The 55,895-nt window shown below is 60.9% G+C and carries 59 protein-coding genes and 1 pseudogene (2 of these 60 running past the window's edge); 26 read left to right on the forward strand and 34 right to left on the reverse strand.

What is annotated here, in order from left to right; all coding sequences use genetic code 11:
- From C8K66_RS17890 to C8K66_RS17905, 4 genes are all read right to left on the reverse strand, one after another.
- Window positions 1-55 carry the 5' end (the start) of an efflux transporter outer membrane subunit gene (locus tag C8K66_RS17890; protein WP_108525549.1) on the reverse strand. 1,418 nt of this gene lie to the left of the window's left edge, so the window shows 55 of its 1,473 coding nt (coding positions 1-55); it begins with the start codon at window positions 53-55; its stop codon lies off the left edge, out of view.
- Window positions 56-397: 342 nt separating this feature from the next.
- Window positions 398-1,249, reverse strand: a complete 852-nt coding sequence (locus C8K66_RS17895; protein WP_079444793.1) for a MipA/OmpV family protein — start codon at window positions 1,247-1,249, stop codon at window positions 398-400.
- A gap of 147 nt (window positions 1,250-1,396) precedes the next feature.
- Window positions 1,397-2,572, reverse strand: coding sequence for a cell wall metabolism sensor histidine kinase WalK (locus C8K66_RS17900; RefSeq protein ID WP_046381910.1), 1,176 nt, complete (start codon window positions 2,570-2,572; stop codon window positions 1,397-1,399).
- Window positions 2,569-3,267, reverse strand: a complete 699-nt coding sequence (locus C8K66_RS17905; protein ID WP_046381909.1) for a response regulator — start codon at window positions 3,265-3,267, stop codon at window positions 2,569-2,571. Before C8K66_RS17905 ends, C8K66_RS17900 begins: the two co-directional genes overlap by 4 nt.
- A 202-nt stretch (window positions 3,268-3,469) precedes the next feature.
- Here C8K66_RS17905 and C8K66_RS17910 point away from each other — a divergent pair, with 202 nt between their 5' ends.
- The 4 genes from C8K66_RS17910 (at window position 3,470) to ycaC (ending at window position 7,972) form a co-directional block, all read left to right on the forward strand.
- Window positions 3,470-4,735 (forward strand): pyridoxal phosphate-dependent aminotransferase family protein, encoded by a 1,266-nt coding sequence (locus tag C8K66_RS17910; protein ID WP_046381908.1) that lies wholly within the window; start codon window positions 3,470-3,472, stop codon window positions 4,733-4,735.
- A 15-nt stretch (window positions 4,736-4,750) separates the two neighbouring features.
- Entirely contained in the window at window positions 4,751-5,875 is a 1,125-nt protein-coding gene (locus C8K66_RS17915; RefSeq protein WP_057005490.1) for a GNAT family N-acetyltransferase, read from the forward strand.
- The gene (locus tag C8K66_RS17920) at window positions 5,872-7,092 is read left to right on the forward strand and encodes an MFS transporter (protein WP_079444795.1); all 1,221 of its coding nucleotides are present in this window, start codon (window positions 5,872-5,874) and stop codon (window positions 7,090-7,092) included. The genes C8K66_RS17915 and C8K66_RS17920 overlap by 4 nt, the downstream gene beginning before the upstream one ends.
- Before the next feature lie 247 nt (window positions 7,093-7,339).
- A complete protein-coding gene (gene ycaC, locus C8K66_RS17925; protein WP_046381905.1) occupies window positions 7,340-7,972 on the forward strand; it encodes an isochorismate family cysteine hydrolase YcaC in 633 nt (210 codons plus the stop codon).
- An 88-nt stretch (window positions 7,973-8,060) separates the two neighbouring features.
- Here the strand turns inward: ycaC and C8K66_RS17930 are convergent, their stop codons facing one another.
- From C8K66_RS17930 to C8K66_RS17950, 5 genes are all read right to left on the reverse strand, one after another.
- Entirely contained in the window at window positions 8,061-8,780 is a 720-nt protein-coding gene (locus C8K66_RS17930; protein ID WP_046381904.1) for a hypothetical protein, read from the reverse strand.
- A 70-nt stretch (window positions 8,781-8,850) separates the two neighbouring features.
- Window positions 8,851-9,078, reverse strand: coding sequence for a GTPase (locus C8K66_RS17935; protein WP_057005488.1), 228 nt, complete (start codon window positions 9,076-9,078; stop codon window positions 8,851-8,853).
- A gap of 41 nt (window positions 9,079-9,119) precedes the next feature.
- Window positions 9,120-10,247, reverse strand: coding sequence for a GTPase (locus C8K66_RS17940; protein WP_057005487.1), 1,128 nt, complete (start codon window positions 10,245-10,247; stop codon window positions 9,120-9,122).
- Window positions 10,248-10,341: 94 nt separating this feature from the next.
- The gene (locus C8K66_RS17945; RefSeq protein WP_046381901.1) at window positions 10,342-11,472 is read right to left on the reverse strand and encodes a YcjF family protein; all 1,131 of its coding nucleotides are present in this window, start codon (window positions 11,470-11,472) and stop codon (window positions 10,342-10,344) included.
- Between the two features lie 207 nt (window positions 11,473-11,679).
- Window positions 11,680-11,940 (reverse strand): hypothetical protein, encoded by a 261-nt coding sequence (locus C8K66_RS17950; protein WP_046381900.1) that lies wholly within the window; start codon window positions 11,938-11,940, stop codon window positions 11,680-11,682.
- 119 nt (window positions 11,941-12,059) lie between these two features.
- Here C8K66_RS17950 and C8K66_RS17955 point away from each other — a divergent pair.
- The 9 genes and pseudogenes from C8K66_RS17955 to C8K66_RS17995 form a co-directional block, all read left to right on the forward strand.
- Window positions 12,060-12,326 (forward strand): annotated as a pseudogene (locus C8K66_RS17955) (WYL domain-containing protein); the annotation flags it as partial.
- A 123-nt stretch (window positions 12,327-12,449) separates the two neighbouring features.
- Window positions 12,450-13,094 (forward strand): NAD(P)H-dependent oxidoreductase, encoded by a 645-nt coding sequence (locus C8K66_RS17960; RefSeq protein WP_108525551.1) that lies wholly within the window; start codon window positions 12,450-12,452, stop codon window positions 13,092-13,094.
- Window positions 13,033-13,404, forward strand: coding sequence for a MerR family transcriptional regulator (locus C8K66_RS17965; RefSeq protein WP_057005484.1), 372 nt, complete (start codon window positions 13,033-13,035; stop codon window positions 13,402-13,404). The genes C8K66_RS17960 and C8K66_RS17965 overlap by 62 nt, the downstream gene beginning before the upstream one ends.
- A gap of 120 nt (window positions 13,405-13,524) precedes the next feature.
- On the forward strand, window positions 13,525-14,493 hold the full coding sequence (locus C8K66_RS17970) for an ornithine cyclodeaminase (RefSeq protein ID WP_108525553.1): 969 nt from the start codon (window positions 13,525-13,527) through the stop codon (window positions 14,491-14,493).
- Between the two features lie 58 nt (window positions 14,494-14,551).
- Window positions 14,552-15,163, forward strand: coding sequence for a transcriptional regulator (locus tag C8K66_RS17975; protein WP_017849568.1), 612 nt, complete (start codon window positions 14,552-14,554; stop codon window positions 15,161-15,163).
- Between the two features lie 99 nt (window positions 15,164-15,262).
- Complete coding sequence (locus tag C8K66_RS17980; protein WP_003176346.1) at window positions 15,263-15,505, forward strand: exodeoxyribonuclease VII small subunit; 243 nt, start codon at window positions 15,263-15,265, stop codon at window positions 15,503-15,505.
- On the forward strand, window positions 15,502-16,389 hold the full coding sequence (ispA, locus tag C8K66_RS17985; RefSeq protein ID WP_108525555.1) for a (2E,6E)-farnesyl diphosphate synthase: 888 nt from the start codon (window positions 15,502-15,504) through the stop codon (window positions 16,387-16,389). The genes C8K66_RS17980 and ispA overlap by 4 nt, the downstream gene beginning before the upstream one ends.
- A 110-nt stretch (window positions 16,390-16,499) precedes the next feature.
- Window positions 16,500-18,398 (forward strand): 1-deoxy-D-xylulose-5-phosphate synthase, encoded by a 1,899-nt coding sequence (gene dxs, locus C8K66_RS17990; RefSeq protein ID WP_046381896.1) that lies wholly within the window; start codon window positions 16,500-16,502, stop codon window positions 18,396-18,398.
- A gap of 133 nt (window positions 18,399-18,531) precedes the next feature.
- Window positions 18,532-20,424: a TonB-dependent receptor domain-containing protein gene (locus C8K66_RS17995; RefSeq protein WP_108525557.1), complete on the forward strand. Its 1,893-nt coding sequence runs from the start codon at window positions 18,532-18,534 to the stop codon at window positions 20,422-20,424.
- Window positions 20,425-20,452: 28 nt separating this feature from the next.
- Here C8K66_RS17995 and C8K66_RS18000 read toward each other — a convergent pair whose 3' ends face one another.
- The 10 genes from C8K66_RS18000 to nrdR all read right to left on the reverse strand — a co-directional run bounded on the left by C8K66_RS18000 (window position 20,453) and on the right by nrdR (window position 27,901).
- Entirely contained in the window at window positions 20,453-21,253 is an 801-nt protein-coding gene (locus tag C8K66_RS18000) for a cobalamin-binding protein (RefSeq protein WP_108525559.1), read from the reverse strand.
- A complete protein-coding gene (locus C8K66_RS18005; RefSeq protein WP_046482536.1) occupies window positions 21,250-21,669 on the reverse strand; it encodes a nuclear fragile X mental retardation-interacting protein 1 in 420 nt (139 codons plus the stop codon). Before C8K66_RS18005 ends, C8K66_RS18000 begins: the two co-directional genes overlap by 4 nt.
- Window positions 21,666-22,283 carry a GTP cyclohydrolase II gene (gene ribA, locus C8K66_RS18010; RefSeq protein ID WP_017849574.1) on the reverse strand — a complete coding sequence of 206 codons (618 nt, stop codon included), beginning with the start codon at window positions 22,281-22,283 and terminating at the stop codon, window positions 21,666-21,668. The genes C8K66_RS18005 and ribA overlap by 4 nt, the downstream gene beginning before the upstream one ends.
- Window positions 22,284-22,425: 142 nt before the next feature.
- Window positions 22,426-23,391 carry a thiamine-phosphate kinase gene (gene thiL, locus C8K66_RS18015; RefSeq protein WP_079444802.1) on the reverse strand — a complete coding sequence of 322 codons (966 nt, stop codon included), beginning with the start codon at window positions 23,389-23,391 and terminating at the stop codon, window positions 22,426-22,428.
- An 18-nt stretch (window positions 23,392-23,409) separates the two neighbouring features.
- Complete coding sequence (nusB, locus tag C8K66_RS18020) at window positions 23,410-23,910, reverse strand: transcription antitermination factor NusB (RefSeq protein ID WP_017849576.1); 501 nt, start codon at window positions 23,908-23,910, stop codon at window positions 23,410-23,412.
- Window positions 23,907-24,383: a 6,7-dimethyl-8-ribityllumazine synthase gene (gene ribE, locus C8K66_RS18025; protein WP_017849577.1), complete on the reverse strand. Its 477-nt coding sequence runs from the start codon at window positions 24,381-24,383 to the stop codon at window positions 23,907-23,909. Before ribE ends, nusB begins: the two co-directional genes overlap by 4 nt.
- Window positions 24,384-24,471: 88 nt before the next feature.
- Complete coding sequence (ribBA, locus tag C8K66_RS18030) at window positions 24,472-25,563, reverse strand: bifunctional 3,4-dihydroxy-2-butanone-4-phosphate synthase/GTP cyclohydrolase II (RefSeq protein ID WP_046381892.1); 1,092 nt, start codon at window positions 25,561-25,563, stop codon at window positions 24,472-24,474.
- 15 nt (window positions 25,564-25,578) lie between these two features.
- Window positions 25,579-26,256: a riboflavin synthase gene (locus C8K66_RS18035; RefSeq protein ID WP_017849579.1), complete on the reverse strand. Its 678-nt coding sequence runs from the start codon at window positions 26,254-26,256 to the stop codon at window positions 25,579-25,581.
- A gap of 47 nt (window positions 26,257-26,303) precedes the next feature.
- Window positions 26,304-27,440, reverse strand: coding sequence for a bifunctional diaminohydroxyphosphoribosylaminopyrimidine deaminase/5-amino-6-(5-phosphoribosylamino)uracil reductase RibD (gene ribD, locus C8K66_RS18040; RefSeq protein WP_046381891.1), 1,137 nt, complete (start codon window positions 27,438-27,440; stop codon window positions 26,304-26,306).
- The gene (gene nrdR / locus C8K66_RS18045; protein WP_026140361.1) at window positions 27,437-27,901 is read right to left on the reverse strand and encodes a transcriptional regulator NrdR; all 465 of its coding nucleotides are present in this window, start codon (window positions 27,899-27,901) and stop codon (window positions 27,437-27,439) included. The genes ribD and nrdR overlap by 4 nt, the downstream gene beginning before the upstream one ends.
- A 139-nt stretch (window positions 27,902-28,040) precedes the next feature.
- Between nrdR and C8K66_RS18050 the strand changes: the two genes are divergently transcribed.
- The 4 genes from C8K66_RS18050 to trxA all read left to right on the forward strand — a co-directional run bounded on the left by C8K66_RS18050 (window position 28,041) and on the right by trxA (window position 31,356).
- Entirely contained in the window at window positions 28,041-28,496 is a 456-nt protein-coding gene (locus tag C8K66_RS18050) for a YbaY family lipoprotein (RefSeq protein WP_017849582.1), read from the forward strand.
- The gene (locus tag C8K66_RS18055) at window positions 28,493-29,146 is read left to right on the forward strand and encodes a methyltransferase (RefSeq protein WP_108525561.1); all 654 of its coding nucleotides are present in this window, start codon (window positions 28,493-28,495) and stop codon (window positions 29,144-29,146) included. The genes C8K66_RS18050 and C8K66_RS18055 overlap by 4 nt, the downstream gene beginning before the upstream one ends.
- A gap of 263 nt (window positions 29,147-29,409) precedes the next feature.
- The gene (locus C8K66_RS18060) at window positions 29,410-30,432 is read left to right on the forward strand and encodes an Abi family protein (protein ID WP_108525563.1); all 1,023 of its coding nucleotides are present in this window, start codon (window positions 29,410-29,412) and stop codon (window positions 30,430-30,432) included.
- A 51-nt stretch (window positions 30,433-30,483) separates the two neighbouring features.
- Window positions 30,484-31,356, forward strand: coding sequence for a thioredoxin (gene trxA / locus C8K66_RS18065; protein ID WP_057005478.1), 873 nt, complete (start codon window positions 30,484-30,486; stop codon window positions 31,354-31,356).
- A 101-nt stretch (window positions 31,357-31,457) separates the two neighbouring features.
- Here the strand turns inward: trxA and C8K66_RS18070 are convergent, their stop codons facing one another.
- Window positions 31,458-31,808, reverse strand: a complete 351-nt coding sequence (locus C8K66_RS18070) for a hypothetical protein (protein ID WP_046381888.1) — start codon at window positions 31,806-31,808, stop codon at window positions 31,458-31,460.
- 132 nt (window positions 31,809-31,940) lie between these two features.
- Between C8K66_RS18070 and C8K66_RS18075 the strand changes: the two genes are divergently transcribed.
- The 5 genes from C8K66_RS18075 to C8K66_RS18095 all read left to right on the forward strand — a co-directional run bounded on the left by C8K66_RS18075 (window position 31,941) and on the right by C8K66_RS18095 (window position 35,859).
- On the forward strand, window positions 31,941-32,546 hold the full coding sequence (locus C8K66_RS18075) for a DUF2796 domain-containing protein (RefSeq protein ID WP_046381887.1): 606 nt from the start codon (window positions 31,941-31,943) through the stop codon (window positions 32,544-32,546).
- Between the two features lie 6 nt (window positions 32,547-32,552).
- Window positions 32,553-33,263 (forward strand): ABC transporter ATP-binding protein, encoded by a 711-nt coding sequence (locus C8K66_RS18080; protein ID WP_057005475.1) that lies wholly within the window; start codon window positions 32,553-32,555, stop codon window positions 33,261-33,263.
- 1 nt (window position 33,264) lies between these two features.
- The gene (locus C8K66_RS18085; RefSeq protein WP_026140362.1) at window positions 33,265-34,530 is read left to right on the forward strand and encodes an ABC transporter permease; all 1,266 of its coding nucleotides are present in this window, start codon (window positions 33,265-33,267) and stop codon (window positions 34,528-34,530) included.
- 11 nt (window positions 34,531-34,541) lie between these two features.
- A complete protein-coding gene (locus C8K66_RS18090) occupies window positions 34,542-35,063 on the forward strand; it encodes a DUF3299 domain-containing protein (protein ID WP_046482555.1) in 522 nt (173 codons plus the stop codon).
- A gap of 94 nt (window positions 35,064-35,157) precedes the next feature.
- A complete protein-coding gene (locus tag C8K66_RS18095) occupies window positions 35,158-35,859 on the forward strand; it encodes an OmpW family protein (RefSeq protein WP_057005474.1) in 702 nt (233 codons plus the stop codon).
- A 136-nt stretch (window positions 35,860-35,995) separates the two neighbouring features.
- Here C8K66_RS18095 and C8K66_RS18100 read toward each other — a convergent pair whose 3' ends face one another.
- Window positions 35,996-36,880 carry a sugar nucleotide-binding protein gene (locus C8K66_RS18100; RefSeq protein WP_026140363.1) on the reverse strand — a complete coding sequence of 295 codons (885 nt, stop codon included), beginning with the start codon at window positions 36,878-36,880 and terminating at the stop codon, window positions 35,996-35,998.
- Between the two features lie 166 nt (window positions 36,881-37,046).
- Here C8K66_RS18100 and C8K66_RS18105 point away from each other — a divergent pair, with 166 nt between their 5' ends.
- Window positions 37,047-41,294 carry a DEAD/DEAH box helicase gene (locus C8K66_RS18105; protein ID WP_108525565.1) on the forward strand — a complete coding sequence of 1,416 codons (4,248 nt, stop codon included), beginning with the start codon at window positions 37,047-37,049 and terminating at the stop codon, window positions 41,292-41,294.
- A 165-nt stretch (window positions 41,295-41,459) separates the two neighbouring features.
- On the opposite strand, the gene C8K66_RS18110 is transcribed toward C8K66_RS18105, so the two are convergent.
- Entirely contained in the window at window positions 41,460-42,431 is a 972-nt protein-coding gene (locus C8K66_RS18110) for a GlxA family transcriptional regulator (RefSeq protein ID WP_108525567.1), read from the reverse strand.
- A gap of 97 nt (window positions 42,432-42,528) precedes the next feature.
- Between C8K66_RS18110 and C8K66_RS18115 the strand changes: the two genes are divergently transcribed.
- A complete protein-coding gene (locus tag C8K66_RS18115) occupies window positions 42,529-43,092 on the forward strand; it encodes a cysteine hydrolase family protein (protein WP_046381881.1) in 564 nt (187 codons plus the stop codon).
- A 21-nt stretch (window positions 43,093-43,113) separates the two neighbouring features.
- On the opposite strand, the gene tam is transcribed toward C8K66_RS18115, so the two are convergent.
- Window positions 43,114-43,875, reverse strand: a complete 762-nt coding sequence (gene tam, locus C8K66_RS18120; RefSeq protein WP_046381880.1) for a trans-aconitate 2-methyltransferase — start codon at window positions 43,873-43,875, stop codon at window positions 43,114-43,116.
- Between the two features lie 252 nt (window positions 43,876-44,127).
- Between tam and C8K66_RS18125 the strand changes: the two genes are divergently transcribed.
- On the forward strand, window positions 44,128-44,952 hold the full coding sequence (locus tag C8K66_RS18125) for an alpha/beta fold hydrolase (RefSeq protein WP_057005471.1): 825 nt from the start codon (window positions 44,128-44,130) through the stop codon (window positions 44,950-44,952).
- 82 nt (window positions 44,953-45,034) lie between these two features.
- On the opposite strand, the gene C8K66_RS18130 is transcribed toward C8K66_RS18125, so the two are convergent.
- Together C8K66_RS18130 and C8K66_RS18135 are read right to left on the reverse strand one after the other, a co-directional pair.
- Window positions 45,035-45,550, reverse strand: coding sequence for a single-stranded DNA-binding protein (locus C8K66_RS18130; RefSeq protein WP_017849542.1), 516 nt, complete (start codon window positions 45,548-45,550; stop codon window positions 45,035-45,037).
- A 9-nt stretch (window positions 45,551-45,559) separates the two neighbouring features.
- On the reverse strand, window positions 45,560-46,954 hold the full coding sequence (locus tag C8K66_RS18135) for an MFS transporter (RefSeq protein WP_046381879.1): 1,395 nt from the start codon (window positions 46,952-46,954) through the stop codon (window positions 45,560-45,562).
- Window positions 46,955-47,132: 178 nt separating this feature from the next.
- Between C8K66_RS18135 and uvrA the strand changes: the two genes are divergently transcribed.
- Window positions 47,133-49,967: an excinuclease ABC subunit UvrA gene (uvrA, locus tag C8K66_RS18140; protein WP_017849544.1), complete on the forward strand. Its 2,835-nt coding sequence runs from the start codon at window positions 47,133-47,135 to the stop codon at window positions 49,965-49,967.
- Window positions 49,968-50,033: 66 nt separating this feature from the next.
- Here the strand turns inward: uvrA and bfr are convergent, their stop codons facing one another.
- From bfr to secY, 9 genes are all read right to left on the reverse strand, one after another.
- A complete protein-coding gene (gene bfr / locus C8K66_RS18145) occupies window positions 50,034-50,498 on the reverse strand; it encodes a bacterioferritin (protein WP_017848805.1) in 465 nt (154 codons plus the stop codon).
- A gap of 155 nt (window positions 50,499-50,653) precedes the next feature.
- Complete coding sequence (locus C8K66_RS18150; protein ID WP_017848804.1) at window positions 50,654-52,102, reverse strand: catalase; 1,449 nt, start codon at window positions 52,100-52,102, stop codon at window positions 50,654-50,656.
- A gap of 239 nt (window positions 52,103-52,341) precedes the next feature.
- The gene (rplQ, locus tag C8K66_RS18155) at window positions 52,342-52,728 is read right to left on the reverse strand and encodes a 50S ribosomal protein L17 (RefSeq protein WP_003176402.1); all 387 of its coding nucleotides are present in this window, start codon (window positions 52,726-52,728) and stop codon (window positions 52,342-52,344) included.
- Window positions 52,729-52,769: 41 nt separating this feature from the next.
- A complete protein-coding gene (rpoA, locus tag C8K66_RS18160; protein ID WP_003176403.1) occupies window positions 52,770-53,771 on the reverse strand; it encodes a DNA-directed RNA polymerase subunit alpha in 1,002 nt (333 codons plus the stop codon).
- Window positions 53,772-53,793: 22 nt separating this feature from the next.
- Complete coding sequence (rpsD, locus tag C8K66_RS18165) at window positions 53,794-54,414, reverse strand: 30S ribosomal protein S4 (protein WP_003176404.1); 621 nt, start codon at window positions 54,412-54,414, stop codon at window positions 53,794-53,796.
- Window positions 54,415-54,432: 18 nt separating this feature from the next.
- Entirely contained in the window at window positions 54,433-54,822 is a 390-nt protein-coding gene (rpsK, locus tag C8K66_RS18170) for a 30S ribosomal protein S11 (protein WP_002555466.1), read from the reverse strand.
- A 30-nt stretch (window positions 54,823-54,852) separates the two neighbouring features.
- Entirely contained in the window at window positions 54,853-55,209 is a 357-nt protein-coding gene (gene rpsM, locus C8K66_RS18175; RefSeq protein WP_017848803.1) for a 30S ribosomal protein S13, read from the reverse strand.
- Window positions 55,210-55,338: 129 nt separating this feature from the next.
- Window positions 55,339-55,455, reverse strand: coding sequence for a 50S ribosomal protein L36 (gene rpmJ, locus C8K66_RS18180; RefSeq protein ID WP_002555468.1), 117 nt, complete (start codon window positions 55,453-55,455; stop codon window positions 55,339-55,341).
- A gap of 27 nt (window positions 55,456-55,482) precedes the next feature.
- Window positions 55,483-55,895, reverse strand: partial view of a preprotein translocase subunit SecY gene (gene secY, locus C8K66_RS18185; RefSeq protein ID WP_003176406.1) — the end only. 916 nt of this gene lie beyond the right edge of the window; the window shows 413 of its 1,329 coding nt (coding positions 917-1,329); the start codon falls outside the window, past its right edge; the stop codon is at window positions 55,483-55,485.

Raw genomic sequence — 55,895 nt, forward strand, 5'->3', positions numbered from 1 at the left:
TAGTGCAGCCTGATAGCAGCACCACCACAAATGCTGCATTGCACTGTCGTGACATGGCGTGAAGTTTCCGATCCAGAGGAGGCATGGAGGGAAGTGTGCTCTTCACGCGTCAATCGTCTTTCAAGGTTTAATCAAGATTTCATCAAGTGCGGCCAAATACCGGTCTGCGGAACAGACGCCCACGGCGCAACCTTGCCTTGAGCGTCTGAGATTATTTTGGAGGCTGTAGCGGTGTCGTCAGCACTGAAATGGGCGGCTCGCTCATGAGCAGCCAAGCGCCCGCCACCAATAACAAGACTGCCGCCACGGTGCAGGCCAACCAAATCAGTTTCCGGCACCCTGGCCTCCGCGCCGGGATGAGCTGTCTACGTAAGCGCACGGTGGATGTCTATTCGCCTCAGAATGAATAGTGCAATGAGGCAAAACTGGTGACGCCGGTTTTTTCTTCCACCACAGGACTTTTGTTCGCCTCTTCGCGGAACTCCATGACATTCAACCCGACCAACATCGCCCAATGCTGATTGAATTTATGTTGCCAGTCCGCTGACAACGAGTAGGCATAGACGCCGGAGTCGGCATCGAAACGAGAGAACCGGGAAGCCTGGGCCTGGGCATCGCTCACCCCGAAGTAGGTGCGGTTGTAGCGCTTATCCCCGGCATGCACGTTCATGCCAAGGGTAATCACATCACCTGCCGTTTTCAGTACGGTGCTTTCCAGGCCCAACCGGTAACGATTACCACGCTTATAACCAGCAACGCGCAGCTCTGCTTCACCCTTGATCGACAGCCAGGAGGTCAGATCCTGTGCCAGCTGAAACGTGGCAGTGGTCGCGCCTGTGACTTCACCCATCCCCTGGAGTCGCTTGGAGCCCGGGCGCCAAACGCTGTCTTCATCAGTACGGCCAAAGTCGTAGCCGATTGCCACGCTGGAGTAAAACCCGCTCTGAGTCAGGTATTCCGCACCAAGGCCGCGCATGGAATCGGCAAAGAAAATGCCGCGATAAATACTCAGTGTCGGCACCAGCATGGCTCGCGATTGTTTTGCGCCCAGATAGCGAGGGGTATAGGCGGCACCCAGTCCCACCGTGACCTCGGTTTTTTCGCCAAACAAGCGGGTGGATACGTCAGCGACTTGCTGCTGGGCCTGGCTTTTCAGCGGAATCAGCAAGCAGAGGCTGCCGGTAATGAAAACCGAGACAGCGCTGGTCATGTGTCGCTTGTGTTTGTATCGAGAAACGGGCTTGCTCATGGCGGTTCATCCTTTGAGGTTCAGTACCCCGGTAGTGAGCCGCCTTCGATTCAAGGTCGCGCCAAGAAACGGTGAAGACTTCGTCAAGGACAACGGACCAGGTTTTGCCTGCGCCCGCTTTCAGGCTGGCGCAGCCTTCGCCTTGAGTCAGCCTGGCAACTCGATATGGATGCGACCGCCGCCCTCGGCACGATTATGGACACTCAGCTTGCCACTATGGGCTTGGCAGATAGCGACTGCCACCGACAGCCCCAGCCCGCTGCCGCCTGCATGGCGAGAGCGCGAATGTTCGGCACGCCAGAAACGGTCGCACGAGCGCTCGATATGCTCCGGTGCGAAGCCCGGGCCAGCATCCTCGACGTCGAGCAGCACCCGGTCTTGCCGCTTGCTGGCCCGCAGCGCCAAATACCCCCCGGATGCTGCGTAGCACAGGGCATTGTCGAGCAGGATCGACAGTACCTGGCCTAAGCGGTCGCGATCGGCGATCAACATCAAACCGTCCGGACAGTCGAGGACGATGTTCACCGGTTGCTGTTGCAAGCGTGGCGCCGCCCAAGCCACTCGCTCTTCCATCAGGGACTTGAGTGCAAAGCTTGAGGGCATCAGCTGCAACTGGTCGGCTGTGGCCAGCGACAATAAGTACAGATCATCAATGAGCCGATTGAGCTGATCAAGCTGTCGCATGATCATGACCAACTGTTGCGGCGAGGCCTCGAATACGCCATCGATCAGACCCTGTAGCCGCCCCTTGGCAGCGGTGAGGGGCGTGCGCAGCTCGTGGGCGATGGCGGCGCTGGATGCCTGTAATTCCCGCTCCTGCCGCTCCAGGCGCTCAGCCATGTGGTTGAAATCGGCCATCAGGCTATACAGCGCTGCGGGGGCATCGCGCACGTTGCCTGCTCGTGACCGGAAGTCTCCGCCAGCGATGTGCATTGCCGAGATCGCAACGGCGCTGAGTTGGCGCGACAGGCGCAACGAGACCCAGATGCCGCCGCCGATAATCAGGGGGAGCGCAATCAGCGCCAGCCCGCTGAACCACAGCAGATCCGCCCGGAGGACCTCTGGCGTGAAGTAATCGCCATAGAGGTATTGCCCATAGATTTCACGCAGGCGCTCGGCATTGGCGGCATGGTCGACTTCCAGGACCTTGAGTTCCTGGCGCACGGCCTCGGGCAGTGCGTTTCGCAGTTTGGTTTCCCACGAGAAGAAGCGTAACCACATGCCAGCCCCCACCACCAGCATGGCCGCCAGTGCCAGGCCGATCATGCGCAGGCTGATCCAGTACCAGAGTTGGCGGGAGAGTCCGTTCTTTGCCGTGCTCATGCCGGATTGCTGAAGCGATACCCCAGCCCCCGCACCGTCAGAACGACATCGTGAATGCCTACTCGCTCCAGCTTGCGTCGCAGGTTGTACAGGTGGGCATCGACCACTCGCTCCATCGCATCACTTTCGGGCAGGCAGTTGGCGAGCAGCTCGGCACGTGTGTACATGCGCGATGGCGCGGCCATCATCATGGACAGTAGATTGAACTCGGTGCGCGTCAACTCCAGGGGTTGATTGGTGCCATTGATTTCAATGGTCGCCAGTGCCGCATTCAAATCAATGACCAAGTGATTATGCCGTAGCAAGGTCGACTGACCCTGGCCACCCCCACGCCAACGCCGCAGCACCGCATGCACGCGAGCAACCACTTCCCCTGGGTTGTAGGGTTTGACCACATAGTCATCAGCACCGTACAGCAGGGAGTTGATGCGGCTGGGTTCGTGCCCAACAGCGGTCACCATAATGACTGGGGTCGCTGAGTGTTGGCGAATGGCAGTCAAAACCTCGTTGCCGCTGAGTCCCGGCAACATGATGTCCAGCAGCACCAGATCCGGCCGCCAACGCGCGTGGTAGTCCAAGGCTTTATGGCCATCTGCTGCATGTCGCGTCTGGAATCCATCCCGGCCAAGATAGGCCTCCAGTACTTCAGCCCCATCGAAATCATCCTCGACGATCAGTACTCGTCCTAAACTCACAGGTCACTCCTTCATGCGATCTTGATGGCTTGTTGATCGTTACTTGATATTTCGGTGCAACGATAATTGCGCTTCTGAATGCGGCCGTAAATCGTTGAGACGACTAAACGCTACCACTTGAAACAAAATCGACAAGCTTATTTTTTGCAATTTGTCAAGTTCTATCAAGTGTTGGCAATCAGGATGAATGGAGGAGGGACATATGGAAATATCACCAAATGTGGATCGCTGGGGTTTTCAGCGCTTCGTTGAGTCGTCGGTGTCAGAAGGGTTCCTGCGCGAGCCGGTCCTGATGGAAGGAATGTCTGGTTCGCGCATCACGCGCAATGGCCTGCCGTATGTGAATTTTTCGGGGATCAACTACCTCGGCTGGCAACAGGACCCGCAAGTGCTCGATGCGTTCTGTGAGTCGGTCAAACGCTATGGGCTTTCCACCGGTGGGTCGCGGGCGACGCAGGGTGTCTGCGAGCCACATTTCCGATTGGAAACGTTGCTCAGCGAGCATCATGGCAAAGACAAAACACTCACGTTTGCCTCAGGCATGCTGGCCAACCTTGGCTTCATCAATGCCATGACAGCGAAGTTCAATTTCTCCCCCAGCAGCGGCATTGACAACCGCGATGCCGTGCTGATCTTTGACCGTGATTGCCACTGGAGTCTCTGGAAAGCCGCCGCGCACCTTAAGTACGGCGAATCGCTGCTGTCGTTCAAGCATAACGATGTGGCCGACCTTGAACGTGTTCTGCAAAATATCGGAGATCGAAAGGCCATTGTGGTTTTCGAAAGTGTCTACTCCTCCGACGGAAGCGTGGCGCCTATCGGTACGATCCTGGATCTGTGTGAACGATTCAATGCCCTGAGCTATATCGACGACGCCAATGGCTTCATGGTGTATGGCGAGCCGCAGCGCAATTTCTACGAAGAGTTCCAGCACCTTCGCCGCGCCGATTTCATCATGATCTCATTATCGAAATCAGTAGGCCTGGAAGGCGGCGCGATCAGCGCCAACGCGGAGTACATCGACGCCTTTGAAGTACTGAGTGGAACGTCGATCTTCACAGCCGCCATTCAACCGCCAACGGCAGACGCAGCGGCATCCATCATCGAGCGCCTCAAGCGCGACCCTTCCATCATGGATGACTTCCTGCGCAGAAGCCTGGCGTTTCGCCTGCGATTGCTTGACGGTGGCCTGCAGCTCAATAGCACACCGTCTTACATCACCTCCGTGTTGATCGGCAAGGACAGCAAGGCCGAGCAAGTTCGGGAGCAGTTGGAGCAACAAGGCTTCTGCGTGCCGATCTTCCGCTATCCGGCGGTCAAGCCCAATCAGGCACTGATACGGCTGATCCTGCACCGGCACCACACCGACGCGGAAATCGAGAGGTTTGCCCAAAGCCTGGAAAATCTGCTCGGTTGCGATGATTCATCCAGTCGATTGGGCGAGAGCCTGCTAGCGGCAGCGAACTAGGTCAGGAAGTCGCATATGACACGCATGGAACAGGTGGTGCGGGTCGGCTTGCCGGCCAGCACAAATGACACCACTTGGGCGGCGGAACATATTGAAATCAAGGACTCGATTGCGACGATTGACCGAACGTCCTGGAATCAACTGTGCAAGCCTCATCAGTTTTGCAGCCATGAGTATATGGCTGCCCTGGAGGCCAGCGGCCTGGAATGCCAGTACCTTTATGCGCTGGCCATTTCAAACGGTGAACTGGTCGGCGCTGCTGTAGCCACCCTATGGCGGATTCATCTGCCATATGGGATGTCATTGCGCGTCACAACCCTGGGAACGCCGGTCAATACGGGGTTGCCGCTGATGTTAGCGGTGACTGCGAATTCCATAAGCCTGCGATATGGTCTGGTGGCTGCGCTGGAGCGGGCGTCAATCAAGCGCGGCGTCCGACTGTTCGTCGGGCGGGATTTTCCGACATCCGATTACCTCCACAAGCAGGCGCTCGACAAGCTCTACAGCTGCGCGCATTTGGAGCTGCCCTGGACAGACTTTGAGCAGTATCTGGAGCAGCACCCCAAGCGCAAAAGCATACGCCGTGATCTGCGGTCGCTTGAAAAGGCAGGCTACTGTCTCGACATTCGCGAGGGTCAGGCACTGTCGACTGATGAAGCGCAGCGCTTGCACGCCTTATGGTTACAGCTGTATCGCAAACATCACTCGCCTGACCAGATCATGGTCACCGAAGATTTCTTTCTGCAAATGAGCCAGCTCGACCATGCGGTGTGGTTGCTGCTGCGCAAGGAAGGACGCATTGATGCGTTCGACCTCTGTTTTGTTCTGGGCGACCATCTGGAATCCACCTATTGCGGCGTGGATCTGGAGGCAACGAGTCGCCTGTCCATCCACCGCGCAATGGGCTACCACATCGTTCGCCACGCCATCGGCAAAGGACTGCGCAGCATTAACTTTGGTATTTCCAACGAGCAGGGCAAAGTCGAAATGGGCTGTCGCCTGCAAGCCTGTTACGCCTGGATGCAAGCCAATCCCAAGTGGCTCGGGCGACTGCTTCGCATGATCCTGCATCGATTTGTGCTCAAGCACGACCAGGACAAGCTCGCGCAGGAAAACCTGACCGTGGAAGACCAGCGGTGAAGCGGCTGCTACACAAACATGGCGCCGGTCTTTTGCTCTTGACCGGTCTGCAATGGGTGATTTCGGTGGCGGATTGGATGCTGATCGTACTGCTGCAGATCGTGGTATTCGATCTGACCCAGTCAGCGTTCAACATCATGTTGCTGGTCATATGCGAGTTGATCCCGATGCTGCTGTTCGGCGCATGGGCCGGTGCAGTGGCCGATCGCACCGATCTCAAACGGGTACTGGTCTGGGCCTGTGTGGCGCGTCTGTTCATCATCCTGGCACTCTTGCTGCCGGCGATGCGTGGGCAGCTTATCCCGATCCTTGCCATTGCTGCCCTGGCGGCGACATGCAACCGGTTCTTCGTGCCGGGTGCCAGTGCCTTGTTACCCAGCCTGGTTTCGGCAGATAGGCTACCCGCTGCCAACGCCATCATCATGGCCGCGCGCATGTCAGGGATGGCCATCGGTACGCTGTTGGCTGGCGTGCTGGCCAGCCACTACGGGCATGGGGTGGCGGTTGTGGTAATTGGCGTGCTGCTGCTCATCGCCAGTGTCTTGTGTGTGTTGTTGCCCTCGTCCCATGTCAAGCGGGAGCAGGCCGATGAAGTAGGTATCTGGCGCGATTTGCGCACGGCGGTTTCACGCTATGGAGCCAGCCTGATACTGCCCATGACGGCCAGTATGCTGGTGATGCTGGCCCTTGGCAGTTTTGAGATTCTTGCGCTTGTCTATGTGGTCCAGGTGCTGGAGCGTCCACCGGCCGATGTCGGGTTGCTGTTCGGCGCCTATGGTGTCGGCATGCTGGCTGGACTTGCTTTGTCGTCATGGCCCCGTGTCGGGCAGCAATATGGCGCATGGATGTTGATCAGTCTGACCCTGATATGTGCCTCTATCTGGGTTGTATCGAAAGTCGACAGCCTCGGTTTGGCATTGCCGTTGGTGGCTGTGACGGGGCTGGCGGAGGGGCTGGTCATTACCCTGAGCCTGTTGCGCATCTATCAGCAGGTTGCTGGGGATTTCTATGCCCGTGTGATTGCATTGCTGGATACCGGCACAGGCGCGGCCTTTCTTGTTTCGGTCATGCTGACAGGCGTCGTGGCCGATAAGGTACCGGCAAACATCTTGCTGCAAGGGCTCGCCATGACGCTCACCGGCTTACTGCTGTTGGGGGTCATTGTGATGAAGGTGAGTACAGCCTGGCTTCACCTGAAAAAGGTGGAGCTCGAATAGAACACCGTTAATCACGCAGAGCACTGACGCCCGCTCTTTTGAAGAACACCCTCATACCGCTCCTGGAGTTCTCTAGGAAACATCCCGCAAGTGAAAAGGACCGATACTGCGGGTAGCTCAACCAATTGTCCCTTTTAAGTTGACAGTAAGACGCCTCCCAGCCGATTTATCCCCCACGTCCCGCCCATTAATCTGTGCCCATGTTGAACGCAACGCCCAACCCACTTAAACAAAAAAGGATTCAACCATGAGCACGCCAACCTACAACCGCTTGAACAAAGACGACGCCGTAGTCCTGCTGGTCGACCACCAGACCGGCCTGATCTCCCTGGTGCAGGACTTCTCGCCCAACGAGTTCAAGAACAACGTGCTGGCCCTGGCGGACCTGGCCAAGTTCTTCAACCTGCCGACGATCCTCACCACCAGCTTCGAGCAAGGCCCTAACGGCCCGCTGGTGCCGGAGTTGAAGGAGATGTTCCCGGACGCGCCGTACATCGCTCGCCCTGGTCAGATCAATGCGTGGGACAACGAAGACTTCGTCAAGGCGATCAAGGCCACCGGGCGTAAGCAGATCATCATTGCCGGTGTGGTGACGGACGTGTGCGTGGCGTTCCCGACGTTGTCGGCGCTGGCGGAGGGGTTTGATGTATTTGTGGTGACGGATGCGTCGGGCACCTTCAATACCACGGTGCAACAGGCGGCGTGGAGCCGGATGACGCAGGCCGGTGCGCAGATGATGAACTGGTTTTCGGTGGCGTGTGAGCTGCATCGCGACTGGCGCAACGATATCGAAGGCCTGGGCAATCTGTTGTCCCAGCGTATTCCGAACTATCGCAACTTGATGAATGGTTATGCGGCGCTGACGGCGCAGCAGAAGTAAGAAAACTGCCGTCAACGATAAGCCTGCTTGAAAAAGCAGGCTTGCTTCGTTAGGTGCTGCGATGGACGTTGTGGCGCCCGCACTTTACTCAGTAGAAATAGTTGGACTCGGCTTTTTTATCGAGCCCCACCAAAACACTTTGAGCAATTCGGCAGGCCGTCGGCGCGGCGTTGGGGCCCCAGTGCTGGCAGTAGTAACGACCTTCGTTCACCGATTTACCCTCCTCGGTGAAGACTTCGATCACTGCATTCCAGAGTGACACCCGTGGGGCGTCACTGGTGGGGTCGAGGCACAGCAGGTGGGTGATTTGCAATTCATCGTCATCGTTTGCCTGGTAACCCTGATAGCCGATAACCAGCAGCCAATGCGCCGCCAGGCCGTCGTCCCAGTCGACACAGACGATCGGGATTTTGCGGTTGTCGACGGCGTCGGCAATATTGCGGATGGTCGTCTGTCGTCGCGGCGCCGCATCCAGCACTTCGGTCACAACCCCGGCGTGCTTGAACACATCAACCAGCCAGCTCACATCGAAATCGTCGGTGCCTTCCGACACCAGGGCGCCGAAGGCCAGTAGGCTTTCGCGAAAGCGACCCAGTCGGGTTCGGCCATCGTAACTGTCGAGTGATTGAGCCTGCTCGCGGGACATAACGCCCAATGCGATCAAGGTCATCGCCACGCAGTAAGGTCCACAGGCACCATCCATTTCGCCTTGGCGTAAATGAACATAGTCATGTGCGCGGGGGTGAGCACAGGTCACCGGGCCGTTGGGGGATACCGACAACCAAGGGCTTACAAACATTCGATTCATGCCGCGTCATTCCTTTGCAAAAAAAAAAGCAGCCGCCCAGCATGAGCGGCGTCACGATAAGAGGACAGGTTCAACTCAGGCGTTCAGGCTCGAAGTAGCTCAATACGGTGGTTTCCCGAGCATCCGACACGGCGAACTGCTCGCGCTCCACGAGGGCGTTGAGCAAGGAGCTCTTGCCATGGTTGTATTTGCCGATCACCGAAACCACCGGCAGCCGTGCGTCAGCCAACAAGTACTGCAAGCGGCTTATCTCGGCCGCGTGGTCTGGCAGCACCGCATAAATCGAATCGAAGCCCATGGTTAATGCTCTTCCTTAAATAGCGCTGATGCAGCCCGTGCTTAGAAAATGCCGAACAGTTTGGGCCTGATGAAGACGCGTCCCGTTAGATGACTGGCGAAGAAGTTGTCGTCCTCGGCATATTTGACGAAGAGCCTGTCGAGTTCTGCGTGGACACGGCCAAAACCGTCATCCAGCCATTCAATCATGGTCGATTTAAGGGTCAGGATGATTTTTGCCGCCTCATAGAGCGCGCCCACCTTGCGCAGGAGGCTATCGGACTCGAACCCGTCTTCGATCTCTTTGAAGCGGCCCTCCATCTCTCGCTGGAAGTCGTCAAACACACGGGTCACTGCGTTTTCCAGCTCATCGCTGGTCTCCCAGTCCCCCATGAAACCAAAGGATGAGAGGTAGTCATCGAAGCCTTTCAGATCGGAAAACACCTCATCAAAATCGGGCAACTCGATTTCCGTATCCAGATCGAGGTCCGCGATTCTAAAGATGCTGAGGTCTGCCTTTTCGATCTTGGCAACGACCGTATCGCGCATTTGGCGAAGCACACCTTTGAAGTTCAAGCAGCTCATCGCAGCCAGACGCTTGCTGAGAAAGGCATGCGACTGTTCCAGGTAGAGCGAAAGCACTTCATCGCGACCAAAGGCTTGCGTCGACTGACCACCACGCCTACGTACCGATACCGAACACAGCGGCGTCACCGATACACCCGGGCATAGTTGGTGAATTTCTCGCTGGAGGGCCTCGACCTTATCGCCCGCAACGTCGGCATTGGTCAGGATGACTTGCAGGGGAATCCTGGCATCCAGTCCGAGCCGTTTGATCAGATTCACATCCACCGGTTCCAGCCGTGCGGAGCTGGCGTTGATCACATAGAAGGCACCATGAATCCAGGTTTCCGGCTCCATCGGGCGCGCACGATGTTGCTGCATGAAACGGTCGAACTGTTGGAGCCATCGCTCATAGTTGTCAGCTTCCAGGCCAACGCTGTCGAACACATTCAACAGGTGCCCCTGGTGCTCGAAGGTGTGCGACTGAAAATTTTTCTCCCAGGAGGTGACGGGCTTGCCACTTCCCGTCTCAAACAAACCCACCTGGTCAAAAAGATAGTTGCAGAAGCTGCTTTTGCCGACGCCGCTTTTACCCAGCACGATGATGTTGATCGCGAACTGATCCATGTCTCTCTAAACCCTGAACCGCTGAAGGGGGATGAAGGCCTGCCTAGAAACAGATCTGTCTCTCGCCACGGCCTTCAGAGTGCGCCAAGTGGCTTCAAGCTTTTTGATTGCCCCATTTTCCCAGCGCAATCTTGAACGCCTGCATGAACTGCTCGTTAGAAAAGAGGCGAGCCCAGTCCGGTGACTTGCCTGTCTTCAGGTAGCCGTCCACGGCGCGTTCATAGACCTCGACCAGGGCCAAGCCCAGCGCTCCGGTGATCGCCCCGGCAACAGCGGCGTTAATGATCTGCCCAAGCACGGGGATCATCTTGGTCAGGCTGGCTGCCAACTGACGCCCCACCAGGCTGAGGATCTGGCCCTTGAGCAGGCTGACGGCCATTTCACCCATCGAGCCAAACCCGTAGAGCTTGGCCAGCGATGCCGCCATCGCCATCTGCTGAGGCACAATGAGTAACGCGTCCGACATCGGCACCGGGTTAAGTCCGGCGCTGGCGGCGGTGGTGCCGCTGTAGGTCATGATGATGGTCATCGCCTCGCTGCGTTTGGCTGGTAGCGACGCGATCTGGGCAGCCACGAAGGACTGGCGTAGCGCATCGTCCTTGAGTGATGCACTCGACCAGGCAATTAACTTTTCAAGGTCCAGTTTCAGCTCTGGATCGTGGCTGGGGTTATTTGCACAGGTCTCGAAAACCTCACAATGAATACCGTGCTCGCGCAGCACGTTGCGAAACGCCCGGGAAGTCTCACCGTTGCCCTCATCATCGACGGGTTCGGCATCGCACTGGGTGAGTACCACAGCCACCGGAATATCCAGTTCACCGGTAATCAATCGCAAGTTGTCCAGGTCAAAATCAGTAACCCGGTGGTTGGCTACGCTGAGGCAGTACCAAATGAGATGGATCTGTTCATCCAGCGCCTTGAACTTGCGCTGTTTGATCTCCGGGATGATTTTTTCCCGAAAGTTGCCTGTCGAGGGTTTGCCTTCTGTCACCTCATAACCTTCGGTATCAAAGATGACCAGAGGGATGTTGGCGTCTTCGTAGCGATGACAACCGCGAGTGACAGGCTGCCCGGTACCGACCTTGGCAATCGTTTTGCCGAAGATATGATTGATCAGGCTGCTCTTTCCAACACCGGTGCCGCCAACAATCATCAGGTTCGGGCGTTTGACCGACGCCATTTCCTTATCGAACTGCTCTTCCAGTTGAGCTTCCATACTTGCCATTGTTCTATTCTCCGTCGCTACGCGGCGCTCAAAAGAGGGCGCGCTAAAAAAAAGGTTATCGCCCCGGACCCAAAATCCTAAAGCCTCAATCGCACTTTGCCACCATCCCTGTCAAGCGCAGCGGTTGGGAGGATAGGCTCCAACGGGTATTGTTTTTGACGCTCCTGCTCTCGTCTGAAAAGTGATCAGCGAGACATCCTTCTCTACCTATTCCTCCTGCGCAGTCACCCCCCCTTGCAAAAGCCCGACTTTCCTCTGCAACTGCTTGATATGCGCCTTCTCAGCGCGCAGCGCAGAACGCAACTCCCGGTTCTCAGCCTCATAGATCCGCCCCCAGCGCGCGTTCCGGCGGCAGGTAAGCGCCATTTTCCAGAGTTCACGCAGCCTCAAGTATTGCAGCAGGAGCACCAGCAGGATGCTCCCCAACACTACCAATGCCCCTGTCGACACTGCTTCTGCCATAGTCATGCGTACTTCCTTGCGTGTACTCGATTTGTTTAAACGACAGCCACACGATATGTAGCAATAGACGACAGGTCTAGAATGTAGACTTATACAGGTAAAGTATTCGCACACGTCACGAGGGGATGGAACGCATGCATTCCATTGAACAGGTTTGCTGGGACCTGGCACTTCGCCACTGCTTGATCGAGATTGTCGCCCGGCAGGAGGGTCGGCAGACCACGGGGCACGTGATCCAGAGCGTTGGTAGCAAACGCCGGCAGGCCGCCAACGACATCAATATGCACATCACCGAACATGCGCCTCAAAACCTTACACATGACAAAAAAATAACCGGCTACGTGCCAAGCAAAACGTTCCAGCCGCTGTTCATCGGTGACGAATCTCAAGCACTTGAGACCGGGGTTTTATGAGTAACGGGGCAAAACGTGGGGCAAGCCGCATCGTGCTATTGCCCTTGACTCTCCCCTATACGGCAGCCCCTACCCTGCAACCCCGTTTCAGGACTCATCCCCATGGCTCAGCGCATTCTGGTCATCCTCGGCCATCCCTCCAGCACCAGTTTCTGTTCGGCACTGGCGGACACCTACATCCAATCGGCCAAAAACGCCGACCATGAAGTACGCGTCCTACGGCTGGGCACGCTGGCTTTCGACCCGGTGCTGCATCACGGTTACACCGACATTCAAGCCCTGGAAGCCGATTTGCTCGGTGCCCAGGCAGATATCCTGTGGGCCACCCATTTGGCGTTTGTCTTGCCGATTTGGTGGGGTGGTATTCCGGCGTTGATGAAGGGCTTTATCGATAGAGTTTTCCTACCAGGCTTCGCCTTCAAGTACCGTGCAGGCAAGGCATTTCCCGACAAGCTGCTGCATGGCCGAACCGCACACTTGCTGGTGACGCTCGATACGCCGCCATGGTATTACCGCTGGTTCTACCGCATGCCGGGCATTCATCTGATGCGCAAGACGACGCTGGCGTTTTGCGGCATAACGGTGACCAAGACCTTGTTGCTCGGGCCGGTGCTGGGTTCCACGCCCGCGCAACGCGCTCGTTGGCTGACGCGGGCCGGCGGATTATTTGGAAAAGGGCGTTTTCATGTTCATCGGCAAAGCGGCGCAACTGTCGGGCACGACCATCAAGGCGATTCGTCACTATGAAGCGATCGGCCTGCTTCCCAGCCCGCAGAGAGCGGGGCGGTATCGGGTCTATTCGGCGCAGAGTGTCGAGCTGCTGATGTTGATCAAGTGTGCTCAGCAACTGGGTTTCAAGCTCAAGGAGCTACAGGCCATTTTGCACGGGCACCAGGGCGACGCGCTGCCCTGGGCGCGCGCGAGCCAGGCGATTGCCCGCAAGCAGGAGGAGCTGGCGCTGCAGATGGCGGCACTGCAGAAGATGCAGGCCGGGCTGGTCGAGTTTGACGCGATGCTTAAACACTCAAACCAGAATTGCACGATAAGTACAAATTAGACAATAAATATAAATCAGGTTAGTGTCGCGCTTTCGTCCCGTTGATATTCAGGAGCGCGCCATGACCACACTCTCGGACTTCAAGCTTAAAACCTGCGTTCCCCCGCAGGAGCGTGCGTGATGAGCGCGGTGCCACTGGCGGTTTACGAACTCAGTGCATTGCGCGCCGCGCTGTCGCGCCAAGACATGCTGCACGCGGTGGAACAGGCATTGATCAGTCACGCCGACGGCCGCATCGTGGCCCCGCCGCCGGGGGTGTTGTTGTTTGAAAACCCGCCGGGGGACTGTCATATCAAGTCCGGCTACGCGAAAGACGGTTCGGTGTTTGTGGTCAAGCTGGCCATGGGCTTTTATGAGAATCCTTCCCGCGGCCTGGAGACCAATAATGGCCTGGTGCTGGTGTTCGATTCTCACACCGGCAAGACCCGCGCCATCCTCAACGACGAAGGCTGGCTGACCAGTTGCCGCACTGCCGCCGCCGGTGCCTTGGCCGCACGGGCCGGGGCGCCCGCACGGGTGAGCGCGCTAGGCATTCTCGGCAGCGGGCATCAGGCGCAACTGCAGGCGCGCTGGACCTGCGAACTGCTGGGAATCGAGCGTGTGGTGATCTGGGGACGCTCTCCCGAGCGGGCACAACACCTCGCCAACGCACTGCAGCAAGCTGGGTTGAAAGCCCAAGCAGCCGACAGCATTGAGGCTGTTTTCGCACAGTGCAATCTGGTGATTACCTGCACGCCGTCGACCCAGGCAATCGTACCGGCCGACGTGGTGCGTACAGGCACTCATATTGTCGCCCTGGGCGCAGACAGCCCAGGCAAACAGGAACTGGACCCGTTGCTGCTGCAGAGGGCACGGGTGCTCATGACCGATGACCGTGCCCAATGCCTGGACCATGGCGAAATGAGCCACGCAGTACGGGCCCATTTGATCAGCGACCAGGCCGACGTTTCCCTCGGCCATGTGCTGGCCGGTAAGGCACGCGGGCGTTTCCGCGACGATGACCTGACCATCGCCGACCTGACCGGCCTGGCCGCTCAGGACATCGCACTGGCGACCCTCGCGGTGCAGCGCATGCAGGCCGTGGACTGACAACTGTTCGGACGCCTGCGTACAATCACCGTTCCTTTTTCCTGTGCCCGGTTAACCCATGGTCGATATCGCATTCATCAAGGCAACCGCCGACGGCATCGCCGCCCTGCTCTATCCGGACCTGGAAGCCGTGGTACACGACCTGCACACCGGGCGTATTGCCCACATTGCCAATGGCTTTTCCCGACGTCAGGTCGGGGATGAATCGCTGATCACTGACCTGGCTGAGTTGGCTGCCGGACCCGACACCGTCGGGCCGTATGAAAAGACCGGGATCAACAGCCGTCAGTTGCGTTCGATCTCCCTCGTCGCCCGTGCCGCCAACGGTGAACCCTGCGCCTTGCTGTGCCTGAACTTCGATGTGACCGCCCTGGCCCAAGTGCAGAAACTGATCAGCGGCTTTGCCGTAGGCCAGCAGTCCCAGGGGCGCCCAGAATCGCTGTTCAGCGGCGATTGGCGGGAAAAACTCAATGAGATCATCGAAACCCTCGCCGCCGAAAATCATTTGAAACCCGCCGATTTCGGCCGTAGCGAAATCATCCAGGTGCTGGTGCAGGCGCGGGAGCACGGCCTGCTGGATGTGCGTAACTTTGTCGACTACGTCGGCGACTACTTCAAGATTTCCCGGGCCAGTGTGTATAACTATTTGCGCGCCGCGGCGGCGCAGTAACAGGCGACCGCGCAATCGGCTCAGTCGCCCCGTTCATTTGCCCCCATCCCCCATGTCTGCTAGTGTCGCGCCGGTTTACCGTCTACCGGAATAGCCGCCATGGCCCGCAAAAAAGTTGCACTCGATTTCGAACAATCCCTCGCCGACCTGCAAACCCTGGTCGAGCGTCTGGAGAACGGCGAGTTGTCGCTGGAAGACTCGCTGACGGCGTTTGAACAAGGCATCGGCCTGACCCGCGACTGCCAGAGCGCGTTGGCGCAGGCGGAGCAGAAGGTCCAGGTGTTGCTCGAACGCGACGGGGAGTTGGCCGAAGAACCTTTCGATGCGGAACAGCCCGAATGATCGACGCGTATCAGGCCAGTAGCCAAGCCCGGGTCAATGCGGCGCTGGAGCCCTTGTTTGTTGCGCCAAGCCCGGAAATGAAACGGCTCTACGAGGCCATGCGCTACAGCGTGATGAATGGCGGCAAGCGGGTGCGCCCGTTGCTGGCCTATGCGGCCTGCGAAGCCCTCGGCGCGCCTGCCGAACAGGCCAACGGCGCGGCCTGCGCGGTGGAGTTGATTCACGCCTATTCCCTGGTGCATGACGATTTGCCGGCGATGGACGACGATGACCTGCGTCGCGGCCAGCCGACCACCCATAAAGCCTTTGACGAAGCCTGCGCGATCCTCGCCGGCGATGGCCTGCAAAGCCTGGCGTTCAGCGCATTGCTCGACCCGAGTTTGAGCAGCGTGAATGCCGAGATCCGCTTGCGCATGGTCACCACCCTGGCGGTCGCCGCAGGCCCCGCCGGGATGGTCGGTGGCCAGGCCATCGATCTCGGCTCGGTGGGCCAGAAGCTCGATCAACAGGCCCTCGAACACATGCATCGGCACAAGACCGGCGCCCTGATCGAAGCCGCCGTCCACCTGGGCGCCCTGGCCAGTGGGCGTGCCGAAGCCGCGCAATTGGCGGCCTTGCAGGTTTACTCCGGGGCCATCGGCCTGGCGTTCCAGGTGCAGGACGACATTCTCGACGTAGAAAGTGACACCGCCACCCTGGGCAAACGCCAGGGCGCCGATATCGCACGGGACAAACCGACTTATCCTGCGCTGCTCGGGCTGGATGCCGCCAAGGCTTACGCCCTGGAACTGCGCGACCAGGCCCTGGTCGCCCTGCGACCTTTCGACGCAGCAGCCGAGCCCCTGCGAGACCTGGCGCGGTACATCGTCGAACGTCGTCACTGATAACCGCGGCCATTACAGCCACATATCGGTCAAGTTCGGTGCTCTGCGTGGGCAGTTTGCGATGCTTGAGGTAAACTGCCGCCTCTTCTATACCTATAACGATTCGCCTGATGCCCACGACGTTTCAAGAGATTCCCCGCAAACGCCCGTCCACGCCTCTGCTCGACCGTGCTGTCACGCCGGACGGCCTGCGTCGTCTGGGTGAAGCCGAGCTGGTAACCCTGGCCGATGAATTGCGCCTGGAATTGCTCTACACGGTCGGCCAGACCGGTGGGCATTTCGGTGCCGGCCTGGGCGTCATCGAGCTGACCATCGCGCTGCATTACGTGTTCGACACCCCGGACGACCGGCTGGTGTGGGACGTAGGCCATCAGGCGTATCCGCATAAAATCCTCACCGGCCGTCGCGAGCGCATGAGCACCCTGCGCCAGAAGGACGGCATCGCCGCCTTCCCGCGTCGCTCGGAGAGCGAGTACGACACCTTTGGCGTCGGCCACTCCAGCACCTCGATCAGTGCCGCGCTGGGCATGGCGATCGCCTCGCGCCTGCAAGGCAGCGATCGCAAGGCGATTGCGGTGATCGGTGACGGCGCGCTGACCGCCGGCATGGCCTTCGAGGCGCTGAACCATGCGCCGGAAGTGGACGCCAACATGCTGGTGATCCTCAACGACAACGACATGTCGATCTCGCGCAATGTCGGCGGCCTGTCCAACTACCTGGCGAAGATCCTTTCCAGCCGGACCTACGCCAGCATGCGCGAAGGCAGTAAGAAAGTGCTGTCGCGCTTGCCCGGCGCGTGGGAAATCGCCCGCCGCACCGAAGAATATGCCAAAGGCATGCTGGTGCCCGGCACGCTGTTCGAAGAGCTGGGCTGGAACTACATCGGCCCCATCGACGGCCACGACCTGCCGACCCTGATCGCCACGCTGCGCAACATGCGTGACCTCAAAGGCCCGCAGTTCCTGCACATCGTCACCAAGAAAGGCAAAGGCTTCGCCCCGGCGGAAGTCGACCCGATCGGTTACCACGCGATCACCAAGCTCGACCCCCTGGACGCCCCCGCCGCCGCGCCGAAAAAAGCCAGCGGGCCAAAGTACTCCGGTGTGTTCGGCGAATGGCTGTGCGACATGGCCGCCGCCGACCCGCGCCTGGTGGGGATTACCCCGGCGATGAAGGAAGGTTCCGACCTGGTGGCGTTCAGCGAGCGTTTCCCGCTGCGCTACTTCGACGTCGCCATCGCTGAGCAGCACGCGGTGACATTCGCCGCAGGCATGGCCTGCGAAGGCGCCAAGCCGGTGGTGGCGATCTACTCCACCTTCCTGCAGCGCGCTTATGACCAGTTGGTGCATGACGTCGCGGTGCAGCACCTCGACGTGCTGTTCGCCATCGACCGCGCCGGCCTGGTCGGCGAAGACGGCCCGACCCACGCCGGCAGCTTCGACCTGTCCTACCTGCGTTGCATCCCCGGCATGCTGGTGATGACGCCGAGCGACGAAAACGAACTGCGCAAGATGCTCAGCACCGGCCACCTCTACAACGGCCCGGCCGCCGTGCGCTACCCGCGCGGCACCGGCCCGAACGCAGTGATCGAAAAAGACCTGGCGCCGATCGAAATCGGCAAGGGCATTGTGCGACGCCAAGGCAGCAAGACCGCGTTCCTGGTGTTCGGCGTGCAACTGGCCGAAGCGCTGAAAGTCGCCGAGAAGATCGACGCCACCGTGGTCGACATGCGTTTCGTCAAACCGCTGGATGAAGCACTGGTGCGCGAGATCGCCGCCGGCCATGAACTGCTGGTGACGGTCGAAGAAAACGCCATCATGGGCGGTGCCGGTGCGGCGGTCAGCGAGTTCCTGGCGCGCGAGAACATCCTCAAGTCGGTGCTGCACCTGGGCTTGCCGGATGTGTACGTCGAACACGCCAAGCCGGCGCAGATGCTCGCCGAGTGCGGGCTCGACGAGGCGGGTATCGAGGCGTCGGTCCGCGAACGCATGACACTCCTGGGTTTATAACCCCCCGAGACTTCTGTAGGAGCGAGCTTGCTCGCGAAAAACGTCAACGATGACGCGTGCACTCTGTATGCACGCGGCGTCCTCAGGTTTTTCGCGAGCAAGCTCGCTCCTACAAAAAGCTATGGACCGCTCTATGAATCACCTGCGCCTTGCCCTGCCCTTGCTGCTTCTGCCAGCCCACGACCTGCTCGCCGACAGCCGCGACGCCGCGCTGAAACTCCCCGACGTGGTCATCAGCGCCAACCGCCAGGTCCAGGCGCGCAACGACAGCAGCGCCGCCAACACCGTCTTCACCCGCGACGACATCGACCGCCTGCAACCGACCAGCCTGACCGACCTGCTCAGCCGCGTGCCCGGTGTGCAAGTGGCGCCCACCGGCGGCCGTGGCAGTTTGCCGGGCATCTACCTGCGCGGCACCAAGTCCGCGCAAAGCCTGGTGCTGGTGGACGGCCAGCGCATCGCCAACGCCACCTCCGGCGACAGCGGCCTGCAATACCTGAATGTGGACCAGATCGAGCGCGTCGAAGTGCTGCGCGGCTCGCGCTCGGTGATCTACGGCAGCGATGCAATTGGCGGGGTGATCCAGGTGTTTACCCGGCGCAACGCCGAACAGGGCCTGCAGCCGCGCCTGCGGCTGGGCTTCGGCAGCCACCAGAGCTGGGAGCGTAGCCTCGGGCTGTCCGGCGGCGACGAACACACGCGCTTCAACCTGGGCGCGAGCCTGGATGAAAGCGCCGGCATCAACTCGACACACACCTCGTTTCCCAGCGATGGCGACCATGATGCCTACCGCAACCAGTCCGTCAGCCTGAACCTCAGCCACAGTTTCAGTGACGCGTTGGAAGCCGGTTTCAACCTGCTGGATAGCCGCGGCAAGTCGGAGTACGACAACAGCTTCGGCCGCTACGACGTCGCCACCGGCCAGAGCGTCGGCCAGAAACCCTACACCGACTACGCCGTGAGCAGCGCCAGCGGCTATGTCGACGCCCGCCTCAGCGAACGCTGGCAATCGCGCCTGGAACTGGGCCACAGCGAGAACCGCGACACCAAGCGCGATACCCTCAGCGATGACTTCAGCGTATTCAACACCTACCGCGACTCTGTCAACTGGCAGAACGACCTGACCCTGAATGAGCGCAACAGCTTGATCCTCGGCGGCGACTGGTACGAAGACCGCTTCCACGGCTCCACCACGTTTACCGAAAACAGCCGCTGGAACCGCGCCGCGTTTGTGCAGCATCGTTTCCGCAGCGAGTGGTTTTCCACCGAACTGGGCCTGCGCCATGACCAGAACCAACAGTTTGGCAGCCAGAACAGCTGGAGCGGCACCCTCACCGTGCCGATCAACCCCGACAACGATGTGCTGCTCAGCTACAGCGAAGGCTTCCGTGCGCCGACCTTCAATGACCTCTATTACCCGGACACGCAGTACAGCAACCCGAATCTTCAGCCCGAGACCTCCAAGAGTTACGAGCTGCAATGGCGCAGCCAGCTCGGCGACCACACGCGCCTGGAAACCTCGCTGTACCGCACCGACTTGAGCGACGCGATCATTCTCGACGGCGGCAAACCGCAGAACGTCGCAGCGGCGCGGATCAATGGTTTTGAAGCCGCGCTCAAGCACGAGCTGTTCGGCTGGCAGGGCAACCTGGGCGTTTCGCTGATCGACCCGCGCGACCGCGACAGCGGCCACACCCTCGCCCGCCGTGCGCGGCGCACCCTGAACCTGGACCTGGATCGGCAATTCGATCAACTCGGCGTCGGTGCGAGCTGGCAGGCGATCAGCAGCAGCTACGACGACGAAGCCAATCGCAATCGCCTGGGCGGTTATGCCTTGCTCGGGCTGCGCAGCAGTTGGGCGCTCAGCCGGGAAGTGGCGTTGTCGCTGAAAGTCGATAACGTGCTGGACAAGACTTACGCTCGGGCACGTTACAGCTATGACGATCCGGCGTTCCTGAACAATCAGGACTATCGGGAAGAAGGTCGGGTGTGGAGGGTTGGCGTGACCTGGACGCCGACGCTCTGATAGAAACGTCGGCGTGCCTGCGATTGCGTCAGCGGTTCGGCGCAATCACCTGACACAACCGCGCCAAGGCTTCCAACATCTGCCCGCTCGGCCGTTCCAGGCCTTTGTCCGGCACCAACAGCAAACGCCCCTGCGCCACCGCCGCCAGCTGCGGCCAGGCTTTCCAGGCATCCAACTGCGGTTGATCCGCCGCCAGAATCACCTCGGGGTTGCGCTGCAGCACCGACTCGACGCTGACCTGCGGCGCGGGCAGCGTGAGGTCGTCGAACACATTGCGCGCGCCGCACACACTCAGCGCATCGCTGATGATCTGCCCACCGCCCACGGTGTACAAAGGCGGGCTCCACACTTGGTAAAACACCCGCAAGGGTTCGGCACGCTGATAGCGCTGGCGCAACCCGGCCAGGCGCTGGCGCAACTGCGCAGACAATTGCCGGCCGGCGTCGGCGCGCCCCAGTTGCTCGGCGATGGCCTGGACCTGCTGGGTCAGTTGTTCGAGGTTATGGGGTTCGGCGACGTAGACCGGGATATTCAGGCGCTGCAACTGTTCACGCTGGGCCGGGCCGATGCTGCCGGGCCAGAGCAGGATCAGGTCGGGCTTGAGGCTGAGCAAGCGCTCGATGTTCAATTGCCCATAGCGCCCGACCGACGCGACCTTCGCCAGCGCCGCTGGCCGCTCGCCGCCGTCGAGCACGCCCACCAACAGGTCGGCAGCGCCCAGTTCAACCACGATTTCCGACAGCGACGGCGCCAGGCTGACCACCCGCTCGACCGCCAGGGCCTGGGCAGCGAACGCCAGCAGCAGGAGCGCCAGCCAGCGAGACTTCATCCCAATTGACGCGGGATGCGGTAGAGGTAAAACAACACCAGGGTCGACAATGCCAGCAGGAACAACGGCACCGCTTCCAGGCCGACGAATACCGCCAGCGCACCGACCCAGGCGGGCACGGAGGCAATCAGCAACGCCGTGCGCCGACGGGCGGCGAGGGTGATCCAGGCCGCCGGCTCTTCTGCGGTATCGAGGGCTTTAGAGGTGGCGATCAACGCATGTTTATAACCATGAAAATAGCGCAGGCTGAGAAACATCGAGGCCACGCCGGCAATGAAGAACGGCATGGCCAGCACCGGCAACAGCGGTTCGGCCTGAGCGAACACCAGGTTGATCACGAACAATGGCAGCAACGCCAGCGCCAGGTACTGCCACCAATTGAAGGACAGTCGCCGTTTCACCTGGCCTCGAGTCACGCGCGGTCGACCTCGCCCTGGTGCTCGTTACCCATCATGTGGTCGAGCTTGCTGGCTTTGGTCGCCAGGTAGAGCTTGTTGTGCGGGTTGTGCCCGGTGTGCAGCGGCACGCGCTCGGCGACGGTGATGCCCATCTCGGTCAAGGCTTTGACCTTGCGCGGGTTGTTGGTCATCAGGCGCAGGGATTTCACGCCCAGGTGCTCCAGCATCGGCAGGCAGATGCCGTAGTCACGCTGGTCGGCGGCAAAGCCCAGGCGCTCGTTGGCTTCAACGGTGTCCGCGCCGCCGTCCTGCAACTCGTAGGCGCGGATTTTATTCAGCAGGCCAATGCCACGACCTTCCTGGCGCAAGTACAGCAAGATGCCGCGGCCTTCATGGGCGATGGCGCGCATCGCCGCTTCCAGTTGCGAACCACAGTCGCAGCGCTGGCTGAACAGCGCGTCGCCGGTCAGGCACTCGGAGTGGATGCGGCCCAGTACCGGCGCGCCATCGGCGATATCGCCCAGGCTGAGCACGACGTGCTCGCGCCCGTTGGCTTCTTCGAGGAAGCCATGCATGGTGAACATGGCAAAAGGGGTAGGCAGCTTGGAAGCAGCGACGAAAACGACGGGCACCGTGTGCTCCTGATTTCAGATTTCACAGAGGCGGGCATTGTAACAGCACGTTCCTACAGACGCTTAAGCTGAATTATCGTTGATAAAGATCAATCGGCTCGATTGGCCTTCGTCTCGGTTCTATGCAGGTCTGAATGCTGACTCAGGGCGTCTCGCGAAAATGTTGATAACCGCGAACGGCCGGGGTGATGTCGCGCCCGTTCGCGTCGAGCAGCGTCACGCCCTGCCCCGCCTCGACCCGGCCGATCACATGCACCGGCCAGCCGCCCGCCAGCAACGGTGCCAGCGCGGCCGGTGGCAGGGTGAACACCAACACATAGTCGTCGCCGCCACTCAAGGCCGCCACCCGCGCCGCGTCATCGCCGACAAACGCGAGCAAGGCCTTGGATAACGGCAGTCGCTGGCGCTCGACCAGCAGGCTGACAGCCGATGCCTTAGCGATATGCCCACAATCGGCCAGGAGCCCGTCGGAAATATCCATTGCAGACGTCGCCTTGCCCCGAAGGGCAACGCCCAGGGCCAACTGCGGTTGCGGCGACCAGTAATGCGCCAGCAGCGGGTCGGCGATGCCGGCCTCGGCGCTGCGCTGGCCCAGCACCAACGGCAGCGCTCCCGCCGCGTTGCCCAATTCCCCGCCCACACACAGCAAGTCACCCGGCCGCGCACCGCTGCGGGTCAACGCTTGCCCGGCCGGCACACGGCCGAACACGGTCATGGTCAGGCTCAGCGGCCCGCGCGTGGTGTCGCCGCCGACCAGGCCCACGCGGCAGCTCTGCGCCATGGCGTTCAAACCCTGGGCATAGCGTTGCAGCCAATCGGCATCGACGGTGGGGGTTGTGAGGGCCAGGGTAAACGCGATGGGGTCGGCGCCCATGGCGGCCAGATCGCTCACCGCCACGGCCAGCGAGCGCTGGCCGAGCAGGAACGGATCACAGGGGTCGGCGAAATGCACGCCGGCCACCAAGGTATCGGTGGAGATTGCCAACTGCTCCCCGGCGGGGAGCGCCAGCAAGGCGCAGTCATCGCCGATCCCCAGGGCAATGCCCTCGCCGCCCTGCGCACAAGGCGCGGCGGCGAAGTATTTGCGGATCAGCTCAAACTCGCCCATCGAGAACTCAAGCGCGGATCAGCGCTTGTGTTCCTTCACTTCGGCTTCGCGCAGGCGCGGGGCCAGCTTGTCGAGCACGCCGTTGACGAACTTGTGACCGTCGGTCGAACCGTAGACTTTCGCCAGTTCGATGCCTTCGTTGATCACCACGCGGTACGGCACGTCGACGCGCTTGAGCAGTTCCCAGGTGGACAGGCGCAGTACGGCCAGTTCAACCGGGTCCAGCTCGTCGAGGGTCAGGTCCAGGCACGGTGCCAGCGCGATGTCGATCTCGGTCTTATTGGCCGGGACGCCGTGCAGGATGTCGTGGAAGTAGCTGGCATCGACGTCACTGAAATCGTTATCGACGCGAAATTGCGCTTCGATTTCGTTCAGCGAGGTTTTCGCCATGTGCCACTGATACAGCGCCTGGGTCGCAAGCTGACGCGCTTCGCGACGCTTGACGCTCTTGGACGGCTTGCCGGCGTCGGCTGGGCGTGGGTCGCGCGGGTTGAAACGATCGCTCTCGTCGGAAATCACTTGGCCTCCAACTGCGCCAGCAGGCTGACCATTTCCAGGGCGGACAGGGCAGCTTCAGCACCTTTGTTACCGGCCTTGGTGCCGGAACGTTCGATGGCTTGTTCGATCGAATCCACGGTCAGCACGCCGAATGCAACCGGTACGCCGAACTCCATGGACACCTGGGCCAGGCCCTTGGTGCATTCGCCAGCCACGTATTCGAAGTGCGGCGTACCGCCACGAATGACCGCGCCCAGGGCGACGATCGCCGCGTATTCACCCCGTTGCGCAACTTTTTGCGCAACCAGTGGAATTTCGAAGGCGCCAGGGGCACGGATGATGGTGATGTCGCTCTCGCTCACACCGTGGCGAACCAGGGCGTCCACGGCACCGCTTACCAGGCTTTCAACCACGAAGCTGTTGAAGCGGCCAACCACCAGGGCATAGCGGCCTTTGGGGGCGATGAAGGTACCTTCGATGGTCTTCAGGGTCATTCGACAAATCTCTTAAAGAGCCGGGACGCGAAAAGTGCGTCCCTCAGTGATGATTTAACCGCGAACAAGGGGCGAAAATCGCCAGCCTTTATTCGGAGGGCACGTATTCTACAACTTCCAGGTCGAAACCGGATATCGCATTAAATTTCATCGGTGCGCTCATCAGGCGCATTTTGCGCACGCCGAGGTCACGCAGGATCTGCGAACCGGCACCGACGATGCTGTAGGTGGTCGGCGTTTTGACCTGGGTTTGCTCGGCGGACTCACGAATATGCGCGAGCAATACGTCGCCATCCACCGGGTTGCCCAACAGCAATACCACCCCGCTGCCGGCCTCGGACACCGCGGCCATCGCGGCGCGCAGGCTCCAGCGCCCGGGTTGCTTGACCATCAACAGGTCGCGCAGCGGGTCCATGTTATGCACGCGCACCAGGGTCGGTTCGTCGGCGCAGATGGTGCCCAGGGTCAGCGCCATGTGAACGTCGCCTTCCACCGAATCACGGTAGGTCACCAGGTTGAATTGGCCCAGTTCGCTGTCCAGCGGCTGCTCGGCAATCCGCTGAACGGTACGTTCGTGGATCATCCGGTAGTGAATCAGGTCGGCAATCGTGCCGATCTTGAGGTTGTGTTGGGCGGCAAAGGTTTCGAGTTCGCTACGACGGGCCATGGTGCCGTCGTCGTTCATCACTTCGCAAATCACCCCGCTCGGCTCGAAACCGGCCATGCGCGCCAGGTCGCAGGCGGCTTCGGTGTGGCCGGCGCGGGCCAGGGTGCCGCCCGGCTGGGCCATCAGCGGGAAGATGTGGCCCGGGCTGACGATGTCTTCGGCCTTGGCGTCTTTCGCGGCGGCCGCTTGCACGGTGCGCGCACGGTCGGCGGCGGAGATCCCGGTGGTCACGCCGGTGGTGGCCTCGATCGATACGGTGAACTTGGTGCCGAACCCGGAACCGTTGCGCGGCGCCATCAGCGGCAGCTTGAGCAACTCGCAGCGTTCGCGGCTCATGGGCATGCAGATCAACCCACGGGCGTGCTTGGCCATGAAGTTGATGTGCTCCGGCTTGCACGCCTCGGCGGCCATGATGATGTCGCCTTCGTTCTCACGGTCTTCGTCATCCATCAGGATGACCATCTTGCCTTGGCGGATATCTTCAACCAGTTCTTCGATGCTATTGAGCGCCACAGGGCACCCCCTTGGTCAGGATTTCAGGTAGCCGTTAGCGGCCAGAAAACTTTCGGTGATGTTACTGGCAGGCTTTTGTCGAGAGTCAGACTCTGCGGCCTTATCGCCCATAAGCAGGCGCTCCAGGTAACGGGCAAGCAAGTCGACTTCCAGGTTCACCCGGCGACCTGGCTGGTACGACGCCATGATGGTTTCGCTCAGGGTGTGGGGAATGATGGTCAGTGCGAATTCGGCGCCATCCACGGCGTTCACGGTCAGGCTGGTGCCATCGACGGTGATCGAGCCTTTGTGGGCGATGTATTTGGCCAACTCCTTGGGCGCGCGGATGCGGAACTCCACGGCGCGGGCGTTTTCGCTGCGCGCCACTACTTCGCCGACGCCGTCGACATGGCCGCTGACCAGATGACCGCCCAGGCGCGTGGTCGGGGTCAGGGCTTTTTCCAGGTTGACCGGGCTGCCGGCCTTGAGGTCGCTCATCGCCGTGCAGTCCAGGGTTTCCCGGCTGACATCGGCGGCAAAGCCGTTGCCCGGCAAGTCGACGACGGTCAGGCACACGCCGCTGACGGCGATGCTGTCGCCCAGCTTGACATCGCCCAGGTCGAGCTTGCCAGTGTCAACCAGCAGGCGCACGTCGCCGCCCTTGGGGGTCATGGCACGGATGCTGCCGATGGATTCGATAATGCCGGTGAACATGGCCTTCTCCTGGAAAACGGTGCGGGCGTTTGAGCGCCCGGTCAGAATTATACGCTCGCTGCTGGCACAGGGATGGCAGTGACTCGCCAGTCATCGCCCACAGCGCGCATTTCAGTGATCTTGAGTTGGGGCGCGTCGGCCAGTTTCTCAAGCGGCCAGTCCAGCAAAGGCCGGGCTGCGGAGCCGAGGAACTTGCCGGCGACGAAAATCACGTATTCGTCCACCAGGCCCTGCTGGGCGAACGCGCCCGCCAGGCTTGGCCCGGCTTCCACCAGCACGTCGTTGACGCCACGGGCCGCCAACGCCACCAGCGCCGAGCGCAGGTCGACCTGGCCATCGACACCGGGCACCACCAGGCACTCGGGGCCACGGGGGAACTGGTTTTCCGCAGTGACACAGGTGATGACCAGCGCCGGGCCGGCCTTGAAGAACGGCGCATTGAGCGGCACCCGCAGGCGGCCGTCGATCAATACGCGCAGCGGCGGACGCGACATGGCCAGCGCGGTGGTTTCTGCGTCCAGGCCGAGTTCGGCGGCGCGCACGGTCAGGCGCGCACCATCGGCCAGCACGGTGTCGGCGCCGGTCAGCACTACGCTGGCCTCGGCGCGCAGGCGCTGCACGGCGGCGCGGGCGGCGGGGCCGGTGATCCATTGGCTCTCGCCGCTGGCCATCGCGGTGCGGCCGTCCAGGCTCATCGCCAGCTTGACCCGCACAAACGGCAGGCCGTGTTCCATGCGCTTGAGGAAACCTTTATTGAGCGCCCGCGCTTCCACTTCGAGCACACCGCTGCGCACTTCGATGCCGGCCTGGGCCAAACGCTGCATACCGCGCCCGGCGACGTCCGGGTTGGGGTCCTGCATCGCCGCGACCACCCGCGCCACCCCGGCACTCACCAGCGCATCGGCGCACGGCGGGGTATGGCCGTAATGGCTGCAGGGTTCCAGGGTGACATAGGCCGTGGCGCCGCGGGCTTTGTCAGCGGCCGCGCGCAAGGCATGCACTTCCGCATGGGGCTCGCCGGTACGTACATGCCAACCTTCGCCGACGATCTGCCCATCGCGCACAATCACACACCCCACACGCGGGTTGGGATGGGTGGTGTACAGGCCGTTGCGCGCCAGTTCGAGGGCGCGGGCCATGTAATGGGCGTCGAGGATGGCCTGTTCAGCAGACGGTGGGTTCATTTTTTGATCGGCTCACGGGCCAGGCGGTCGATCTCTTCGCGGAACTCATTGAGGTCCTGGAAACGTCGATACACCGAAGCGAAACGGATATAGGCGACTTCGTCGAGCTTTTGCAGCTCGCCCATCACCAGCTCTCCAACCACCAGGGACTTGACCTCGCGCTCGCCGGTCGCGCGCAACTTGTGCTTGATATGCGCCAGCGCCGCCTCCAGCCGCTCGACACTCACCGGGCGTTTTTCCAGGGCGCGCTGCATACCGGCGCGCAATTTGTCTTCGTCGAAAGGCTGGCGGCTGCCGTCGGATTTGATCAGGCGCGGCAATACCAGTTCGGCGGTTTCGAAGGTGGTGAAACGTTCACCGCAGGCCAGGCATTCGCGCCGGCGACGCACTTGATCGCCCTCGGCGACCAGACGCGAGTCAATGACCTTGGTGTCGTTGGCACCGCAGAAGGGACAGTGCATGGTGGCAGGCAACAAAAAAAGGGAGGGCCATGGTAGCGCATCCCCGTGGCAAGACAAGCCATAGCCTTTACGGTATATAGGCTGACGATTATGTTTCCTGTTTTTTAAGCCACGGATTTTGTCCTTTCTGGAGCCGTACATGCAGTTACGACCACTCGTTTTACTCACCTTGTTCGGTTTTCTGGTCGCCTGCAGCAGCGAAGCCCCAAAACCTTCGACGCCGCAGCCTCAGCCGGCGCAAGAGAAAAAAGTCCCCGGCATCGAAGACCTCGGCCCGCTGCCGGCCTACCAGCGTGAGATCAACGGCAGCCTGACCAACGTGCCCGCCGGCGCCGAAGTCGAAATGGCGCTGTTGGTGATCGACGACCGCAGCCGCCCGCAACAACTGCTCGCCAGCAGCGTGCTGAGCGGCAACGGCAAGCCCCTGGCCTTCCGCCTGCGCTTCAGCCCCGACGCGTTCCCGGCCGGTGCGCGGGTCGAACTGCGCGGGCGCGCCAGCCAGTCCGGCCAACTGATCCTGCACCTGCCCGCAGTACGCATCACCCAGGCCATCACCCAGACCACCGGCCCCCTGCAACTCGTCAAGGCACCATGACGCCACCGCTCGACCTGCAACGGGCGCTGAGCGCCCTGATCGGCGACGCACAGCTGGTGCCCTGCCCGTTGCCGGGCACCGACCTGGCGTTGTGGCTGCTCGACGCCGACAACATGGACCGCGCCTTCAGCCCCGAAGAAACCCGGCGCATCCTGCATGAGCCGCCCTACTGGAGTTTTTGCTGGGCCAGCGGCCTGGCACTCGCACGCTACCTGGCGGCGAACCCGGAATGGGTCGCGGGCAAGCGCGTGCTGGATTTCGGCGCCGGCTCCGGCGTCGCCGGGATTGCCGCCGCCAAGGCCGGCGCGCAGGAAGTGGTGGCCTGCGACCTGGACCCACTGGCATTGGCGTCCTGCCGTGCGAATGCCGAACTCAACGGGGTTGAACTGGGCTATTCGACGGACTTTTTCGCCGAGGCCGACCGCTTCGACCTGATCCTGGTGGCCGACGTGCTCTACGACCGCGCCAACCTGCCGCTGCTCGACCAGTTCCTCACGCGCGGGCGTGAAGCACTGGTGGCGGACTCGCGGGTGCGGGACTTTCAGCATCCGGATTATCAGCGCCTGGCGATACTCGATGCCCTGACATTGCCGGACTTGGCCGAGCCTTGGGAGTTTCGCAAGGTGAGCCTGTACCATTCGCGGCGTTAAACCTCTGCGTTACACATTTTCAGCAATGGATTGGTTGAGACAGCAAAAGGCGAGGCATGGAAAATGCCCTCCTTTCGCACGCGGCTTGGACAATCGACCTGCATGCTTTTCCAAACAATTCCATTCATTGCTGGCCATGCAAAAGTCTTGCAAAAAGTCGGGCGGCTACCTAACCTTCGCCGCAATACACCCGCCATGCCTCTGGTTGCGTCAGTAGCCAAGCACAAATTGTGCGGGTTTTTTATGACCGGTACTTTTTGGGCATGAGGCGGTTCAGCAAGCCCGCCATTGACGTTCCTGCCCAATTGGAACTACTCAAGCGCCGCGGGTTGACGATTCAGGATGAGGCTCGTGCCGAGCTTTTTTTGCGGTCGGTCAGTTTCTTCCGATTAAGCCCTTATATGCGGCCCTTCCAGCAACCGGAAGATATCAACCATTGCTTTCGCACAGGTATCCAATTTCGCCAGTTAACCCGCCTCTACGACTTTGATCGACGGCTTCGTTTACTGACCATGGATGCCCTTGAGAGAGTCGAAATTGCATCACGCGCTGTCATCAGCAACCACATGGGCCCTACCCATGGCAGTCACTGGTATATCAACCCATTGATGTTCCACCAGGCGTTCGATCATCAGCGGCTGCTGACGACGCTGTCCATCAAACAGTCCGCCGCAATACGTGACTTCCAGCGCGAATGCGAGCGCATCGATAGATCGCGCGCAGACGCCCAGAGAAAGAGCCTCCTTAAACGCCAGAGGGCAAAGGAAAGTTATGCCCGTCACTACCCGACAACTTATGCCCATCCTGCTCTTATGCCGGGCTGGGCCATGCTGGAAGAGCTGACGTTGGGTGATTTATCCCATTTATATAAAGGGCTGGCCAAAGACATGGATAAAAAGGCCATCGCCAGGCGCCTTGGGCTGGCGGCACCACTGATGCAATCCTGGCTGCACACACTGACCACTATCCGAAACATCTGCGCCCATCATTCGCGAATGTGGAATCGAGAACTGGGGATTCGTCCCGAGCTGCCGAAAAAAGCCATTTTTCCGTGGCCCACACATCTGGTTCAACCAGGACCGCATGCCCGTATTTTTTCAGTACTGTGCATTCTTAATCATCTGATGCAGATGGTGAGCCCTCACACTCGTTGGGGAGAGCGCCTGTATCACTTGCTCAGAGAGTTTCCCGACGTCAGCTTGCAAGCGATGGGGTTTCCTCGCGACTGGTATCAGGACCCTTTTTGGCATATGTCTCGCGGCGAAGCGCCATGCGGCTTCCGATAGCCTGCGCCAGCCCTTATAGTTGCCCCATTCCCGCTTTATTCGAGACGCCCCATGAGTGAGCCCACGCCGTATATCTTCGACGCCACCACCGCCACGTTCGACCAGGCGGTGATCCAGAACTCCTTCGAAAAGCCCGTGCTCGTGGACTTCTGGGCCGAGTGGTGCGCGCCGTGCAAGGCGTTGATGCCGATGCTGGCGAAGATCGCCGAGAGTTATCAGGGCCAATTGCTGCTGGCCAAGGTCGATTGCGAGGCCGAGCAGGACATCGTTGCGCGCTTTGGTATTCGCAACCTGCCGACGGTGGTGCTGTTCAAGGACGGCCAACCGGTGGACGGGTTTGCCGGGGCGCAGCCGGAGTCGGCGGTGCGGGCGATGCTCGAACCTCACGTGCAGATGCCGCCGCCGGCTGCGGCGGACCCGCTGGAGCAGGCTCAGGCGCTGTTTGCCGAGGGCCGTATCAGTGAAGCCGAAGCCGTGCTGGTCGCGCTGCTGGGCGAAGACAACAGCAACGCCGGCGCGCTGATTCTGTACGCGCGCTGCCTGGCCGAACGCGGTGAATTGGGCGAAGCCCAGGCCGTTCTCGACGCCGTCAAGAGCGACGAGCACAAGGCCGCCCTCGCTGGCGCCAAGGCGCAAATCACCTTCCTGCGCCAGGCCGCCGACCTGCCCGACCCCGCCGACCTGAAAAGCCGCCTGGCGCAAAACCCGCAGGACGACGAAGCGGCCTATCAGTTGGCCATTCAGCAACTGGCACGCCAGCAGTACGATGCCGCGCTGGAAGGCTTGCTCAAACTGTTCATCCGCAACCGCAGCTACAGCGAAGGCTTACCGCACAAGACCTTGCTGCAGGTGTTCGAACTGCTGGGCAACGATCACCCGCTGGTGACCGCGTACCGCCGCAAGCTGTTCGCCGCGCTGTACTAATCGCCCTGTAGGAGCGAGCTTGCTCGCGAAAAACTCAAGGACACCGCATTCATTCAGGATGGGCGCGTTGTGATTGACGCTCTTCGCAAGCAAGCTCGCTCCTACAACGGGTCAATCCAGGTATAGAGCGGCGTATCACCGCCGCTGCTGACCTTGACCTGGCCGCTATGGCGCAGGCGCACCAGCAGGCGCTTGCCCGCCGCGGCGTCGCCGGCCAGTCCTTCCAGTTGATCGAGCAATTCCAGCCCGTTGAGCTGGCCGGCGGCGCGCAACAGGTCCTGGGCGTTCTGCCACAGGTCATCGTTCTGCTTGACCGCAACGGCCGGCGCAGCGGTGGCGCTGGGCACCGGCGTCGTCTGCAACTGCGCGCGCAGGCGTGCCCAATCAGCGTCATCCAGCTCCAGAGTCAAGTCCACCGGCAGGTCGCCGACAGTTCCACGAATCCGCAACATCGTCCCTACTCCTGCATTTTTTCCGACGGGCATGCTCCCATGCGGCTTGCGCAACGCCAAGCGGACGGTCAAACTCTCGACACTATTGTTATAAGATCACATAACATAAATTTCATGTTCTGGAGCTTCCCCATGCGCCGTCTGCTGCTTGCTTTGCCGTTTGCCCTGCTGCCACTGGCTATCGCCCACGCCGCTGACGAGCATGATCATGAGCATGCCAGCCTGGGAGCCCATGAACACGGGGTCGGCCGTCTCAACGCGGTGCTCGACGGCCAGGCCCTGGAGCTTGAGCTGGACAGCCCGGCGATGAACCTGGTGGGGTTCGAACACCCGGCCACCAGCGCCGCCGACAAAGCCAAGGTCGCCGCCGTGCGCAAACAGCTGGAAAACCCAGCCGCCCTGTTCAACCTGCCCAAGGCCGCCGGTTGCGTGGTCAGCACCCAGGAACTCAACAGCCCGCTGTTCGGCGACAAGCCTGAAGCCGAGCACGATGACGACGATGACGACCACGCCACCGCCGACAAAGACGCGGCCGCCCACGAGCACCATCACGACCACAGCGAAATCCACGCCCACTACCAGTTCACCTGCGCCACGCCGACGGCCTTGAGCAACCTCGACCTGAGCCAAGTGTTCAAGACCTTCCCCGCCACCCAGAAAATTCAGGTACAACTGATCGGCCCGAGCGGCCAGCAAGGTGTGGAAGCGACGGTCACAGCAGCCACCCTGAAGTTCTGAGTAGCCATGAGCCACGCATTGATCGAACTGTCCGACCTGGGCTTCAACTGGCCCGGACACCCGCCGTTGCTGGACATCCCCGCGTTCCGCCTGGAACCGGGGGAGACCCTGTTTCTCAAGGGCCCCAGCGGCAGTGGCAAGACCACCCTGCTCGGCCTGCTGGGCGGCGTGCAGACACCCGGCCGAGGCAGCATCCGTCTGCTCGGCCAGGAGTTGACCGACCTCTCGGCCGGTGCCCGCGACCGTTTTCGCGTCGACCACACCGGCTACATCTTCCAGCAGTTCAACCTGCTGCCGTTCCTGTCGGTGCGCGAAAACGTCGAGTTGCCGTGCCACTTTTCCAAGCTGCGCGCGCAGCGGGCCAAGCAGCGCCACGGCAGTGTCGACCAGGCCGCCGCGGCGTTGCTGGCGCACCTGGGGTTGAAGGACAGCGCCCTGCTGGAGCGCCGCGCCGACTCGCTGTCGATCGGCCAGCAACAACGGGTGGCCGCCGCCCGTGCGCTGATCGGCCAGCCGGAGCTGGTGATCGCCGACGAACCCACCTCGGCGCTGGACTACGACGCCCGCGAAGCCTTCCTGCAACTGTTGTTCGCCGAATGCCGCGAGGCCGGCGCCAGCCTGTTGTTTGTCAGCCATGACCAGAGCCTGGCTCCGCTGTTCGACCGTCACCTGTCGCTGGCCGAACTCAATCGCGCCGCCACGCCCGCAGAGGTTTGAGATGTATCTGTTCCGTCTAGCCATGGCCAGCCTGGCTAACCGCCGCTTTACCGCGATCCTCACCGCCTTCGCCATCGCCCTTTCGGTGTGCCTGCTGCTGGCGGTGGAGCGGGTACGTGTTGAAGCGCGCAACAGTTTCGCCAGCACCATCAGCGGCACCGACCTGATCGTCGGCGCGCGCTCCGGCTCGGTCAACCTGCTGCTGTATTCGGTGTTCCGCATCGGCAACGCCACCAACAATATCCGTTGGGACAGCTACGAACACTTCGCCGCCAACCCGCAGGTGAAATGGGCGATTCCGATCTCCCTCGGCGACTCCCATCGCGGCTACCGGGTGATGGGCACCAACGAATCCTATTTCGAGCACTACCAGTACGGCCGCAAGCAACACCTCGAACTGGCCAGCGGCCGCGCCTTCGCCACCGATCCGTTCGAAGTGGTACTCGGCGCCGAAGTGGCCGAAGCGCTGCACTACAAGCTCGGCGATCAGTTGGTGCTGGCCCATGGCGTGGCCGTGGTGAGCCTGGTCAAGCACGATGACAAACCGTTCACCGTGGTCGGCATCCTCAAGCGCACCGGCACCCCGGTGGACCGCACACTGCATATCAGCCTCGGCGGCATGGAGGCGATCCATATCGACTGGCACAACGGCGTGCCGGCCCAGGGCAAAGGCCGCATCAGTGCCGATCAGGCGCGCAACATGGACCTGACCCCGCAGGCGATCACCGCCTTCATGCTCGGCTTGAACAACAAGATCTCCACCTTCGCCCTGCAACGCGAGATCAATGAATTCCGTGGCGAACCAATGCTGGCGATCCTGCCCGGCGTGGCGCTGCAAGAGCTGTGGAGCATGATGGGCACCGCCGAAAAAGCGCTGTTCGTGATCTCGCTGTTCGTGGTGCTGACCGGTTTGATCGGCATGCTCACCGCGATCCTCACCAGCCTCAACGAGCGTCGTCGCGAAATGGCGATCCTGCGTTCGGTGGGCGCGCGGCCGTGGCATATCGCGACGTTGCTGATCTTCGAAGCCTTCGCCCTGGCGCTGTCCGGTGTGATCGCCGGCGTGGGTCTGCTGTACGTGTGCATCGCCGCTTCACGCGGGTACCTGCAGGCCAACTACGGCCTGGACCTGCCGATGGCCTGGCCCAGCGAGTATGAATGGAGCTTGCTCGCCGGTATCCTCGCGGCGGCGCTGTTGATGGGCAGCGTGCCGGCGTGGCGGGCCTATCGACAATCCTTGGCCGATGGCCTGTCCATACGTTTATGAGGAAGGCTTCGATGCGTCGTGCCCTGTTTGCCCTGTTGTTGCTGCTGGCCGCGCCCGCCTGGGCGGAGGATCAGCCCAAGGATTTGTCCTGGCAGGAGATGATCCCGGCGGACGCGCCGCCGGAAATCCCCAATATGAAACCGCTGCACGACCTGTCGAAAATGGCCGATGCGTTATCGGTGGAGGCCGCGCCAGCGGCCAAGCAGGACTTGCCCAACGCACCGGTGGTGCCAAGCCTCGACGGCCGGCATATCCGCCTGCCGGGCTACATCGTGCCGCTGGAAGTCAGTGAAGAAGGCCGTACCACCGAGTTCCTGTTGGTGCCGTATTTCGGCGCGTGCATTCACGTACCGCCACCGCCGTCGAACCAGATCGTGCATGTGAAAAGCGAAGTCGGCGTGAAACTCGACGAGCTGTATCAGCCGTATTGGATCGAGGGCGTGATGCAGGTCAAACCGTCCTCCAGTGAGCTGGCCGACGCCGGCTATCAGATGGATGCCGAGAAGATTTACGTCTACGAATTGCCGGAATAGCGCTTATCACCCATTCATTGAGCTGCGTCAAAAGACCGAACGGAACGATCTTTACCATTGGATGTACAACCTTTAAACGTCCTCTGGAGCTCCCATGAACAATAAGTCTCTGCTCGGCGCGTCACTCTTCGCGCTCGCCCTCGCCGCCCCCGTTGCCCACGCTTACGAGGCCGGTGACATCCTGATTCGTGCCGGTGCGATTACCGTGAACCCGAACACAGACAGCGGTAACGTCAAAGTTGACCAGGGCCCATCGACCGGCGCCAACCTGGGCGGCAAGGCGACCTTGAGCAGCGACACGCAACTGGGTCTGAACTTCGCCTACATGTTCAGCAGCCACTGGGGTATCGAACTGCTGGCGGCCACCCCGTTCTCGCATGACGTGAAACTCAAGGGCACTTCCGTAGGCGCAGCCAACGGTAAGCTCGGCTCCCTGAAACAACTGCCGCCAACCCTGAGCGTCGTGTACTACCCGCTGGACAGCGCCTCGAAGTTCCAACCGTATGTGGGTGCCGGTATCAACTACACCTGGATCTATGACGAGAGCCTCAGCGGCAGCGCGAAACAAAGCGGTTTCAGCAACTTCAAGGCCGACAACTCCTGGGGCTGGGCCGCACAGATCGGTGCTGACTACATGATCACCGACAAGTGGATGATCAACGGCCAGGTCCGTTATATCGACATCAGCACCACGGCCACCGTGGAAAACAACGGTCTGGGCCCAGGCACTCGCGCCAAGGTCAATGTTGACGTTGATCCATTCGTTTACATGGTTGGTATCGGCTACAAGTTCTAAGCGATATTTAACAAACACCGCAAAACCAATGTGGGAGGGGGCTTGCCCCCGATAGCGGTGGCTCAGTCAATGAATCTGTTGACTGACGCCACGCTATCGGGGGCAAGCACCCTCCCACATTTTGCTTTGGGGTGTTTCAGCTACGGCGGTAGAACCGATCCAGCAACGCCGGCAACCCTGCTCGCCACGCCCGCGGCTTGATGCCGAAGGTGTGGAGGATTTTCTTGCAGGCCAGCACCGCGTGTTGTGGTTCTTCACCGGCATCCGGCCGAGCCGCATGGGCCTGGGCGGTGGGGGCTTCGATCACCAGCGCACGGAAACTGCGCGCTTCGGTGAGGATCGCCTGGCCCAGCGCCAACGGCGTGGTCGCCTCGTGACCGGCGTAGTGATAAGTGCCCCACAGCGGCGCCGCGCAGTCGAGTTGCTTGAGCACGGAGATGATCACCCGCGCCGCATCGTCCACCGGCGTCGGGTTGCCGCGGCGGTCGTCCGCCATCAACAGTTCTTCAGTCTGCTCGGCCCGCGCCAGGAAACGCCCGAGGGTGCCGTCGACACTGTCATCCAGCAGCCAGCCAAAGCGCAGCAACACATGCTGCGGGCAGGTGGCGCGCACGCTCTGTTCGATACGCCACAACGCCTGGCCGCGCAGGCCCAGGGGCACCGGCTCGTCCTTTTCGCTGTAGGCAGTGGCGCGGGAGCCATCGAACACGCGGTAGCTGGACGGTTGCAGCAAGGTGATGCTGTGGTGCTGACACAGTTCGGCCAGGCGTTCGATCGCCGACTCCTGGGCGGCCAGACGGCTTTCGCTGACCGTTTCGGCCTGGAACCAATCGAAATAGTAGGCGAGGTTGATCAACGCATCGGGACGGGTGTCGTCGAGCAATTGGGTAAGGCTCGCGGCATCCCAGCCGTCTTGGGGCGGTTTGGGGGCGAGGAAACCGATGTCTTCCTCTGCACCGAGGCGAATCAGCGCCTGCCCGAGGGCATTCCCGCCGCCCAACAACATAAGGCGCATTCGCATAGATTGAGCTGGCCCGGTCTGTTTGGAACGATGGCTAGTATCGACAGGCGTTTGAGCCTTGCCGTGGGTATTTGCCAGAATCGTTGCATTTTGCGGGTTTGTAGCGCAACCGTCACGGACAAAGTGCGGGCTTGCAACTTGGCCCGGGCGGTTGCATATAGGGATCATGAACCTTCCTGAAACAACCAATACGGTCTTGAACGGCTTTCACCCCGCCGTCAGCGCCTGGTTCCGCAGCACCTTCCCCTCGGTGACCCACGCCCAGGCCCAGGCGTGGCCGCTGATCCGCCAGCGCCGCTCGACGCTGATCGCCGCACCCACCGGCTCCGGCAAGACGCTGACGGCCTTCCTCGCAGTGCTCGATGACCTGGTTCATCAAGGCCTGGCCAACGGCGGGCAACTGCCGGATGAAACCCAGGTGGTGTATGTGTCGCCGCTCAAGGCGCTGTCCAACGACATCCAGATCAACCTGCAAACCCCGCTGACCGGGATCACCGCGCATTTACAGCAACTGGGCCTGCCACCGCTGGCGATCCGCACCGCCGTGCGTACCGGCGACACGCCGCAAAAAGACCGCGTGCTGATGCGCAAGCGTGCGCCGCATATCCTGGTGACCACGCCGGAATCGCTCTACGTGCTGCTGGGCTCGGACTCCGGCCGGCAGATGCTCGCCAGCACGCGCACGGTGATCGTCGACGAGATCCATGCGATCGCGGCGAGCAAACGCGGCAGTCACCTGGCCCTGAGCCTCGAACGCCTGCAAGGCTTGTGCGCCGAGCCGTTGATACGCATCGGTCTGTCGGCCACGCAAAAACCCATCGAGGCGGTGTCGCGTTTTCTGGTGGGCACGGCACGTCCGTGCGCGATCGTCGACATCGGCCATGCGCGCCCGCGTGACCTGGATATCGAAGTGCCGCCGGTGCCGCTGTCAGCGGTAATGGCCAACGACGTGTGGGAATTGGTCTACGACCGCCTCGCCGCCCTCGCCCGCGAACACCGCACCACGCTGATTTTCGTCAACACCCGGCGCCTGGCCGAACGCCTGGCGCGGCATTTGAGCGAGCGCCTGGGCAAGTCCGCCGTGGCCGCGCACCACGGCAGCCTGGCCAAGGAGTTGCGCCTGGACGCCGAACAACGGCTCAAGGCCGGCGCGCTGCAAGTGCTGATCGCCACCGCATCCCTGGAGTTGGGGATCGATATCGGCGAGGTCGACCTGGTGTGCCAGATCGGCTCGCCCGGTTCCATCAATGGGTTTCTGCAAAGAGTCGGTCGCTCCGGGCACCAGGTCGGCGGCACGCCCAAGGGGCGCCTGTTCGCCACCACCCGCGATGACCTGATCGAATGCGCCGCCCTGCTCGACTGCGTGCGCCGGGGCGAGCTGGACACCTTGCACATCCCGGTCGCGCCGCTGGACGTGCTGGCCCAGCAAATCGTCGCCGAAGTCAGCGCGCGGGAATGGCCGGAACAGGCGCTGCTCGAACTTATCCACCGCGCCGCGCCCTATGCCGAGCTGGATGAACGCCATTACCAGGCGCTGGTGCAGATGCTCTGCGACGGCTACAACGGCCGCCAGGGCATCCGCAGCGCCTACCTGCACCGCGACGCCGTGACCGGCACCCTGCGCGGCCGTCGGGGCGCCAGGCTGACCGCCGTGACCAGCGGCGGCACCATCCCCGACAACGCCGACTACAGCGTGTTGCTCGAGCCTCAGGGCCTGAACATCGGCAGCGTCAACGAAGACTTCGCGGTGGAAAGCATCGCCGGGGATGTCTTCCAGCTCGGTAATACGTCCTACCGGATCTTGCGGGTCGAAGCCGGCAAGGTGCGGGTCGAGGACGCCCATGGCCAGCCGCCGACCATCCCGTTCTGGCTCGGCGAAGCGCCGGGGCGCAGCCGCGAACTGTCGGCGGCGGTCGCGCGTTTGCAGGGCCAGTTGGACGAACTGCTCGGCGCCACGCCCGGCGATCTGCAGCCCACCCTCGCCTGGCTCACCGACACCCTGGGCCTGAACCGCGCCAGCGCCGAGCAGATCGTGGATTACCTGGCCCGCGCGCGCCTGGCGCTCAGCGCGTTGCCGTCCCAGGACACGCTGATCATGGAGCGGTTTTTCGACGAGTCCGGCGGCACCCAACTGATCATCCACACGCCGTTCGGCAGCCGCATCAACCGCGCCTGGGGCCTGGCGCTGCGCAAGCGTTTCTGCCGCACCTTCAACTTCGAACTGCAAGCGGCGGCCAGCGAGAATGCGATCGTGCTGTCGCTGTCCACCAGCCACAGTTTCGCGCTGGATGAGGTGTGGCGTTATCTCAACAGCCAGACCGCCGAGCACCTGCTGATCCAGGCCGTGCTCGACGCGCCGTTGTTCGGCGTGCGCTGGCGCTGGAACGCCGGGGTGGCCCTGGCGTTGCCGCGTTTTACCGGCGGGCGCAAGGTGGCGCCGCAGATCCAGCGGATGAAAAGCGAAGACCTGATCGCCAGCGTGTTTCCCGACCAGATCGCGTGCCTGGAAAACCTCGCCGGCGAGCGCGAAGTACCCGACCACCCGCTGGTCGAACAAACCCTGGATGACTGCCTGCACGAAGCGATGGACAGCGACGCCTGGCTGGCCCTGTTGCGGCGCATCGAGCGCGGCGAGGTACGCCTGATCAGCCGCGACCTGCCGGCGCCCTCGCCCATGGCCGCGGAAATTCTCAGCGCGCGGCCCTACACCTTTCTCGACGACGCGCCGCTGGAAGAACGCCGCACCCAGGCCGTGCTCAACCGGCGCTGGAGCGACCCGCAGAGCACCGACGACCTTGGCGCGCTGGACGCCGACGCCATCGCCGGCGTGCGCGAAGAGGCCTGGCCGGCGCCCCATGGCCTGGATGAAATGCATGAAGCGTTGATGAGCCTGGCGTGCATCGTCGACAGCGAGGTTACGCCGCAATGGCAGCAGTGGTTGCAAACGCTGGCCAAGGGCGGACGCGCCTGTCATCTGCCCCAAGGCCAGTGGGTGGCGGTGGAACGCCTGAGTTGCTTGCGGGCGATTTACCCCAACGACTTGCCGCTGTTGCCCGGCTTCGATGAGCCCTGGACCTTCGATGACGCGCTGGTGGAAGTGCTGCGCGCGCGCCTCGGGGGGTTCGGCCCGCTGAGCCTGATCGAAATCGCCGCGCCCCTTGGGCTGCCGGTGACCGACATCGCCCAGGCCCTGGCCCGCCTGGAGCAGGAAGGCTATGTGTTGCGCGGGCGTTTCAGCCCCGGTGCCCGCGAGGAACAATGGTGCGAACGGCACCTGCTGGCGCGGATTCATCGCTACACGGTCAAGCGCCTGCGCCGGGAAATCGAGCCGGTGGCGTTGCAGGACTTCATGCGCTTTCTGTTCGATTGGCAGCACCTGTCCGACGGTACGCGTGGCCAGGGCAGCGCGATGTTGCCGCAGATCGTCGCCCAGTTCGAAGGCTACGCGGCGGCCACCTCGGCCTGGGACAGTGACTTGCTCAGCGCGCGGCTCAAGGATTACACATCAACCTGGCTCGACGACCTGTGCCGCAGCGGCAAGCTGGTGTGGACACGCCTGAGCAACAAGCCCGGCGCCACCGCCCTGCGCAGCACGCCCGTGGTGCTGCTGCCACGCAACCAGGTGCCGCTGTGGAGCGGGCTGACCGAACAGACCGACAGCACGACGTTGTCGCCCAAGGCGCAGAAAGTCCACCAGACCTTGCGCGAACACGGCGCGTTGTTTTTCGATGAGCTGGCCCACGAAGCCCATCTGCTGCGCAGCGAGCTGGAAACGGCGCTGCAGGAGCTGGTCGGTGCCGGCCTGGTGAACGCCGACAGCTTCGCCGGGCTGCGTGCGCTGACCACACCCGCGAGTAAACGCCAGGCGCGCAGCAGCCGGCGCGGGCGCGGTGCATTCGTCGGCGGCATGGACGATGCCGGGCGCTGGGCGCTGATCCGGCGCCCGTCGACCGCCGCCGGCCCGCACTCGGCCGAAACCCTGGAGCATGTGGCGATGACCTTGCTGCGCCGCTACGGCGTGGTGTTCTGGCGACTGCTGGAGCGCGAGGCGGATTGGCTGCCAAACTGGCGCGAACTGTTGCGCACCTTTCACCGCCTGGAGGCACGCGGGGAGATTCGCGGCGGGCGGTTCGTCAGCGGGTTGGCGGGCGAACAGTTCGCCTTGCCGGAAGCGATCCCGCTGCTGCGTGAGGTGCGGCGGCGGGCCCATGATGGAAGCCTGATCGCGGTGTGCGGGGCTGATCCGCTGAACCTGGTGGGCACGCTGCTACCGGGCAGCAAGGTGCCGGCGGTGAGTGGTAACCGGATTGTGTATCGCGATGGGTTGCCAGCGGCAGTGAGGGTGGCTGGCAAGCAACAGATACTGCTGGATGTGGATCAGCAGGCGGTGCAGGAGAAGTTGATCAGGCATTGAGTCAGGGTGACTTTGAAGGCCTCATCGGGGGCAAGCCCCCTCCCACACGTTGATCTGTGAACACAATCAAATGTGGGAGGGGGCTTGCCCCCGATGAGGCCAGAACATCATCAGGCCTATAGGAAGCTGACGAGGCGAGCGAGGGCGGTGACGACGAAACATTCTTCACACACCAAACCGGCTGCGATACTCGCTGGGCGCCAGGCCGGTGATTTTCTTGAAGGTGGCGCGAAACGCGCTGGGGTCCTGATAGCCCACGGTCCAGGCGATATGGTCGATGGTGCCGTTGGTGAACTCGAGCATTTGCCGGGCTTTGCCCACTCGCAGGTGCTGGCAGTATTCGGTGGGTTTCAAACCCGTCGCGCCGCGAAAGCGCCGCAGGAACGTGCGTTCTTCGAGGCCGGCTTCCTGCGCCATCGCCGCCACCGAGACATCCACCGCGCCACTGGCTTGCAACCAGTGCTGCACTTTCAGGATCGCGCCGTCGCCATGCCCGAGAATCGGCGCAAAGTTGCTGCCGCACTGGCTGGCGCTGTCGCTGTGTTCGATCACCAGAAAGCGCGCCGTGTCCGCCGCAACGCTCGGCCCCATGAGGCGGTCGACCAGGCGCAGGCCCAGTTCGGACCACGCCATCAGCCCGGCGGTGGTGATCAGGTCGCCGTCATCGACGATCGGTTTATCCGCTTCCAGACGCACCGCAGGGTAACGCTCTGCGAACGTACTGGCAGAAGACCAATGGGTGGTGGCGCTGCGCCCGTCCAGCAAACCACTGCGCGCCAGCATGATCGAGCCGATGCACACGCCACCGAGCACGGTGCCCGCCGCGTGTTGTTGGCGTAGCCATTGCAACAACGCGGGTGGCGTCTGTTGCTCGGTGAATTCGCCAATCGACGGTGGCACCAGCACGGCCATCAGCGGTTGGCCGGGGCCGGGATGGCTGGCGAATACGCGCGCGGGCGTACCATCTGCCGCCACCTGCCAATGGCTGACCCGCAGCAGCGGCAATTGCGCGGATTGGTGCGCGGCGGCGATCCGGTTGGCCACCCCGAACAGATCGGTCAGGCCATGCACCGCCGCCAGTTGCGCGCCCTGATAGATCAACACACCCAACTCGATGATCGAGCGTTCCACGGCCATTGTCAGTTTTCCCCCTGTTATTGTCGGTGCAGCCAATCCCCGGTCGGTGCGCCAGCTAAGATACTGGCGCCCATCAACCCATCACGAGGCAACACACATGGCCAAGCAAGCGCTCATCCTAATCGATATCCAGAATGACTACTTCCCCCACGGCAAGTGGCCGCTCGACGGCGTGGAAGCCGCGGCAGACAAGGCCGCGCAGGCGCTGCAGGCATTTCGCCAGGCGGGCGATGCAGTGATTCATGTGCGCCATGAGTTCACCTCGGAAGGTGCACCGTTCTTCACCCCAGGCTCCGAAGGCGCGCATCTGCATCCCAAGGTGCTGAACGAAGGCAGTGAGCCGGTGGTGCTTAAACATTTCGTGAATGCGTTTCGCGAAACCCAGCTGCGCACCGTGCTGGAACAACGCAGCATCACTGACCTGGTGGTGGTCGGCAGCATGAGCCATATGTGCATCGACGCCGTGGTACGGGCGGCGGCGGACCTCGGTTACAAGGTCACCGTGCTCCATGACGCCTGCGCCACGCGGGATCAGGAGTTCAACGGGCAAGTGATTCCGGCGGCGCAGGTGCATGGGGCGTATATGGCGTCGTTGGCATTTGGGTATGCGAGCGTGGTGTCGACGCAGGAATACTTGCAGGCGCAAGCGGCGGCGGCCTGACCGCCACGTGCGGGCGTGGGGCTAGCGGGTTGCGATGATGAACAGGCGCGGGAAAGGCAGCAGCACGGTGCCATCAGCCAGGGCCGGATAAGCCTGGGTAATTCGCGCCTGATAGTCCTGTAGGAAGGCGGCTTTTTCGTCGTCACTCAACGGTGCGAGGAACGGCCGCAATGCCGAGGCCTTGAACCACTCCACCACAGCCGCGTGATCCGCCAGCGGGTGCAGGTAGGTGGTGCGCCACACATCGACGGCGCTGCAGTGTTTGCTCAGCAGTTCGTAGTAATAGCTCGCCGTGTGCCGTTCATTGTGTTTGACCGCGCCGATCCTGGCGGACCATGGGCCATCGGCGGCGACTTCACGCGCCAGCCGATGGGCGGGCTCGTCGAGGTTGTCCGGGGTTTGCACCGCCAGGGTTCCGCCGGAGGTCAACTGGCTGACCAGGTGCGGGTAAAGCGTGGCGTGGTCCGGCAGCCATTGCAGGGAAGCATTCGCCAGGATCACATCGAACGGTTGCGCCGGGCTCCAGGCGCCGATATCCGCCCGTTCGAAGTTCAGCGTCGGCAGGCGCTTGCGGGCGTCGGCCAGCATGTCGTCGGAGCTGTCCATGCCGGTGACGCGAGCCTGCGGAAAACGTTCGGCCAACACTTGCGTGGAATTACCGGGGCCGCAGCCCAGGTCGACGGCGGTTTGCACCGCGGTATTGGGAATGGCCGCGACCAGATCACGGACGGGGCGTGTGCGCTGTTGTTCGAACAGCGTGTATTGCTTGGCGGACCAGGTCATCGCGGCGTTCCTTGTGTTTAAAGGTTGGCCACAGCCTAAATCGTGTGAGCCGCGAGAACAAACGCCAGGGATCACCTCACCATCGGAAGATGCCAACGCCCTTACGCAGCGCGCGCAAAACCGAACTAAGATCAGATTAGACCTGCACGAGCCAAGTCCTCTGCGGGTCGTTAATACCCATGCCAGCGTAGTGTCTACGGACGGTTTTCTGGCCTTCACCGCCAAGTCTGTACACGTCAATGGAGCTACGCCATGACTTATCTGACAACTCGCGAAGGCAACGAGCTTTACTATAAGGACTGGGGCAGCGGCCAGCCTGTTATGTTCTGCCACGGCTGGCCACTGAACAGCGACAGCTGGGAATCGCAAATGCTGCATTTCGCCAACAACGGTTTTCGCGCCATCGCGCATGACCGCCGAGGGCATGGCCGCTCAAGCCAGCCGTGGGGCGGCAATGACATGGACCACTACGCGGACGACCTGGCGGAACTGATTGAGCACCTGAATCTGAGCAACGTGATCCTCTTCGGTTTTTCCACCGGAGGCGGTGAAGTTGCACGCTATATCGCTCGTCATGGCACTTCGCGCGTGGCCAAAGCCGGCTTGATCTGCGCGGTAACGCCATTGATGCTGAAAACCCCCAGTAACCCCCAAGGGACGCCGATCGAAGTTTTTGACGGGATGCGTGCCGACTCTATTGCCAACCGTTCGCAGCTCTACCTTGATCTGGCCAGCGGCCCTTTCTATGGATTCAACCGGGTAGGCGTCAAACCCTCGCAAGGCTTGATCAATTCATTCTGGATGCAGGGTGTAATGGGAGGGCACAAAAATACCTTCGACAGCATCAAGGCATTTTCTGAAACCGACTTTCGGGATGACCTGAAGCATTTCAATATCCCCACGCTCATTATCCATGGGGGCGACGATCAGATCGTGCCGATCCAGGCGTCAGCCTTGGAAAGCAAACGCCTCATTCCAGACGCCCAGTTGTTGGTGTATTCAGGCGCCCCTCATGGGTTGACCGACACTCACAAGCAGCGGGTCAACGCCGATATGTTGCGCTTCGCGCAGTTTTAGACGATGTAAGGCGCATAAAAAACCGCGCGGCCTTGTCGGCGGCGCGGTTTTTTTAGTTTGCTGCGGGGTGCGTTGGTATGGCCTAGAACGGAATATCGTCATCAAAGCTGTCGAAATCCGCAGCCGGTTGCGGAGCGGCCTGCTGTGGCGCTGGGCGCGACTCACGCTGTGGTTGCTGGCTTGGCTGCGGACGCGACTGCTGTGGACGCGGTGCCGAGTTGGACATGCCGCCCTGGCCCTGTTGGTCGCCCTGTGGACGGCCGCCGAGCAGTTGCATGGTGCCTTGCATGTCGACCACGATTTCAGTGGTGTAACGCTTGATGCCGTCTTTTTCCCACTCGCGGGTCTGCAGTTTGCCTTCGATGTAGACCTGCGAACCTTTGCGCAGGTATTCACCGGCGATCTCTGCCACTTTGCCGAACATCGACACACGGTGCCATTCGGTTTTCTCGACCTTCTGGCCGGTCTGCTTGTCGGTCCACTGTTCGCTGGTCGCCAGACTCAGGTTGGTCACGGCGTTACCGTTAGGCAAGTAGCGAACTTCGGGATCCTGGCCGCATGTACCGACCAATATGACTTTGTTAACCCCACGGGCCATAACGTTCTCCTAAGCTGGGCGCGCTGTCGGCACTGGGTTGACCAGTTGCTCGAGCGTCGCGCGATCCAATAATTCGGTGTCCAATTTGATGTAGATGGCGGCTTCTTCAGCAATAACCACAGCATCGGTAACCCCTGTAACGGCCTTAAGGCGCTCGGCCAAGCCAGCTTCGCGTATCGCTTCAGGCGATAACGGCAAGCGCAGACTCGTCACATAGGGAGGTTCGCGCATGGTAACAGCAAAGGCTAGCCAGAGGGCAGCCAGACCTGCGCATCCGAGGAACACAACCGACAAACCGCCGTGCTGGAACATCCAGCCACCCATGATGCCGCCCAGTGCAGAGCCCAGGAACTGGCTGGTGGAATACACCCCCATCGCCGTGCCCTTGCCGCCGGCCGGTGAAACTTTACTGATCAGCGAAGGCAGCGAAGCCTCCAGCAGGTTGAACGCGGTGAAGAACACCACCGTACCGATTACCAGCGCCCGCAGGCTGTCGCCGAACTGCCAGAAGAATAGCTCAGTGAGCATCAGCGTCACGACGGCGCCGAGCAAAATTCGTTTCATTTTGCGTTTCTTCTCGCCATAGATGATGAACGGGATCATGGCGAAGAATGAAATCAGCAGCGCGGTCAGGTAGACCCACCAGTGTTGTTCCTTGGGCAACCCGGCTTTTTGCACCAGGGCCAGGGGCAAGGCCACGAAGCTGCACATCAGCATCGCGTGCAACACGAAGATACCCAAATCCAGGCGCAGCAGGTCCGGGTGCTTGAGGGTCGGCAGCAGCGCCTGGCGCGCGACGCCGGATTCACGGTGCTGCAGAGTGCCGGTGGAACGCGGCACCATGAAGGCCACGATCACGATACCGAACAACGCCATGCCGCCGGTGGCCAGGAACAGCCCGTGCAAACCGAAGGCGCGGGTCAGCAACGGGCCGACCACCATCGCGACGGCGAACGACAGGCCGATGGTCATGCCGATCATGGCCATGGCCTTGGTGCGGTGTTGTTCGCGGGTCAGGTCCGACAGCAAGGCCATGACCGCTGCGGAAATCGCGCCGGCGCCCTGTAGGACACGCCCGGCAATCACGCCCCAGATCGAATCGGACTGGGCCGCGAGTACGCTGCCGAGGGCAAACACGATCAACCCGAGGTAGATCACCGGGCGGCGGCCGATGCGGTCGGAAATGATCCCGAACGGAATCTGGAAAATTGCCTGGGTCAGGCCATAAGCGCCAATGGCCAGGCCGATCAGGGCGGGGGTCGCGCCTGCGAGATCCATCCCGTAGGTCGCCAGCACCGGCAACACCATGAACATGCCAAGCATACGGAAGGCGAACACCAGGGCCAGACCGCTTGCTGCTCGGGTCTCGCCGCTACTCATGCGTTCGCTGTGGGGATCGTGCATGGAAAAACCTCGTGTGAACCGGCGGCGATTCTACCAGTCCCATCGATTGAGAGGGTATATGCGGCGGTTTGCCGCGCAGGTTTCATGTAAGGCTGCACCTGGCACCTTGACAGTGTATATTCATCCAGTCTTTAGCCGTATACTCCGGCATTATTTACGCCCGCCGTGCGAGGCCATCTTGGACAAGATCCTGATTCGTGGGGCTAGAACCCACAACCTGAAGAACATCGACCTGACCCTGCCCCGGGACAAACTGATCGTCATCACCGGTTTGTCCGGGTCCGGCAAATCGTCGCTGGCGTTCGACACGCTGTACGCCGAAGGCCAGCGGCGCTATGTCGAGTCGCTGTCGGCCTATGCCCGCCAGTTTCTGTCGATGATGGAAAAGCCCGACGTCGACACCATCGAAGGCCTGTCGCCGGCAATTTCCATCGAGCAGAAGTCGACTTCCCACAACCCGCGCTCCACCGTGGGCACCATCACCGAGATCTACGACTACCTGCGCCTGCTGTATGCGCGCGTCGGTATCCCGCGCTGCCCGGACCACGACATCCCGCTGGAAGCCCAGACCGTCAGCCAGATGGTCGACCTGGTGCTGGCCCAGCCGGAAGGCGCCAAGCTGATGCTGCTGGCGCCGGTGATTCGCGAGCGCAAGGGTGAACACCTTTCAGTGTTTGAAGAACTGCGCGCGCAAGGTTTCGTGCGTGCGCGGATCAACGGCAAGCTGTACGAGCTGGACGAAGCGCCGAAGCTCGACAAGCAGAAGAAGCACTCGATCGATGTCGTGGTCGACCGCTTCAAAGTACGCGCCGACTTGCAGCAGCGCCTGGCGGAATCCTTCGAGACAGCCCTGAAGCTGGCGGACGGTATCGCCCTGGTCGCGCCGATGGACGACGAACCGGGCGAAGAGATCATCTTCTCCGCACGCTTTGCCTGCCCGATCTGTGGCCACGCCATCAGCGAGCTGGAACCCAAGCTGTTTTCCTTCAACAACCCGGCCGGCGCCTGCCCGACCTGCGATGGCCTGGGCGTGAAGCAGTTTTTCGACATCAAGCGCCTGGTCAATGGCGAGCTGACGCTGGCGGAAGGTGCGATACGCGGCTGGGACAGGCGTAACGTCTATTACTTCCAGATGCTCGGCTCATTGGCCTCGCACTATAAGTTCAGCCTGGAAGTACCGTTCAACCAACTGCCGGCGGATCAGCAGAAGGTCATTCTCAACGGCAGCGGTTCGCAGAACGTCGACTTCAAATACCTCAACGACCGTGGCGATATCGTCAAGCGCTCGCATCCGTTCGAAGGCATCGTGCCCAACCTCGAACGCCGCTACCGCGAGACCGAGTCGGCGAGCGTGCGGGAAGAACTGGCCAAGTTCCTCAGCACCCAGCCCTGCCCGGATTGCCGAGGCACCCGCCTGCGCCGTGAGGCGCGGCACGTATGGGTTGGCGAGAAGACCCTGCCGGCGGTGACCAACCTGCCGATTGGCGACGCCTGTGAATATTTCGGCGTACTCAAGCTGACCGGACGCCGTGGGGAGATTGCCGACAAGATCCTCAAGGAGATTCGCGAGCGCCTGCAGTTCCTGGTCAACGTCGGCCTGGATTACCTGTCGCTGGACCGCAGCGCCGATACCTTGTCGGGCGGTGAAGCCCAGCGCATCCGCCTGGCCAGCCAGATCGGCGCCGGTCTGGTGGGCGTGTTGTATATCCTCGATGAGCCGTCGATTGGCTTGCACCAGCGCGATAACGATCGCCTCCTGGGCACGCTGAAACACCTGCGGGACATCGGCAACACGGTGATCGTGGTCGAGCACGACGAAGACGCGATTCGCCTGGCCGATTATGTGGTCGATATCGGCCCGGGCGCTGGCGTGCATGGTGGGCATATCGTCGCCCAAGGCACGCCTGCCGAGGTGATGGCTCATCCAGACTCGCTGACCGGCAAGTACCTGTCCGGGCGCGTGAGGATTGAAGTGCCGTCCAAGCGCACGCCACGCAACAAGAAGATGGCGTTGCACCTCAAGGGCGCGCGCGGCAACAACCTGCGCAATGTCGACTTGGAAATTCCGCTGGGTCTGTTGACCTGCGTGACGGGTGTTTCCGGCTCGGGCAAGTCGACGCTGATCAACAACACGCTGTTCCCGTTGAGCGCCACCGCCCTGAACGGCGCGACCACGCTGGAAGCGGCTGCACATGACAGCATCAAGGGCCTGGAGCTCCTCGACAAAGTGGTCGATATCGACCAGAGCCCGATTGGCCGTACCCCCCGCTCCAACCCGGCGACCTATACCGGGCTGTTCACGCCCATTCGCGAGTTGTTCGCCGGCGTGCCGGAATCCCGCTCGCGGGGCTACGGGCCGGGCCGGTTCTCGTTCAACGTCAAGGGCGGGCGCTGCGAAGCGTGCCAGGGCGATGGCTTGATCAAGGTGGAGATGCACTTCCTGCCGGACATCTACGTGCCGTGCGATGTGTGCAAGAGCAAGCGCTACAACCGCGAAACCCTTGAGATCAAATACAAGGGCAAGAACATCCACGAAACCCTGGAGATGACCATCGAGGAAGCGCGGGTGTTCTTCGACGCGGTTCCGGCGTTGGCGCGCAAGCTGCAGACGCTGATGGATGTGGGCTTGTCGTACATCAAGCTGGGGCAATCGGCGACCACGCTGTCCGGTGGTGAAGCGCAACGGGTCAAGCTGTCCCGTGAGCTGTCCAAGCGCGATACCGGTAAAACCCTGTATATCCTCGATGAGCCGACCACGGGCCTGCACTTCGCGGACATTCAGCAATTGCTGGATGTGTTGCACCGCCTGCGTGACCACGGCAACACCGTGGTGGTGATCGAGCACAACCTGGATGTGATCAAGACCGCCGACTGGCTGGTCGACCTCGGGCCGGAAGGCGGTTCCAAGGGCGGTCAGATCATCGCGGTAGGTACACCGGAGCAGGTCTCCGAGATGCCGCAATCGCACACGGGTTACTATTTGAAACCGTTGCTCGCGCGCGACCGGGCCTGATTTATCCGGCCCAATAAAAAGCCCCTGTCACTTCAACGGTGACAGGGGCTTTTTTACAGCCGGGAATCAGAACTGCGATTGCAGGTAATTCTCCAGGCCGACCAGCTTGATCAGGCCCAGCTGCTTTTCCAGCCAGTAGGTGTGATCTTCTTCGGTGTCGGCCAACTGCACGCGCAGAATTTCACGGGTGACATAGTCGTTGTGCTGCTCGCACAGCTCGATGCCCTTGCACAGCGCGGCACGGACCTTGTTCTCGAGGCGCAGGTCAGCGGCGAGCATCTCAGGCACCGTTGTGCCTACGTCCAAGTCGTCGGGACGCATGCGTGGCGTGCCTTCGAGCATCAGGATACGGCGCATCAGTGCGTCGGCGTGCTGGGTCTCTTCTTCCATCTCGTGGTTGATACGCTCGTAGAGCTCGGTAAAGCCCCAGTCTTCGTACATACGCGAATGGATGAAATATTGGTCACGAGCCGCGAGTTCGCCCGTCAGCAACGTGTTGAGGTAATCGATTACGTCGGGGTGACCTTGCATCGCCCTACATCTCCCTGCTTGAAAGTCTTTAGTTTGAACCATGCTGACCCATAGGTCACGGAGCCAACGGCAGAAAAGTGAAGATTTCCTGAGAAAAGCGGCTGAATTAACGCAAAAACCGCCCAAATGAGGGCGGTTCTACTTATCGTTTAGAGTCAGTTAATCGATACACCCAGCGCCTTTGCGATTGCTTCTCCATAAGCCGGATCGGCTTTGAAGAAGTGCTGCAACTGACGCTGGACCACATCACTGGAAACCCCCGCCATGGCGCCGGCGATGTTGCCGGTGAGCAAGGCTTTCTGCTCATCGTTCATCAGGCGGAACAGCGCACCGGCGTGGCTGTAATAGTCGGTGTCTTCGCGGTGATCGTAACGATCCGCGGCACCGCTCAGGGCCAATGCGGGCTCGGCGTACTGTGGCGCTTGTTTCGGCGCGTCGGCGTAGCTGTTTGGCTCATAGTTGGGCGCCCCACCGCCGTTGCTGCCGAAGGCCATCGAGCCATCACGCTGGTAGCTGTTGACCGGGCTACGTGGGGCATTCACCGGCAATTGCTGGTGGTTGGTGCCGATACGGTAGCGGTGGGCATCTGCGTAAGCGAAGACGCGACCTTGCAGCATGCGGTCCGGCGACAGGCCAACACCCGGGACCATGTTGCTCGGGCCGAACGCCGCTTGTTCCACTTCGGCGAAGTAGTTCTGCGGATTACGGTTGAGCTCCAGTTCACCGACTTCGATCAGCGGGAACTCCTTCTGCGACCAGGTTTTGGTCACGTCAAAGGGGTTCTCGTAATGTGCGTTGGCCTGGGCCTCGGTCATGATCTGAATGCAGACGCGCCATTTCGGGAAATCCCCGCGCTCGATCGCACCAAACAGATCGCGCTGTGCGTAATCAGGGTCGGTACCGGCCAAACGTGCCGCCTCGGCCGGTGCCAGGTTCTTGATGCCTTGCTTGGTCTTGTAGTGCCACTTCACCCAGTGCCGCTCGCCCTTGGCGTTGATCAAGCTGTAGGTGTGGCTACCGAAGCCGTGCATGTGGCGGTAACCGTCAGGGATACCACGGTCCGAAAACAGGATGGTGACCTGGTGCAGCGCCTCCGGGGAGTGCGACCAGAAATCCCACATCATCTGCGCGCTTTTCAGATTGCTTTGCGGCAGGCGTTTTTGAGTGTGGATGAAATCAGGGAACTTGAGTGGGTCGCGGATGAAGAACACCGGGGTGTTGTTACCGACGATGTCCCAGTTGCCTTCTTCGGTGTAGAACTTCAAGGCAAAGCCACGAGGGTCGCGCTCGGTATCCGCCGAACCACGTTCGCCACCGACCGTGGAGAAACGCAGAAAGGTCGGCGTTTGTTTACCAACGGCCTCGAACAGCTTGGCGCTGGTGTACTGAGTAATGTCCCGGGTGACGGTGAACGTGCCGTAAGCACCCGAACCTTTGGCGTGTACGCGACGCTCAGGGATGTTTTCGCGGTTGAAGTGAGCGAGCTTCTCGATCAGGTGAAAATCATCGAGCAACAACGGGCCACGCGGGCCGGCGGAACGGGAGTTCTGGTTATCCGCCACGGGAGCGCCGCTGGCGGTGGTAAGAATTTTGTTCTGGCTCATGTTCAATCTTCCTCAGGTCGGACTTGGAACTGCCGGCTAATCGGCTTGCAGTGAGTATTGATCATCAACATGACGTCTACAAATTCATTAAATTGTGGACATCAATAGAAAATTACTACCAATACACCCGACGCCCATAATGCCGCGGCCAGATCGATGCACGCTTGTATCCATGGCGCTTCTCTTACGCGCACAAAAAACCGGGCGCTAGGCCCGGTTCTTCGTTACAGACTGTCGTCTTACTCGGCGCTTACAGCTTCGCCGGCAGTAGCACGATCAACCAACTCGACATACGCCATAGGCGCGTTGTCGCCAGCGCGGAAACCGCACTTGAGGATGCGCAGGTAGCCACCCTCACGGGTAGCGTAACGCTTGCCCAGGTCGTTGAAGAGCTTACCAACGATAGCTTTCGAACGAGTACGGTCGAAGGCCAGACGGCGGTTAGCCAGGCTGTCTGTCTTAGCCAAAGTGATCAGCGGCTCAGCAACGCGACGCAGTTCTTTAGCTTTCGGCAGTGTAGTTTTGATCAGCTCGTGCTCGAACAGCGACACCGCCATGTTTTGGAACATGGCCTTACGGTGCGAGCTGGTACGGCTCAGGTGACGTCCACTTTTACGATGACGCATGGTTCATTCCTTACCAAACTCACGTTCGGTGATTACGACGATCAGGCAGTCGCCTTGTCGTCCTTCTTAAGACTTGCAGGCGGCCAGTTGTCGAGGCGCATGCCGAGGGACAGACCGCGGGAGGCCAGAACGTCCTTGATTTCAGTCAAGGATTTCTTGCCCAGGTTCGGAGTCTTCAACAGTTCTACTTCGGTACGCTGAATCAGGTCGCCGATGTAGTAAATGTTTTCCGCCTTAAGGCAGTTAGCCGAACGTACAGTCAGTTCCAGATCGTCAACCGGGCGAAGCAGGATCGGATCGATCTCGTCTTCCTGCTCGATTACCACTGGTTCGCTGTCGCCTTTGAGGTCGACGAACGCAGCCAACTGCTGTTGCAGAATGGTTGCAGCGCGACGGATAGCCTCTTCAGGGTCCAGAGTACCGTTGGTTTCCAGATCAATAACCAGCTTGTCCAGGTTAGTACGCTGCTCGACACGGGCGTTTTCCACCACGTATGCGATACGGCGAACCGGGCTGAACGAAGAGTCAAGCTGCAAGCGACCAATGCTGCGGCTTTCGTCTTCATCGCTCTGACGCGAGTCGGCCGGTTCATAACCACGACCACGAGCTACAGTGAGCTTCATGTTCAGGGCGCCGTTAGACGCCAGGTTAGCGATTACGTGATCGGGGTTAACGATCTCGACATCATGATCCAGCTGAATATCGGCAGCGGTAACCACCCCCGAACCCTTCTTCGACAAGGTCAGCGTAACTTCGTCACGGCCGTGCAGCTTGATAGCCAGACCTTTAAGGTTCAACAGGATTTCAATTACGTCTTCCTGTACACCTTCGATGGCGCTGTACTCGTGGAGCACACCGTCAATCTCGGCCTCGACTACTGCACAGCCGGGCATTGAGGACAACAGGATGCGGCGCAGCGCGTTGCCCAGGGTGTGGCCAAAACCACGCTCGAGAGGCTCGAGTGTGATTTTGGCGCGGGTTGGACTGACAACCTGCACATCAATGTGGCGGGGTGTCAGGAACTCATTTACCGAAATCTGCATGGATGCACCTATTTTCTAGCCCTTACTTGGAGTAGAGCTCGACAATCAGGCTTTCGTTGATGTCGGCGGACAGATCACTGCGAGCTGGAACGTTCTTGAAAACGCCCGACTTCTTCTCAGTGTCTACTTCTACCCATTCTACGCGGCCACGTTGGGCACACAGATCGAGAGCTTGGACAATGCGAAGTTGGTTTTTTGCTTTCTCGCGAACAGCGACCACGTCACCAGCACGAACCTGGTAGGACGGAACGTTTACGGTCTGGCCGTTAACGCTGATCGACTTGTGCGATACCAGCTGACGGGATTCGGCACGAGTAGAACCAAAGCCCATACGGTATACAACGTTGTCCAGACGGCATTCGAGCAGTTGCAGCAGGTTTTCACCGGTTGCACCTTTCTTGCCAGCAGCTTCTTTGTAGTAGCCGCTGAACTGACGCTCGAGAACGCCGTAGATACGACGGACCTTCTGCTTTTCACGCAGTTGGGTGCCGTAATCGGACTGGCGACCGCGGCGTTGGCCGTGGATACCAGGTGCTGCTTCAATGTTGCACTTCGATTCGATCGCGCGCACGCCGCTCTTCAGGAAGAGATCGGTGCCTTCGCGACGAGCGAGTTTGCATTTTGGACCAATGTAACGAGCCATTCTTTACAATCTCCTGGATTACACGCGGCGCTTCTTCGGCGGACGGCACCCGTTGTGCGGGATTGGCGTCACGTCGGTGATGCTGGCGATCTTATAGCCACAGCCGTTCAAAGCACGGACAGCGGACTCACGACCTGGACCTGGACCTTTGACGTTAACGTCGAGGTTTTTCAGGCCGTATTCCAGCGCAGCTTGACCAGCACGTTCAGCAGCTACTTGAGCAGCGAACGGGGTGGACTTGCGGGAACCGCGGAAACCCGAACCACCGGAGGTAGCCCAAGAAAGCGCGTTACCTTGACGGTCGGTGATGGTCACGATGGTGTTGTTAAAAGAAGCATGGATGTGGGCGATGCCATCAACCACTGTCTTTTTAACTTTTTTACGAGGACGAGCAGCAGGTTTTGCCATGATAATTTTCCTGTCGATTCGCGGGGGCGATTACTTGCGGATCGGCTTACGCGGACCTTTACGGGTACGCGCGTTAGTCTTGGTACGCTGACCGCGTACTGGAAGACCACGACGATGACGCAGACCGCGATAGCAACCGAGGTCCATCAAACGCTTGATTTTCATGTTGATTTCGCGACGCAGGTCACCTTCAGTGGTGAACTTCGCCACTTCGCCACGCAGCAATTCAACCTGCTCGTCGCTCAGATCCTTGATCTTAGCGGCTGGGTTTACCCCAGCGACCGCGCAAATTTTCTGCGCAGTAGTGCGACCAACACCATAGATGTAGGTCAGCGAGATAACAGTGTGCTTGTTATCTGGAATGTTAACGCCTGCAATACGGGCCATTCAGTGGGACTCCAATTGACAGCTACCTACGCCCCGGAAGCCAAGAAATAGGGCGCGAGATAATATCGCTGTAATAACAAATAATCAACCCGGCAGCGCACTAGCTGCCGGGCTTCAAGCGGATCACACTCAGCCTTGGCGCTGTTTGTGACGCGGTTCCGCGCTGCAAATTACTCGAACAACACCTTCGCGGCGAATAATCTTGCAGTTACGGCACAGCTTTTTCACCGATGCACGAACTTTCATCACCAACTCCTCGAACCTTATGGGTACTCAGCGCAACATGCCGCTGCCGTAACCCTTCAGGTTGGCTTTCTTCATCAGGGATTCGTACTGGTGCGAAACGAGGTGCGATTGTACTTGGGACATGAAGTCCATCACAACCACGACCACGATCAGCAACGAGGTCCCGCCAAGGTAGAACGGAACGTTTGCTGCAACCACCAGGAACTGGGGCAACAAGCACACGGCCGTCATATATAGAGCACCGAACAGGGTCAAACGAGTCAGAACGCCATCAATGTAGCGTGCAGACTGCTCACCTGGACGGATGCCCGGAATAAAGGCACCGGACTTCTTCAGGTTTTCCGCTACGTCTTTCGGATTGAACATCAACGCCGTATAGAAGAAGCAGAAGAAAATAATCCCTGCACTAAACAGCAGAATATTCAACGGCTGACCAGGAG

It is taken from the genome of Pseudomonas sp. GV105 (genome assembly GCF_003058185.1).
In the GTDB taxonomy this organism is placed as follows: Bacteria; Pseudomonadota; Gammaproteobacteria; order Pseudomonadales; family Pseudomonadaceae; genus Aquipseudomonas; species Aquipseudomonas veronii.

Coding starts and splice junctions, on each gene's coding strand:
- C8K66_RS17995 (WP_108525557.1), top strand. CDS start 18,532: ATGAATCACCTGCGCCTTGCCCTGCCCTTGCTGCTTCTGCCAGCCCAC.
- C8K66_RS18060 (WP_108525563.1), top strand. CDS start 29,410: ATGAGGCGGTTCAGCAAGCCCGCCATTGACGTTCCTGCCCAATTGGAA.
- rpsM (WP_017848803.1), bottom strand. CDS start 55,209: ATGGCCCGTATTGCAGGCGTTAACATTCCAGATAACAAGCACACTGTT.
- C8K66_RS18070 (WP_046381888.1), bottom strand. CDS start 31,808: ATGTTGCGGATTCGTGGAACTGTCGGCGACCTGCCGGTGGACTTGACT.
- C8K66_RS18110 (WP_108525567.1), bottom strand. CDS start 42,431: ATGGCCGTGGAACGCTCGATCATCGAGTTGGGTGTGTTGATCTATCAG.
- C8K66_RS17950 (WP_046381900.1), bottom strand. CDS start 11,940: ATGACTATGGCAGAAGCAGTGTCGACAGGGGCATTGGTAGTGTTGGGG.
- C8K66_RS17900 (WP_046381910.1), bottom strand. CDS start 2,572: ATGAGCACGGCAAAGAACGGACTCTCCCGCCAACTCTGGTACTGGATC.
- C8K66_RS18075 (WP_046381887.1), top strand. CDS start 31,941: ATGCGCCGTCTGCTGCTTGCTTTGCCGTTTGCCCTGCTGCCACTGGCT.
- nrdR (WP_026140361.1), bottom strand. CDS start 27,901: ATGCACTGTCCCTTCTGCGGTGCCAACGACACCAAGGTCATTGACTCG.
- C8K66_RS17935 (WP_057005488.1), bottom strand. CDS start 9,078: ATGGGCTTCGATTCGATTTATGCGGTGCTGCCAGACCACGCGGCCGAG.
- rpsD (WP_003176404.1), bottom strand. CDS start 54,414: ATGGCTCGTTACATTGGTCCAAAATGCAAACTCGCTCGTCGCGAAGGC.
- C8K66_RS18085 (WP_026140362.1), top strand. CDS start 33,265: ATGTATCTGTTCCGTCTAGCCATGGCCAGCCTGGCTAACCGCCGCTTT.
- C8K66_RS18000 (WP_108525559.1), bottom strand. CDS start 21,253: ATGAAGTCTCGCTGGCTGGCGCTCCTGCTGCTGGCGTTCGCTGCCCAG.
- C8K66_RS18090 (WP_046482555.1), top strand. CDS start 34,542: ATGCGTCGTGCCCTGTTTGCCCTGTTGTTGCTGCTGGCCGCGCCCGCC.
- C8K66_RS18115 (WP_046381881.1), top strand. CDS start 42,529: ATGGCCAAGCAAGCGCTCATCCTAATCGATATCCAGAATGACTACTTC.
- C8K66_RS18130 (WP_017849542.1), bottom strand. CDS start 45,550: ATGGCCCGTGGGGTTAACAAAGTCATATTGGTCGGTACATGCGGCCAG.
- ycaC (WP_046381905.1), top strand. CDS start 7,340: ATGAGCACGCCAACCTACAACCGCTTGAACAAAGACGACGCCGTAGTC.
- C8K66_RS18135 (WP_046381879.1), bottom strand. CDS start 46,954: ATGCACGATCCCCACAGCGAACGCATGAGTAGCGGCGAGACCCGAGCA.
- C8K66_RS18100 (WP_026140363.1), bottom strand. CDS start 36,880: ATGCGAATGCGCCTTATGTTGTTGGGCGGCGGGAATGCCCTCGGGCAG.
- C8K66_RS17975 (WP_017849568.1), top strand. CDS start 14,552: ATGGTCGATATCGCATTCATCAAGGCAACCGCCGACGGCATCGCCGCC.
- C8K66_RS17970 (WP_108525553.1), top strand. CDS start 13,525: ATGAGCGCGGTGCCACTGGCGGTTTACGAACTCAGTGCATTGCGCGCC.
- rpsK (WP_002555466.1), bottom strand. CDS start 54,822: ATGGCAAAACCTGCTGCTCGTCCTCGTAAAAAAGTTAAAAAGACAGTG.
- rpmJ (WP_002555468.1), bottom strand. CDS start 55,455: ATGAAAGTTCGTGCATCGGTGAAAAAGCTGTGCCGTAACTGCAAGATT.
- C8K66_RS18050 (WP_017849582.1), top strand. CDS start 28,041: ATGCAGTTACGACCACTCGTTTTACTCACCTTGTTCGGTTTTCTGGTC.
- bfr (WP_017848805.1), bottom strand. CDS start 50,498: ATGCAAGGTCACCCCGACGTAATCGATTACCTCAACACGTTGCTGACG.
- C8K66_RS18035 (WP_017849579.1), bottom strand. CDS start 26,256: ATGTTCACCGGCATTATCGAATCCATCGGCAGCATCCGTGCCATGACC.
- ribE (WP_017849577.1), bottom strand. CDS start 24,383: ATGACCCTGAAGACCATCGAAGGTACCTTCATCGCCCCCAAAGGCCGC.
- C8K66_RS17945 (WP_046381901.1), bottom strand. CDS start 11,472: ATGGCAAGTATGGAAGCTCAACTGGAAGAGCAGTTCGATAAGGAAATG.
- C8K66_RS18105 (WP_108525565.1), top strand. CDS start 37,047: ATGAACCTTCCTGAAACAACCAATACGGTCTTGAACGGCTTTCACCCC.
- C8K66_RS17910 (WP_046381908.1), top strand. CDS start 3,470: ATGGAAATATCACCAAATGTGGATCGCTGGGGTTTTCAGCGCTTCGTT.
- C8K66_RS18150 (WP_017848804.1), bottom strand. CDS start 52,102: ATGAGCCAGAACAAAATTCTTACCACCGCCAGCGGCGCTCCCGTGGCG.
- trxA (WP_057005478.1), top strand. CDS start 30,484: ATGAGTGAGCCCACGCCGTATATCTTCGACGCCACCACCGCCACGTTC.
- ispA (WP_108525555.1), top strand. CDS start 15,502: ATGATCGACGCGTATCAGGCCAGTAGCCAAGCCCGGGTCAATGCGGCG.
- C8K66_RS17930 (WP_046381904.1), bottom strand. CDS start 8,780: ATGAATCGAATGTTTGTAAGCCCTTGGTTGTCGGTATCCCCCAACGGC.
- C8K66_RS18055 (WP_108525561.1), top strand. CDS start 28,493: ATGACGCCACCGCTCGACCTGCAACGGGCGCTGAGCGCCCTGATCGGC.
- C8K66_RS18080 (WP_057005475.1), top strand. CDS start 32,553: ATGAGCCACGCATTGATCGAACTGTCCGACCTGGGCTTCAACTGGCCC.
- C8K66_RS18125 (WP_057005471.1), top strand. CDS start 44,128: ATGACTTATCTGACAACTCGCGAAGGCAACGAGCTTTACTATAAGGAC.
- C8K66_RS17980 (WP_003176346.1), top strand. CDS start 15,263: ATGGCCCGCAAAAAAGTTGCACTCGATTTCGAACAATCCCTCGCCGAC.
- tam (WP_046381880.1), bottom strand. CDS start 43,875: ATGACCTGGTCCGCCAAGCAATACACGCTGTTCGAACAACAGCGCACA.
- ribD (WP_046381891.1), bottom strand. CDS start 27,440: ATGAACCCACCGTCTGCTGAACAGGCCATCCTCGACGCCCATTACATG.
- C8K66_RS17940 (WP_057005487.1), bottom strand. CDS start 10,247: ATGGATCAGTTCGCGATCAACATCATCGTGCTGGGTAAAAGCGGCGTC.
- C8K66_RS18095 (WP_057005474.1), top strand. CDS start 35,158: ATGAACAATAAGTCTCTGCTCGGCGCGTCACTCTTCGCGCTCGCCCTC.
- C8K66_RS17895 (WP_079444793.1), bottom strand. CDS start 1,249: ATGAGCAAGCCCGTTTCTCGATACAAACACAAGCGACACATGACCAGC.
- dxs (WP_046381896.1), top strand. CDS start 16,500: ATGCCCACGACGTTTCAAGAGATTCCCCGCAAACGCCCGTCCACGCCT.
- C8K66_RS17965 (WP_057005484.1), top strand. CDS start 13,033: ATGTTCATCGGCAAAGCGGCGCAACTGTCGGGCACGACCATCAAGGCG.
- rpoA (WP_003176403.1), bottom strand. CDS start 53,771: ATGCAGATTTCGGTAAATGAGTTCCTGACACCCCGCCACATTGATGTG.
- rplQ (WP_003176402.1), bottom strand. CDS start 52,728: ATGCGTCATCGTAAAAGTGGACGTCACCTGAGCCGTACCAGCTCGCAC.
- thiL (WP_079444802.1), bottom strand. CDS start 23,391: ATGGGCGAGTTTGAGCTGATCCGCAAATACTTCGCCGCCGCGCCTTGT.
- C8K66_RS17915 (WP_057005490.1), top strand. CDS start 4,751: ATGACACGCATGGAACAGGTGGTGCGGGTCGGCTTGCCGGCCAGCACA.
- C8K66_RS17960 (WP_108525551.1), top strand. CDS start 12,450: ATGGCTCAGCGCATTCTGGTCATCCTCGGCCATCCCTCCAGCACCAGT.